Genomic DNA, 57255 nt, shown 5'->3' with positions numbered 1-57255 from the left:
CGACCGCGTCCTGCCCGGCCGCGGCGGCGGGGTTCGCGATCGCCGCCGTGAATCCGGACCCCGACGCCCTCGTCGTGAGCTGCTGCCAGTGGGCACCGTCGTCGAAGGTGACCCACAGCTTCAGGCGCGTGAGCCTGGCGGTGGAGTCGCCGAGCGCGCCGTTGTAGCCGCTGATCGTGATCCGGCGCGTTCCGGGCGACAGCCGGTTGTCCAGGTCGAGGCCGAGTCCGTACCGCAGATTGAGCGTGCGGATCGGCTCACACGGCTTGATGGCCTGTGCCACGAGCCAGCTCACGCACAGACCGTCCTGGAAGGACGTCATCCCCTTCTGCGGCCGCGCCGAGCCGAAGGTCCACGCCGTGTCCACGTCGGTGGCGTAGCGCTGCATCGGGTTCGGGGTGTGGTAATTGTCGGTGAGCCGATAGCGAGCCTCGCCCTCGGGCAGCGTGAAGGTCGGGACGGGGAAGGCGAAGATCCCGAGGATGGCCTTCTGCTCGACGAGCGGGATCTCGGTGCCGTCGGCGCGGTAGAGATGTTCCTCGTCCTTTCCGCCGTACTGTGACACTCCGTTCGCGCTCCAGGCGAAGGCGCTCCCGCCGGTCGGGGCGGAACTGGCGCTGACGACCGGGAGGGCCGTGGTGAGCAGGTCGCCGGAACGGCAGGGGAAGCACTGCCGTGAGCTGGGGAACAGCGCCGTGCGCGCGGCCGTCGGCGGGTCGTCACCCGGGACGATGGGCTGGGCACCCCACTGCGCCGTCCGGTGGCCGGGCCTGGTGTACACGTCGACGCCGGTGTAGTCCCGTCCGTCCCGGTGGAAGTAGTCCCCTCCCGGGTCGTCGTACGTGAACGCGACGTCCCGCTGCCAGAGCACGTCCGGTGAGACCGGGCCCACGTACTCGGTGCGGCTGCCGGGGGCGGGAGCGGAGAAGTCGACGTCGCTCGGGATGCCGGGTTCCCCGCGGTACGGCGCGTACCAGGTCTCGTGGACCCTTCCGGGACGGTCGAGGTGGAACCGGTCGTCGGTGGTGACGAGGTTCCCCTCGTTCACCGAGTAGTGGAGGCGGTCCGGGACGGCGCCGTTCTCGTAGAACTTCAGGGAGTAGACGTACGGCGTGTTCGGCACGCCGGTCACGTCGAGGTCGGTGCCGCCCGCGCGGACCACGGCCAGCAGCGCCCGGCCCTCGCCGGCGGTCAGGCTCATCGTCGGGATCGGGTAGAGCGGCCAGGCCCGGGTGGGGTCGAAGAACGACCGTGCGGTGGCCCCGAAGCCGAGTACGCCGGCGGCGCCGCCCTGTGCGGCGTTCTTGACACGGTCCAGAGCGTCGGCGGTGCAGGTGGTGGTGCAGATGTCGTCGAGGGACAGCAGGACGAGCCGGCCGCGGACGTTCACTCCGGCCAGGTCCGCCGCGCTTCCGTGGCCGCCGTAGACCACGGGAAGGCGGAGGTGGCCGTTCAGCATCGGCACGCTGCCGGAGAGGCTCTTCCAGGTCGGCTGGTACTCCGGGTGCAGGGCCGGTGCTCCGCGCCCCCGGCCCCGCATGGTGACCAGCGGCGCGCCGAGCAGGTGCTGGCTGAACGCGAGGTAGCCGCCCTGGGTGACCTTCCTGGACGGCAGCATCCACATGTTCATCGAGCCGTACGGCATGTCGCCGGTCAGCGTCAGGTAGCCCTTTCCGGTCGCCGGCACCCGCCGGAGACCGAACTGCCCTTCGTACTCCTCGGTCGGCTTCGGCGTCCGCACGGTGACCTTCCGCGCCTTGCGCAGGTCGAGGGTCACGGTGGTGTCGTGGTCCGCGTCGACCTCCGGCGCGGTGACCAGCGCGGAGTTGAGCTGATGGTCGGCGTCGCGCCAGGTGACGTACGTGGTGACGGTGAAGGTGCCGGGGTAGACGTCGGCGGCGGCGTCCTGGCCCGAGCCGGCGGTCATCCCGTAGTCGAGGTCGTCGCGGTCGTCGACGCGCATGAAGGCCCAGCCGCTGTACGTCAGGTCGGTGGCGCCGTCGGGCGGGATCACGTGCCCGCCGAGCTTCACCTTCCGGGCCTCGACGTACGCGCCGATCGCCGTTGTGACGCGGACGCCGGTGGCGGTGGCGCGGACGGCGCCCTCGTACCGGGTCGCGGGGCCCTTCGCCGGGTCGAGGGTGACCTTGACGGCCGCCGTGCCGCCGGCGGGCACGGTCACCGTGTCGTGGTCGGCCGACAGCATGCCCTTGCCGGCGGTGCCGCCGGCGTGCGCCGTGAGCGTGAGGGCCAGGGTGAGGGTGACGGGCTGGTCGCCGTCGTTGGCGTAGGTGATCGTCTTGGTCACCGGCCCGGACTGCGGGTAGGAGAGCAGGCCGAAGTCCAGGTCGCCATCGGCGTGCACCTGCCCCGTCACGGCCTGCGCCACGTCGACGCGGCCCGCGCCCTGTTCGTAGGCGCCGTAGCCGTCGTCGCGCGCGGTGCCGGTGAGCACGGACTTGAGCCACGCGGGGGACCGGTCCGGGTGTTGCTGCGCCAGAATGGCCGCCGCGCCGGCGACGTGCGGGGTGGCCATCGAGGTGCCGCTGAGGGTCGTGTAGTTCGCGTCCACCACGGTGCCGAAGTTCGTTCCGGCGGCACGGGCGGCGACGATGTCGACGCCGGGCGCCGCGATGTCCGGTTTGAGGGCTAGGTCGCCGGCCCTCGGTCCCCGGCTGGAGAAGTCGGCGAGCTTGTCCTGCTTGTCGACGGCGGCCACGGTGAGGGCGGCGTCGGCGGCGCCCGGCGAGTCGACCGTGCCCGCGCCGGGGCCGGAGTTGCCCGCCGCGATGACGAACAGCGCGCCGTACTGCTGAGTGAGGGCGTCGACGGCCTGGCTCGCGGGGTCGGTCCCGTCGGTGGGGCTGCTGCCCAGGCTCAGGTTGATGACCTTGGCGCCCTGCGCGGCCGCCCACTGCATTCCCTCGATGACCCGCGAGTCGTCACCGCTACCGAGGTTGTTGAGCACCTTGGCGACCATCAGCGTGGCGGCCGGGGCGACGCCCTTGTAGCGGCCGCCCGACGCGGCGCCGCTGCCCGCGATGATCGAGGCGACGTGCGTGCCGTGCCCGTGCCCGTCCTGGACGCTGCTCTCGGTGCTGAAGTTGGCCGTGGCACCGATCCGGCCGGCGAAGTCCGCGTGGTGCGGGTCGATGCCCGTGTCGACGACCGCGACCTTGACGCCCTTGCCGTCCAGGCCCTTCTGCCACGCCTCGGGCGCCCCGATCTGCGGGACGCTCTTGTCGAGGGTGACGGTGACCTTGCGGTCCAGCCAGATCTTGCTCAGCCCGCCGGCCAGCGTCTTCGGCTGCGCGTCACCGGCCGCGGGGGCGACCGTGTCCCAGAACGTCCGCACCGCGGACTTGGCGACGCCGAACGCGGCTCCGTGGATCGACGCCAGCGGGCGGGAGGAGGTGTTCGCCGGCAGGGCGTCGGCCTGCCGGGACAGCGTCTTCGCGTCGCGGACCGTGGCACCGTACTGCGCGATCATCGGGATTCGCGGGGACGCGTCATCGGTGTAGCCGGAACGCGCCAGGTAGGCCACGTCGAACAGGCTCCTGTCCAGCCTGCCGGTGTTGATCAGGCCGAGCGCGTCCGACGGCATCACGTACAGGGCGTCGCCCTGGCGGCGCTGGAAGAAGCCCACCGGCCGGCCGTCCGCCCGCCGCGCCGCGGTGACGCGGACGGCCGCGCCCTTGCCGGCGTGGGCGTCGTAGGTGACCACGTCCCCCGTGATCAGTGTGATGCGCTTGCCGGACGACGAACCGGTGGCGGAGACGGGGCCGGATCCGGGCACCGATGTGGATGACGGGATCGCGGTGGCTCCAGAGGCCGGGGCCGCGGCGCTCGAAGCACGGGTGCCGGCCGCGGAGGCCGGCGCGGGGGCCGCGATCGCCATCAGCAGGACACCGGCCGCCATGGCGACGCGAACGCGCCGGCGGTAAGGGTTCAACGGGCACTCCTTCATCCCGGGGGCGGGTCGGCAGTTGATGATCACGGTCGCCGGCGGCGTGGCGGAAGATCTCCAGGGCGGCGCTTTCACGTCATTGACGTGCTTTGGCCTGCTGGGAGGCCCGACTTTGGCAAGATCGACTTTGTGCTGGATGCTCTCGGCCTGGATTCCGCGGACGAGGCCGTCTACCGCAGGCTCATCGAGGTGCCCGGAGCCTCGATCGACGCGCTCGCGGCGTCGACCCGCCTGTCTCCGCAGCAGGTCAGGGTCTCCCTCCGCGTGCTGGAGGACGCGGGGCTGGTGAGCCGGATGTCCGGCCAGCTGGAGAAGTACATCGCCGCTCCTCCGGACGTCGCCCTGGAGACCCTCGTCCTCGAACGCGAGGCGGAGCTCAGCCGCGTCCGGGCCGCCGCGCGCCAGCTGACCGAGACGTACCAGCGGGCGCTGGGCTCCCGGCACCCCGCCGAACTGGTCGAGATCGTCGCGGGTCGCGAGGCGGTGATGCAGCGCACCGAGCAGTTGCAGCGCGGCGCCCGTCACGAGGTGCGCGTCTTCGACCGCCCGCCGTACGTGAACCAGCCCCACCTGCCCAACCAGGTCGAACTGGAGATGCTCCGCAAGGGGGTCGTCTACCGGGCGGTCTATGACCGCGTCAGCCTCGAGGTGGACGGGTGGTGGAAGGGGAACCACGAGCCGATCGCCGCCGCGGGGGAGCAGGCGCGGGTCATGTCGGGCGTCCCCATGAAGATGATCATCGCCGACGACCGGCTGGCCATCGTGCCGTTGCGCATCGACGCCTCGGCCATCGAGAGCTGTGCGATCGTGCACTCCTCGGAACTGCTCGACGCCCTGTGCGCGCTGTTCGAGACGCTGTGGCGGCTGGCGCTACCCCTGCGGGCGGCCGGCGACGACACCACGGGCCCGCCCGGGGCCGCGCCGACGCCGTTCGAGGCCCAGCTCGTGGCCCTCCTCACCGCCGGTCTGGGGGACGAGGCGATCAGCCGGCAGGTCGGCCTGAGCTATCGCACGCTGCAGCGCCGCGTGCGGGATCTGATGACACGACTCGGCGCGCAGACGCGGTTCCAGGCCGGTCTGCAGGCGGCCTTCCAAGGATGGGTGACGCCGCCCAGCGCCCACCCGGCCGACGGCGCCCGCGCTCCGGCGCCCGGAGACGACCCTCCGGCAGAGCGGCCCGGCAGCGGGTGACCGGCCGCCGGCGGCACCGGTCACGCCGACGGCGCAGATCAGCCGGTCGCCTCGGCATCGCCCGGCTCGTCGGCCCTTTCGACGGTGTTCGGGCGGCCGACGGTGAGCTCTACCGGCGGCACGTCCTTGGGTTCGAAGCCGAGCGTCCGCCCGTAGAAGGCGAGCTCGGCCTCCAGGCAGGCGATGACCGTGTCGGCCCGCCGGAACCCGTGCGACTCGCCTTTGAAGGTCAGGTAGGCGTACGGCATCTGTTTGTCCGCCAGCGCCTCGGCGAACCGCTCCGACTGCTGCGGGGCGACGATCGGGTCGTCCAGCCCCTGCAGGAGCAGGACGGGGCAGGAGGCCTCCGACGCGCGCGCGACCGGGGAACGCTCCTCGTACGTGCGCTCGAAGCCGGGGACCGGCCCGATCAGCCCGTACAGGTACGTCGACTCGAAGTCGTGGGTCTCCTTCAGCCAGTGCTGCGGGTCGGAGATGCCGAAGTAGGAGGTGGCCGCCTTGAACAGGGTCGTGTGCGTCACCGCGCACAGCGTGGTCCAGCCGCCGGCGCTGCCGCCGCGGATGGCCAGCCGGTCGGGGTCGGCGGTGCCGCCGCGGATGAGCGCCTCGGCGGCGGCGACGCTGTCCTCCACGTCGACGATCCCCCACTGGCGGCGCAGCCGCTCCCGGTACGCGCGGCCGTAACCGGTGGAGCCGCCGTAGTTGACGTCGATGACGCCGACGCCGCGGCTCGTGAAGTAGGCGATCTCCAGGTTGAGCACGCTCGTCGTGTGGTCGGTCGGGCCGCCATGCGCGAAGACCACGTACGGCGGCAGCTCGCCCCCGGGTGCCTGGAACGCCGGGTTGGACGGCGGGTACACGTAGGCGTGCACCGGGCGCCCGAAGGGGCCTTCCAGCTCCTGGGCGCGCGGCAGCGGAAGGTAGGCCGCGTCGGGCGGCGAGTCGAGCTCGCTGCGCAGCACCTTCGACTCTCCGGTGTCGGCGTCCACCGCGACCACCGACCAGGGGATGTCGGGGGCTCCCGCGACGCCCACGATGCTCGTCCCGTCGGCGGACAGCTGGAGCTTCCAGTCGGTGTAGGGCAGGTCGAAGTCGACCAGCTCGGCCGTCTCGGGGTCGTACAGGCCGAGCCGCTGGTCGCCCTGGCCGTGCAGCACCGCGATCCGGCCGTCGCCCAGGACGGCGTACGGGCGGCCGCCGAGCTGCCAGAGCGCTCCGGCGAACTCCTCCTCGGCCGGGTACAGCGCCTGCGGCGACTCGCCGTGCAGGCCGACCTCGTAGAGGTTCCACCAGCCGGGCCAGTCGGACACGACGTACAGCCGGGACTCGCTCAGCCAGGTGGGCGCGAGCGCCGACTCGCTCAGGCCGCCCTTGACCGGACGCGGCCGGTCGAGGGCGCCGGTCTCGTCGAACGCAGCCACCCGCACCTCGGTGCCGTCCCAGGGCATCCGTGGGTGGCTCCACTGTGTCCACGCGAGATGGCCGCCCTCCGGGGACGGGGTGGGGAACGCGTAGAAGTCGGCGCCGCTGACCAGCTCGCGGATCGCCTCGGCGCTGTCGGCGGCGGTGCCGTCGATGGGTACCGCGACGATCGCCCGGCGTACGCCCCCGGTGGTGTGACCCTCACAGACGCACCAGACGTGCCGCCCGTCGGGGGCCAGCGCGAAGTCGGCGTAGCGCAGGCCGGCCGGCTGGGCGGGTTCCGGCGTCAGCGGCCGGGGCAGCTCGCCCGGGGTGAGGCGGTAGAGCCGCTGGTCCTCATAGTTGGCGAAGACGACGTCCCCGTCGGGGAGGGGCAGGTAGGACCGCCCGCCGTACTCGTTCACGCGCGTACGGGCGTCCCACGGGGCGGGCAGCAGATCCACGCCGGACCGCACGATCGTGGTCCGGCCGCCCTTCTCCGGGCGGGTCTCCTGCCACCACACGCGATCGCCGTGAATCGTGGGGTAACTGAGCCGCAGGCGCGCGCGGGCCACGTCGGCGGCGGAGATCGGAGAGGACCAGGATCCATAGGCGGCGGTAGCGCGAGCGGTCATATCGGAATCGTCTCGCAAACAGGACGTCGATGGGACCTCGAACGGTGACTTGACGCTCACGATCATGAAACGCGAACGGGCCGGTGGATCCCCACCGGCCCGTCCGCGTCGCCGTTGGTTCAGGGCGCCGGTATGACCTCGCCGGACAGGCCGGTGCCGAGCGTCTTGGCGGAGGTCTTGCGGCTGCGCCGGCTCCGCTTCTCCAGCCACGTGGCCAGGTAGCTGATCGCCAGGTTCATCGCGATGTAGATCAGCGCGATCACGATCGCGGCCGGGATGAGGTTGCTGTACTGAGCCGGGATGAGCCGGTACCCCGTGTTCAGCAGGTCCTCGTAGCCGATGATCCATCCCAGGGCGGAGTCCTTCAGCAGGACGACGAGCTGGCTGACGATGGCGGGCATCATCGCGGTCGTGGCCTGCGGGATGAGGATCAGCCGCATCACGCCGCTCTTGCGCAGGCCGATCACGTACGCCGCCTCCGACTGCCCCCGGGGCACCGAGTTGATCCCCGCCCGGAAGATCTCCGCCAGCACGGAGCCGTTGTAGAGCATCAGGGCGATGACCAGCGCGGCGAACGCGCTCACCTCGGGGAACTCGCGGTTCAGCGCGGTGGCGATCGTGGCTGGCCCGCTGAAGACGAAGAAGATCAGGATCAGCAGCGGGATGGCGCGGAAGAACTCGACGACCGCCGCGGCGGGCACCCTGATCCACCGGTGTTCGGACAGCCGGCCAAGCCCGAACAGCACGCCGAACAGGAGGGCGAGCACGGCTCCGGCGAAGGCCGCCTTCAGCGTGCCGCCGATGCCCGGAAGGATGAAGTCCGTCCAGGTCGAGCCCTTGAGGAACGGCTTCCACAGCTTGCCGTCCAGCTGGCCCTCTTTGTCGAGCCGCGCGAGGACGACGTAGACGATGCCGAGGATGGCGACCGCCGCGACGAGCGTCAGGATGTTGTGCCGGAGCCGGGCCTTGGGGCCGGGGGCGTCGAACAGGACCGACGCCTGCGGCTTCTCGGCCCGCCGGGGAGCCGGCTTGGTCTCGGTAACCGTGCTCATCGCGCCACCTGCATTCGCTTGGCCAGCCATCCGAAGAAGAAGCCCGTCGGCAGGGTCAGGCACATGAACCCGACCGCGAAGCCGATGAAGATCGGCAGCGTGGCGCCGTACTGCTCGAACATGTCCTTCATCAGCGAGGCCGCTTCGTAGTAGCTGGCGACCAGGACCACCGTGGTGTTCTTGATCATCGCGATCATGACGCTGCCGAGCGGCGCGACGACGGCCCGGAAGGCCTGCGGCATGATCACCATGCGCAGCGACTGGGTGAAGGTCAGCCCGATCGCGCGCGCCGCCTCCGCCTGCCCCATCGGCACGGTGTTGATCCCGGCCCGCAGGGACTCGGCGATGAAGGCCGCCGTGTAGAACGACATGCCGATGACCGCCAGCCAGAAGAAGTTGACGGTCGACGTGCCCGAGATCTTGAACTTCAGCGTGTCGCTCAGTCCCAGGCTGCAGAACAGCAGCACCAGCGTGAGCGGGGTGTTCCGCAGCGTGTTGACGTAGAACCCGCCGGCGATCCGGAGCACCCGGATCGGCGAGACGCGCATCGCGGTGATGAGCGTGCCGATCAGCAGCGACAGGACGGCCACCGTCAGGGAGATCCGGATGGTCGCCCAGAACGCCGTCAGGAGCTTGTCACCGTTGTCCGCCAGCGGACTGAAGTCGAGGAGTACGTCCCAGTTCATCTCACTCCTACCCTCTTACGAGCGGCGCCGGTGGGCCCGCGGCCCACCGGCGCCGATCCCGTGCCTGCGGCTCAGCTGCAGCCCTCAGGGCTGGGCGCGGTCGCGTCGATGGGCAGGTTCGCCTTGGCGAACCACTTCTCCCACAGCTGCTTGGCGGTGCCGTCGGAGTACATGGACTTGATGGCGTCGTTCACCGCGTTGCAGGTCTTGGTGTCGCCCTTCTTGAGGCCGACGCCGTACTTCTCGTCGGTGAACGGAGCGTTCACGACCTTGACCGCCGAGCCCTCCCTGGTGGCGAAGCCCGCCAGGATGGTGGCGTCGGTGGACACCGCGTCGACGGAGCCGCCCTTGAGCTTGGTGATGCACTCCAGGTAGCCCTGGGCCGGGACGGTGGTCGCGGCGACCTTGGCGTTGAGCTTGTTGGTGCCCTCGGTGACGTTCTTCCAGGAGTTCGACCCGGACACCGCGCACAGCTTCTTGCCCTTGAGCGACTGCACGCTCGTGATCGAACTGTCGTTGCCGCGGACCATCAGGTCCTGGTGGGTGACGACGTACGGGCCGCCGAAGGTGACCTTCGGCTTGCGGGCGTCGGTGATCGAGTAGGTGGCGATCACCATGTCGACCGTGCCGTTCTGGAGGAACGTCTCCCGGTTCGCCGACCGGGCCTCCTTGAACTCGATCTTCTTGTCATCCTTGACGCCGAGCTTCTTGGCGATGTACTTGGCGACGTCGACGTCGAAGCCCTCGACTCCGCTGCTGGTCTTCAGGCCGAGGCCGGGCTGATCGTACTTCACGCCGATGACGATCTTCTTGCCGTCCTTGGCCTTGTCGACGACCGTGGTGCTCTTCTTCGCCGCGCACCCGGAGACGCTCATCGTGGCCACCGCTAGCGCGGCCGCGGTCACGCCGAAATGACGTACTCGCATTCTCTTCCCCTGCTCTTGTGGAGAACCGCGCCCCGCGGTTCCTCGGGCCTAAGTCCGTCCAGATCCGTGAGCGCGTGGTGCTCAGTGCGTCAGGATCTTGGACAGAAAGTCCTTGGCGCGGTCGCTCCGCGCGTTGGTGAAGAACTCCCCGGGGGTGTTCTCCTCCACGATCTGGCCGTCCGCCATGAACACGACCTTGTTGGCCGATGCACGGGCGAACCCCATCTCGTGCGTCACGACGACCATCGTCATGCCCTCGGCCGCCAGGTTGATCATGACGTCGAGGACCTCTTTGACCATCTCCGGGTCGAGGGCCGAGGTGGGCTCGTCGAAGAGCATCACCTTGGGCCGCATCGCGAGGGCCCGGGCGATCGCCGCGCGCTGCTGCTGCCCGCCGGACAGCTGCGCGGGGTACTTCTCGGCCTGTGAGGCGATGCCCACGCGCTCGAGGAGCTCCATGGCGCGCTGCTCCGCCTCGGTCTTGTCCGTCTTCCTGACCTTGATCGGGCCCAGCGTGACGTTCTGGAGGATGGTCTTGTGCGCGAACAGGTTGAACGACTGGAAGACCATCCCGACGTCGGCGCGCAGCTGCGCCAGGGCCTTGCCCTCTTCGGGCAGCGCCTTGCCGTCGATCCGGATGGTGCCGCCGTCGATCGGCTCGAGCCGGTTGATCGTGCGGCACAGCGTCGACTTGCCGCCTCCCGACGGGCCGATCACGACCACGACCTCGCCACGGTGGATGGTGAGATCGATGTCCTTGAGGACATGGAGCTCGCCGTAGTACTTGTTGACGTTCTCAAGCACCACGAGCGGTCCGCCGCCACTCACCTCGGCCTCCCGGGCCTCCTTGCCGCTCTCCGTCATGTGCGTAAAGCGTACGTCAAACGCCTGCGGTGGCAGTAGAGGCGAGGTACCGATCCGGTCACGGTGCATCCCGCGTCTGCCTGCGTCGGGACGTGAAGTCGATCTTGAGTGCTCCGGCGTGTGCGCGGCCGGCGCCGTGGAGTCTCCGTCCGCCGCCCGGCGCGCGTACTCTTTCCTATGAGATGAGCGCGCCCACGACATTCGACGACCAGCCCCGTACGTACGAGATCCGCACGTACGGGTGCCAGATGAACGTGCACGATTCCGAGCGGCTGGCCGGGCTGCTGGAGGACGCTGGCTACGCCCGCGCGGACGACGGGGCGACGCCCGACGTCGTCGTGTTCAACACCTGCGCGGTGCGGGAGAACGCCGACAACCGGCTGTACGGCAACCTCGGTCACCTGCGGCCGGTGAAGGAGGGCCACGCCGGGATGCAGATCGCGGTCGGCGGCTGCCTGGCGCAGAAGGACCGCGACACGATCGTGAAGCGCGCGCCCTGGGTCGACGTCGTGTTCGGCACCCACAACATCGGCTCGCTGCCGGTGCTGCTGGAGCGCGCCCGCGTCCAGGAAGAGGCGCAGGTCGAGATCAAGGAAGCGCTCGAGACGTTCCCGAGCACGCTGCCGACCCGCCGTGAGTCCCCGTACGCCGCGTGGGTGTCGATCTCGGTCGGGTGCAACAACACCTGCACCTTCTGCATCGTGCCGTCGCTGCGCGGCAAGGAGAAGGACCGCCGCCCCGGCGAGATCCTCGCCGAGGTCGAGGCACTGGTCGCCGAGGGCGTCTGCGAGATCACCCTCCTCGGGCAGAACGTCAACTCCTACGGCGCGGCCTTCGGGGGCCTGGGGGCCGACCCCCAAGGAGGAGCAGGTGGAGATCGGGGCGCGTTCGCCAAGCTGCTGCGCTCCTGCGGGGAGATCGACGGGCTGGAGCGGGTCCGGTTCACCTCGCCGCACCCGCGCGACTTCACCGACGACGTGATCGCGGCCATGGCCGACACGCCGAACGTCATGCCGTCGCTGCACATGCCGCTGCAGTCCGGGTCCGACCGCGTGCTGAAGGCGATGCGACGGTCCTACCGCCAGGAGCGGTACCTCGGCATCATCGAGCGGGTCCGTGCCGCCATTCCGGACGCCGCGATCACCACGGACATCATCGTCGGCTTCCCGGGCGAGACCGAGGAGGACTTCGAGCAGACGCTGCACGTCGTGCGCGAGGCGCGGTTCTCCGGGGCCTTCACCTTCCAGTACTCCAAGCGGCCGGGCACGCCCGCGGCGGAGATGGACGGTCAGGTGCCCAAGGAGGTCGTGCAGGAGCGGTACGAACGCCTGGTCGCCCTGCAGGAGGAGATCTCCTGGGCGGAGAACAAGAAGCAGCTCGGCCGCACCCTCGAGGTGCTCGTCGCCGAGGGAGAGGGCCGCAAGGACCGGCGCACGCACCGCATGTCCGGGCGGGCGCCCGACAACCGGCTCGTCCACTTCGGTCTCGGTGAGGTCGAGGTCGAGGTGCCCCGGCCCGGCGACATGGTCACCGTCGACGTCACCTACGCCGCCCCGCACCACCTCGTCGCGGACGGGCCGGTCCACGCCGTCCGGCGCACCCGGGCGGGTGACGCGTGGGAGCGGCGCACGGCCGCGCCGAAGGGCGTGTCGCTGGGAATGCCGGGCATCGGGCGGCCCGCCTCGCCGCCGGTCTCCTCCTGCCCGTGACCGCGCCGCCCGGGGTGGTCACGTGCTGATCTCCGCGGCGGTGTGCCCGCATCCGCCGCTGCTGGTTCCCGAGGTGGCGAACGGCGCGGCCGCCGAGCTCGACGGGCTGCGGGCGGCGTGCGGTGAGGCCGTACGGCGGCTCGGCGCCGCCGACCGGCTCATCGTGGTCGGCTCCGGGCCTCATGCCCTCGACTTCGGTGCCGGCGCGGCGGGCACCCTGCGGCCGTACGGCGTCGACCTGACGTTCGGGGCGGGAGAGCCGGTCCTGCCGCTCTCGCTGACCATCGGCCGATGGCTGCTCGGCGACCGGCCGGCCGTCTTCCGGAGCGTCGCCGAGGACACGCCGACGGCAGAATGCCTCCGGATCGGCGCGGACCTGGCGGCCCTGCCCGGCACGGCCGCGCTCCTGGTGATGGGCGACGGGTCGGCGCGCCGTACGCAGGCCGCGCCCGGCTATCTCGACCCCCGCGCGGCCGCGTTCGACACGACGGCGGCGACGGCACTGGCCGTGGCCGACGGCGCGGCTCTGGCAGGACTCGACCCCGCCCTCGCCACCGAGCTGTGGGCCGCCGGGCGCGCGTCCTGGCAGGTGCTGGCCGGCGCGGCCGGAGACGGGCGGTTCGACGCCGCGCTGCTCGCGGACGTGGCCCCGTACGGCGTCGGGTACTTCGTCGCGAGCTGGGTTCGCCGTCGCGAGTCCCTATGACGCCTGACCGCCGCCGGTATGACGGGCGGGGTCCTCGGCGGTGTCCTGATCGGGCCGGTGCGGCTCGCCGGAGTGTTCGACGAATTTCCTGGCCTGCTCCTGAGCAGTGTCGATCTGGCTGGAGTACTTTCCGCCGGTCTTGCGGTCGGCCATGTCGCCGGCCTTCTCGATCGCTTGGTCGACCTTGTCGCCGTGCTGGCCGAGAAGGTTCTTGACCTTGTCCATGAACGACATCTGATCCCCCTGACGCGCTCGCCGGGCGCCGACGCTCGACGCCCCTAACGGCCATCTGCCCCCTTATCCGGCAGGGGAACCCCGCCGACGGTGCGCCCGGCCCGGGGCCGGGCGCACCACTGAGCTGTCAGCAGGAACCGTTGTCGGTCCACACGTTCTGCGCGTTGGCGCCGGGGACGTCGCCCTGGGTCCACCACTTGGCGGTCCAGCGGTGACCGTTGTACGACACGCTCGCCCCACCGGTGTAGGCCGTGCCGGCGTTCCAGGCCGGCAGCCCGGCGCAGCCCGTGCCGCCGCCCCCGCCATTGAGCTGGCCGACCGCTTGCTGGGCCTCTGCCATGTGCTGCTGGTAGGCGCCGTTGGTGTAGGTCGTCCACGGTGTCCAGTCGGCACCGGACGAGGAGATCCGGTAGGAGGCCTGGGCGGCGCTGTTCGGGTCGAACGCCTGCGCGTCGGACACCTCGGAGTGCCAGTAGGAGTTGATCTGCCAGAGTCCGCGGTCACGGCTGCAGTCGGAGTCGACCAGCACCGCGCGGGTCCAGCCGCTGCTCTCGGCCAGCGCCACCGCCACCGAGACGACCAGCCCCTGGCCGGTGAAGCCGTTGTTCCTGGCGGTCTGGGCGATCTGCAGGGCGCTGTAGTGATCGCCCGCGAGTGTGCTGGTCACTGTGCAGGTGGCCGAGGGGTGGGCGGTGGCACCGGGCGGGACGGTGCCCGCCTCGGCGGCGGTGCCGGTCAATGCGGTGAGTACGACCGTGGTGAGCAGGGCGGGGAGCCACTTGCGAAGCAGCATCGATCCTCCAACGGGGGGTGAGGGGGCGATGAGGCGATGAGCTGCGTAGCCGGGATGGCGGGTAACTATTAGGAAACTTTCCTGAAAGTTGAATCGATGGTAGGCCGAGGGCGATGGTGTGACAAGACGTCATGACGCACAGTTCGAGCCGCCCTGACCGGTCTACCTCCCGTACTGGACCGGGCCCCTCGCGGGCGCGGCGATCGGCCGAATGAGGCCGAATAAGGAAGTCTCGATCACGCCGGGGAGTCGATCCGAAAAGCGCTGAGACCGTGGAGGAGGCACACCGCCGGAAACGGCAGAATGGAGCCGGTGGAGGGGAGATGAGAGTGATCGCCGTCGTGGGGCCGACCGCCGCGGGCAAGTCCGACCTCGCCGTGGAGCTCGCCCTGCGGCTCGGCGGCGAGGTCGTCAACGCCGACTCCATGCAGCTCTACCGGGGCATGGACATCGGCACCGCCAAGCTCGCAGAGCCGGAGTGGCGCGGCGTGCCGCACCACCTGCTCGACGTGTGGGACATCACCCGCACGGCGAGCGTCGCGGAGTACCAGGAGCTCGCGCGCCGGACGGTCGCGGAGATCCGCGGGCGCGGGCGGGTGCCCCTGCTCGTCGGCGGCTCCGGCCTGTACGTCCGGGCGGTCCTCGACGACCTGGAGTTCCCCGGCACCGACCCGGAGCTGCGGGCCCGGCTGGAGGGCGAGCTCGCCGAGCACGGATCCGCCACCCTGCACGCCCGGTTGGCCGGGCTCGACCCGGCCGCCGCCGCGTCGATCCTGCCCGGCAACGGCCGCCGGATCGTCCGGGCCCTGGAAGTGATCGAGATGACCGGGCGGCCCTTCACCGCGTCCATGCCGTCCTACGCCGACACCGGGGACTCGGCGCAGGTGGGACTGGTCGTCCCCCGCCCGGAGCTCGACGAGCGCATCGCCGTGCGCGTCGAGCGCATGTGGAAGGCGGGCTTCGTCGGCGAGGTGCGCGCGCTGGAGCCGTACGGGCTGCGCGACGGGCTCACCGCCAGCCGCGCGCTCGGCTACGCGCAGGTGCTGCGGTTCCTGTCGGGGGAGTGGACCGAGGAGGAGGCGAAGCAGGAGACGATCCGGGCCACCCGGCGGTTCGCCCGCCGTCAGGAGTCGTGGTTCCGCCGCGACCCTCGCGTGCGCTGGATCCCCTATGACGCGCCCGTCGAGACCGCCCTGGATACGATCGGGTCATGCGCTTCGTGAAGGGGCACGGCACGGAGAACGACTTCGTGATCGTGCCGGACCTCGATGGCTCGCTCGACCTGACGCCGTCCCTGGTGGCCGCCCTGTGCGATCGGCGCGCCGGGATCGGCGCCGACGGCGTGCTGCGCGTCGTACGGTCCAAGGCGCTCGGCCGCGACGCCTCCGAAGCCGAGTGGTTCATGGACTACCGCAACGCCGACGGCAGCATCGCGGAGATGTGCGGCAACGGTACGCGCGTGTTCGCGCGATACCTCGTCGACGCCGGCCTGGCCGCCCCCGGTGACCTCGCGATCGGGACGCGGGCGGGCGTACGCGCGGTGAGCCTGGGCGCTACCGGCGATGTGACCGTGGACATGGGCGCTCCGAAAGTCCTGGGGGAGGGCCGGGCGGTGGTGTCCGGCCGGTCGTACGCGGGGCTGCGGGTCTCCATGGGAAACCCCCACCTGGCCTGCCCGATCACCGAGCCGGTCGCCGGCCTCGACCTGACGCTCGCCCCCGACGTCGACGCGGACGTCTTCCCCGAAGGCGTCAACGTGGAACTGTTCCGGCCGGTGGGCGACGGCCAGGTCGAGATGCGGGTGCACGAGCGGGGATCGGGCGAGACGCGCTCGTGCGGTACGGGCTCGGTCGCGACGGCCGTCGCCGCCGCCCACGCCGAGGGCCGGACGACCGGCACCTGGGAGATCGCCGTACTGGGCGGCGTCGTCACCGTCATCCTGGACGGCACCACGAGCTTCCTGCGAGGCCCGGCGGTCCTCGTCGCCGAGGGCGAGTTGCGCCCAGACTGGCTCGCCGGCCACTGATCGCTCCCGTACCGCCGTGACCGGCCTCGGGCCGGACCTGTATGTACAGCGGTGACTGAATCGTCCAGTCGCTGTACGGTACGGCTCATGATCAATACCGGAAGGCGTCTGCTGCCGCTGGCCGCTGCCGTGATTCCAGCCCTGACGCTGACGACAGTGCTGGCCTCGGCCGCGCCGGCGAGCGCGGCGGGCCCGTCATGCGGGTCCAGATACGCCCTGCGCAGCACCCATTCGATCTACGTGGACTCCAAGGTCCGCGGCTACGTCAAGGTCTACTACAACTCCTCCAACGGCTATAACTGCGCGCTCGCCATCCGTAAGGGATCGACGTCGCTCTACAACATCAAGCTCAAGCTCTGCGTCTACAACGCGGCCCGGACCAAGTACGGCGACTGCCGGTACGACGGTTATGGCACGAGGAATCACTGGTACGCGGGGCCGCTCTACGTCCGCGCGCCCCATCGCTGCCTCTACGTCTACGCCTTCATCAACACCAACGGCTCGAGCAACGGCGACATCACAGGCAAGAAGGTCCACTGCGGTTAGCCGGCGTGTCGGGGCTGATTCCCGGCCGACGAGTCAATCCGGTCACTGGCAGGTGGACGTCGCGTTCTCTGGTGTCTCGTGAGACGGGAAATTTCCCGTCTCACGAAACACTCGCCGACAAGCACCCATGCCGCCCGCCCGGCTACGGGCTCCCGCGGTCCGAACCACGCGGGCGATTAGTCGATTACCGAATCAGTTTCGGTTACGATGAGCGCCATGACCCCCGTGAAGCGCCAGGCGCGCGCCGAGCGCACCCGCGCCGCGCTGCTGACGGCCGCGCGGGAGGTGTTCGAGGAGCGGGGCTTCCTCGACGCCAAGATCAGCGAGATCTGCGAGCGGGCCGGCGTCGCCTACGGCAGCTTCTACACCCACTTCGCCGACAAGGACGCGGTCTTCGCCGAGCTGATCGACCAGATGCTGAACGGGCTGCTCACCGTCATGCGGGCCGAGCCGCTGAACGGCGACGGCCCGGCGGCGCGCATCGCCCGCGCCAACCGCGCCTACCTGCGCGCCTACCGGGACAACGCCCGGCTGATGGCGGTCTTCGAGCAGGTCGCCACGTTCTCCCCGGCGATGCGCGACACGTACCTGCGGGCCTGGGGGGTCTTCTACGACCGTCAAGAGCGCGCCATCCGGGAGTGGCAGCAGGCCGGGCTCGTCCCGGACGACGTCGACCCGCGTACGGCCGCGGTGGCGCTCGCGACGATGATCGGCCGGACGGCGTACACCTGGTACGTCCTCGGCCGGCCCCACGACGACGGCGACGTCGAACAGCTCACCCGGCTCTACTGCCGGGCGATCGGCATGTAGGAGGCAGCGTGGACTTTCGCGACACACCCGAGGAGGCCGCGTTCCGCGCGGAGCTTCGCTCGTGGCTCCAGGAGAACGCGTCCCACCGCGAGGTCGAGGCGGGCCGGGGTGACTTCGACGCGCTCCGTGCGTGGGGCGGGCGGCTGTACTCCGCCGGGTACGTCGGGCTGACCTGGCCCGAGGGGTTCGGCGGGCGTGGGCTGTCCCCGACCTACCAGGCCATCTATCTGGAGGAGTCCGCCCGCGCCGACGCCCCCGGCCACCCGGGCGTCATCGGTCTCAACATGGCCGGCCCGACGATCATCGCCTGGGGCACCGACGAGCAGAAGCAGCGCTACCTCAAGCTGCTGCTGTCAGGCGAGGAGATCTGGTGCCAGGGGTTCTCCGAGCCCGGTTCCGGCTCCGACCTGGCCGCCGGGCGGACCAGCGCCGTCCTCGACGGCGACCACTGGGTTGTCAACGGGCAGAAGGTGTGGTCGTCCTACGCGCACAAGGCCGACTGGTGCATCCTCGTCGTCCGCACCGACCCGGACGCGCCCAAGCACGCCGGCCTGTCCTACCTCATCGTCGACATGCACGCGCCCGGCGTGACCGTACGCCCGCTGCACCAGATCACCGGCGACCCGGAGTTCAACGAGATCTTCTTCGACGATGTCCGGGTGCCCCGCGACTCGATGCTGGGCCGGCCCGGTGACGGGTGGAAGGTCGCCATGACCACCCTGCTGCACGAGCGCGGCACGCTGGGCTTCGCGCTGTCCGCCGAGCTCGAGCGCATGGTCAACCACCTGGTCGAGCTCGTACGGCGGCCGGGACCGGACGGCCGGCGGCCCGCCGATGACCCGCTGATCCGCGACGCCGTCGCCCGCGAGTGGATCGAGATGCAGTCGCTGCGCTTCACCAACTACCGGGCGCTCACCACGCTGCTGGAGACCGGCATCCCCGGCCCGGAGGGGTCGGGCGTCAAGCTCGCCTGGAGCGAGGCCAACCAGCGCCTCACCTCGCTCGCCCAGTCGGTGTTCGGCCTGCACGCTCAGGTCACCGGCGACGACGCGCCGTGGAACGGGTTCTGGCAGTACTGGCAGCTGCGGTCCCGTGGCAACACGATCGAGGCGGGCACCTCGGAGATCCTCCGCAACATCATCGCCGAGCGGGTCCTCGGCCTGCCGAAGGGACGTTGATCATGGACTTCGCGTTCTCCGAAGAGCAGGAGCAGCTGCGGGGCTTCGCCCGCGACTTCCTCGCCGAGCGCTATGACGACGTCCGCCTCGCGCAGATCGCCGACTCCGAGACCGGCGTCGACGCCGAAGTGTGGGCGAAGCTCGCCGAGATGGGATGGCTCGACGCCGAGCTGACCTTCCTCGACCAGGCCGTGCTCCTGGAGGAGACCGGCTACCGGCCGCTCGCCGCACCGTACTTCTCGACCGCGGTCCTGGCCGCTCCCGCGCTCGACGACGAGACGGCCAAGCAGGTCGGCGAAGGCCGGCTGACGGCCACGCTGGCGTGGGCCGAGCCGGGCGTGCCCCAGGGACTGCTGGACGCGGCCGGTGCGACGGTCTCCGGCGGGCGGCTCACCGGGGAGAAGGTCCTGGTGCCGGACGGCGCGGCGGTCGACCTGTTCGTCGTGACGACCGCCGACGGGCTGTACGCCGTGGACGCCTCCGACGCGGCCGTCACCCCGCACGGCGCGCTGGACGGCACGCGGCGGCCGGCGAGCGTCCGGTTCGACGGCGCTCCCGCGCGCCCGCTCGCGAGCGGTGACACGGCCGCCGAACTGCTCGGCCGGATCCGCGATCGCGCGTACGCCGCGGTGGCCCTCGAAGCGGTCGGCGTCGCCCAGCGCGCGCTGGACCTGCTCGTCGCCTACGCCAAGGACCGCAAGCAGTTCGGCAAGCCGATCGGCGTCTACCAGGCCGTGTCGCACAAGGCGTCCGACGTCTACGTACGGCTGCAGGAGGCCCGCTCGCTGGCTTACTGGGCGGCGTGGTGCGTCGCCGAGAACGACCCGATGGCACGCCAGGCATGCCTCGCCGCCAAGGCCTTCGCGGGCGAGGCGGCGGTCTTCGCCTGCGAGAACGCCATCCAGGGGCACGGCGGCATCGGCTTCACCTGGGAGCACGTGCTGCACCGCTACTACAAGCGTGCCCAGTGGCTCGCCGCGTTCGACGGCCCGGCCCGCGCCCAGCGCGCCGAAGTCGCGGCCTTCCTCATGGACTGACAGGGGCAATGGGTGCCGGGAGCGTCGCGCCGGATCTGCCGGCGAAACGCTCCCGGAGGCCGCGGATCATATGGTGACGGGTGCGACAAATGGAAGGGTGACCGTCAATGCCGGGAATTTGTCGCACGCCTGAAAGGCTTGTTTCCTTCAATGCTGTTCTGGGCGGCGATGGAACGGCGGATTGTCACTTGCTTGATGACATCGTCGGTTAATGTCGCGCTTGTTGTGGCCGAATATTCATTGAAAAATACCCTTATGTCGTCTGTCTTCTCTTGCTCGACCCTGTGCAACGCTGATTCGGGGGTGGCCGCAGGGGTGTTCGGGTCCGGCGTGGTCTCCGGGCGGTGACGGTGCGGCGGTGTGGGGTGCGGTCGTCATCCGAGAATCAGGCACTCACACCATACGATTTTTCCACCCGAGTTTAATGTTTCATATCCCCAGTCCTTCGAGAGGGCTTGGACGAGAACCAGTCCGCGGCCGTTCTCATCATCGTCCGACGCAGTGCGTCTGTGTGGCGGTTCGTCGCATCTGTCCCACACTTCGATCAGCAGCTTCTCGGAAAACGTCGAGAGACAGAGATAGATCGACGATCCCGTCCCGCGCCGGCTGCCCCGGATGGCGCCGTTGGCACCTCCCGTGGCCTTCACCGCATTCGTCACCAGCTCACTGACCAGCAGCTCCGCCGTCTCTGTCATCGTCTCCAGCTGCCAGGCCCGCAGCGCCCATCGCGTGTAGGCCCGCGCCCGGCCGGCGGCGGTCGGCAGAGCGGCGATGAGCATGCAGCCCGAACGCGGCGAAGATGGCATCTCTTACGCCTTCCTGACGGTGTGCGATTTACTTCCCACGTCTACCTGGGGAGACGTACTCTCGGAGCAAAGACCCCGTTACCGTGAGCGAGAGCGCCCGGTCTGTGAGGCGGTTGTGAGGAAGCTGTGAGGTTCAATGACGGCCGTACCTGGCTGGAGTATTTCGCCGCTGAGTTACGTTCTTGGCGTGAGTACCGGAAGATGAGCCAGTTGCAGTTGGCTCAGGCGATCAATTACTCGGAGTCCGCCGTCGGGATGGTGGAGACCGCGCGGCGTAAGCCGAAACTCGATTTCGTCAAGCGTTGCGACGACGCCCTTGGAACCGGCGGAGCGCTCAGGCGGCTGCTGAAAGAACTCGTCGAACGCGAGTTGATCCCGGACTGGCTCGATCGGTGGCGAATCATCGAAGAACAGGCGACCGCGCTGAATTGGTTCGAATCGCTCCTTGTGCCGGGGCTGCTCCAGACTCCGGACTACGCCCGCGCCGTGTTCGAGAAGAGCGGCCAGCCGGCGTCGCTCGACATCGAGACGCAGGTGCGGACCCGGCTGGAGCGGCAGCGGATCCTCACCCGCGACGACCCGCCCATGTTCGTCGCCGTCGTCGACGAGGGCGTTCTCCACCGGGCCATCGGCGGCCCCAAGGTCATGTACGAGCAGCTCATGCACCTGGTGGCGCTGTGCGGGGCGCGGTCGGACGTGGTCGTGCAGGTCATCCCGGCGGACGCCGGTGCGTACGCCGGCCTGGCCGGGCCCTTCGTCATCGCGACGATGGACGGGGACGAGTTCGTCTACCTGGACACCGCGCTCTACGGCCAGGTGGCCGAGAGCGCGCAGGACCTGGCGATCGTGAAACGGATGTGGGAGTCGCTTCGTGCCGAGGCGCTCCCGCGTCAGGCATCTGTCAACCTCATCAAGGAAGTGGCCGAGAAATGGAAATGATCTGGCGTAAGTCCACGCGGAGCAGCGGCAACGGCGGCGCGTGCGTCGAGGTCGCGACCTGGCGCACGGCCGCGCGCAGCAGCGGCAACGGCGGCAACTGCGTCGAGGTCGCGTGCGTGCCCACGCGCGAAGCCGCAGGCCGTAGGAGCTGAGGCGGCGGCGGGGCGGGAACCGCCCCGCCGCTCCCGGGCGAAGGCCGTGGATCCGTTGTCACGGACATCCCGGCGATCCTCTGCGCGAAGCGTGATGAGTCGATAACGTACCGTGGTCGGCCGGTTCGCGGAGGAGGTGTGCATGGCGGGCGCCCTGGTTCGCGGGTCGGCCGGCCGAGTGCTCCTCCTCGCCGTCGCGGTGAGTCTCGCCTACCTCTTGGCGGCCTGCGCGCTCGATCCCCGGGCGGAGCTGGAGGCGCGGCACCCGCCTCCGCCGCCTTCCGTCATCCGGGCGCGCCTCCACGAGCTGGGCGCCGATGACCGGACGCCGCTGCTCACGCGCTACCTCACCTGGGCCTCCGGGGTGGCGCGTGGTGACTTCGGCATGACGCTGGACGGCACCCCGGCGATCGCGGAGATGCGCCGGCGGCTCGGAGTGAGCCTGCGCCTGCTGCTGGCCGGGGTGCTGCTGGGCAACGCCCTCGGAGCCGGGCTCGGCCTCATCGGCGCGTCGGGCCGGCACGTCGTCGCCGGCCGTCTGATCACCGTCGGCACGTTCACCGTGCTGGCGGTCCCCGTCGTCGTCCTGGCCGTCGCCGCCCAGATCACGGCGCAGTGGGTCGATTCCCGGGCCGGGACGAGGCTCTTCGCCTGGACGGGGGAGTACACCCCCGGTGAGCCGGGCGGCCCCCTGCACCGGCTCGCCGAGCGAGGCCGGCATCTCGTGCTGCCGACCCTGACGATCGCGCTCGGCCAGGCGGCGATCATCTCCCGCTACCTCCGCGGCAGCCTGCGGGACACCGCCGGCGCCGCCTTCGTCCGGGCCGCGGTGGCCAAGGGACTGACCCGCCGCCGGGCTCTGATCCGGCACGCGCTGCGCGTCGCGGTGGTCCCGGTGGTCCCCCTGTCGGCGTACGGGAGCGCGAGCCTCCTCGGCGGAGCGGCCTGCACCGAGAAGGTGTTCGCCTGGCACGGCATGGGCGAGTGGCTGATCGACTCGATCCATCGTGGTGACGTCAACGCGGTCGCCGCGTACTGCTGCTTCGCCGCCGCCCTGATGATGTACGCGGGGCTGCTGTCCGATCTCGCCGTCGCGGTCCTCGACCCGCGGGCCCGCGGGTGAGGAGCCACCGGCGTCCCGTGGCGGGCTTCACCCTCCTCGCGCTGCTCGGTGTCCTCGCGGGCGCGGGGCCGTACCTCACCCGGTGGAGCTGGACGGGCGTCGACGTCACCGCGTTCAGTGAGCCGCCGTCGGCGGATCACTGGTTCGGCACGACCGCGGCCGGCCGCGACGTGTATGCGATCGCGCTGCGCGGCCTGCGCCGGTCCCTGGTCATCGGCCTGCTCGTGGCGTCCGCCGCCACGAGCCTGGCCGGGATCACCGGCGCCGTCGCCGGATACCTCGGCGGATGGGCCGACCGTCTCCTGCTGTGGGTCATCGACCTGCTGTTGGTGTTCCCGCCGTTCCTGATCGCCGCGGTGCTGTCACGGGTGTTCGCCGGCCGGGCCGGGACGGCCGTCCTGCTCACCTGCCTCATGTGGATGCTCACGGCGCGGGCGGTCCGGAGCGCGACACGCGCCCTGCGTGACGAGGGATACGTCCTCGCGGCACGCCAACTGGGCGCACCGGCCCTCGTGATCGTCCTTCGCCATGTCCTGCCGAACCTGACGTCGCTGCTGCTCGCGGACGCCACGCTCAACGCCGGCGCGGCCATCATCGGCGAGGCGGGGCTGTCCTACTTCGGCTTCGGCGTCCGCCCGCCGGACGTCTCCCTCGGCACGCTCATCGCCGACGGCGCTCCGGCGGCGACGGTCTTCCCCTGGTTGTTCCTGCCGCCGGTGATCCTGCTGATCCTCATCCTGCTGGCCGTCGACCTGGCCGGGTCCGGGCTGCGCGGCCCGTCGGATACCGCGTCATTCCGGGAGCGCCGATGACACTCGTAAGGATCGTGGTCGGTGCCGCGACGGTCCTGATCGTCCTGGACGGCTGTGCCGGAGCCGGTCCCGGCATGCCCTCCGGGTTCGCCCCGTACGACATCGGCCCGGCGCCGCGCGGCGCCGTCCGGGAGGGCGGCACCCTCCGGCTGGCGACGGGGGAGTTTCGCACTCAGTGGAACTACTGGCACCTCGGCGGGCCGAACCTCGACGCGGTCACGGTCCTGCGTACGACTCTGCCGTGGCTGTTCCGCTCCGACGCGAACGGCGCGGTCCGCCCGAACCCGGACTACCTCCGCCGTGCCGGGATCGTCCGTACGACGCCGCATCAGGTCGTCGTGTACGACATCAACCCGAAGGCCCGCTGGTCCGACGGCACGCCGATCGGCTACCGCGACTTCCGGGCCCTCTGGAAGGCGGCCCGCGGCCGGAACGCGGCCTTCCCGGTCGCCACGACCACCGGATACGACCGGATCCGGAGCGTCGAACGCGGCACCCGGGACCGGCAGGTCGTGGTGACCTTCACCCGGCCGTTCGGCGAGTGGGCGGAGCTGTTCAGCCCCCTTTACCCGGCCGGGACGATCGGTACGCCGGAGGCCTGGAACCACGCCTGGCTGAACCGCCTGCCGGTGACCGCCGGTCCGTTCCGGCCCGAACACGTCGACCGCACCGCCCAGGCCGTCTCCGTCGTCCGCGATCCGGCCTGGTGGGGCGCACGGGCGAAGCTCGACCGGATCGTCTTCCGTCACCTCGCCCGCGACGCCATGCCCGGAGCCCTGCTGAACGGCGAGATCGACGGCTTCGACGCGGGGCCGGACGCCGCCGCGTACGGGCGCGTCATGGGGGCCGCCGAGGTGTCGGTGCGCCGGGCGGCGGGGCCGGACTTCACCCAGCTCACCTTCAACGGTGCCGGTCCGATCCTGTCGGACCCGGACGTGCGCCGGGCGGTCGCCATGGCCATCGACCGCCCGACCGTCGCCCGGTCGGCCCTGCACGGACTCGGCGGACGGATGGACGTGATGAACGACCACGTGTACGTCAACACCCAGCGCGGTTATCAGGACAACGCCGGACGGGTGGGCGCGTACGACCCCGCCGAGGCTCGGCGGCTGCTCGACCGGGCGGGCTGGACGCCGGCCGGGGAAGCCCGCCGCAAGAACGGCCGGACGCTGACCCTGCGCTACGTGTTCCCGGAGAGCGCGACGGCGAGCCGGCAGAGCGGCGAGCTGATCCAGGCGATGCTGCGCCGGGTCGGCGTGAACCTACTGCTCCGCCCGGTCCCCGACGGTGACTTCTTCGACCGGTACCTCCTGCCGGGCGCCTACGACGTCGCCCCGTTCACCTGGCACGGCACGCCCTTCCCGATCGAGAACCTGGAGTCGGTGTACGCCCGGCCGCGCGGCGGTGCCGTCCAGCAGAACGTCGCCCGTATCGGCTCCGCGCGCCTTGACCGGAAACTCGCCCAGGCCGTCGGCGAACTCGACCCCGTTCGGGCCCGGCGCGCAGCGAACGAGGCGGACCGGCTGATCTGGGGCGAGGTCCACTCACTGCCGCTGTACCAGCGCCCGCAGATCGTCCCGGTCCGCGCCTCCCTCTCCAACTGGGGAGCCTTCGGCCTGAGTGACCCGGTATGGACCGACATCGGCTTCCGGAAGTGACGCGGGCCCTGTCCAGCCGGAAATCCCTACGCCGTCGCCTACACCACGGCAGCGGATCACGGGCCCGGGAGCGGGGAGACGCCCGGGCCCGTGAGCTTCGTCAGCCGCAGCGGTACAGGGACGACCCGCTGCCCTGGTCGGACTGCTGTGATGAGCCGGTCGACGAGGAGCCGCCGTACTCGGAGGGCTTCACGGCGGCGCAGTTCTTGGTGACCCAGGAGGTCACGTCGGAGTTGCCGCCGCCGGGACCGCCCCGGCCGCCGAACCCGCCGCCGGTCATGACGTAGTGCAGCTTCCCGGCCTTGACCAGCTCCTGGAGCCTCTGCGCGGTCATCGCCCGGTCGCCGCCCGCGAAGCCGAACATGGAGATCGCGGGCTTGCCGGTCTGCAGGATGATGGACGCCGCGCTCTGCGAGTTGCTGACCGCGACGAGCCAGGTGGCGCCGCCCTGGTTCTTCTCCAGGTACGAGACCATCTGCGCGTTCAGCTCGCCGCCCATGCCCGGGCCGCCCTGCCGTCCGTTCTGGCCACCCGGCTGACCGCCGGGCATCTGACCCGCACCGCCGGGGTCACCGGAGCCGCCCGGGGCTCCGCCGCCGGGGAAGCCGCCACCCGGGAAGCCGCCGCCCTCCTCGATGCGTTTCCGGATGTCGGCGGGCAGCTGCCCGCCGCCCGGCATCCCGCCGCCGCGCATCCCCGGGAAGCCCATGCCACCGGTGTTCGGGCCGGCGGTCGGGTTGCTGCCGTTGGCGCGGTCGCCGGCGGCGGACACCGCGAAGGCGGCCGGCCCGGCGAGTCCCGCCACCAGCCCAACCACGCCTGCGAGCACCGCGATCCGCGTGAGCGCCCCACGGCCGAACCGGGCCGCGAGCAGCCCGATGACGGCGACCGCGGTCAGGCCCGCGACCGTCCAGGCCAGCCAGGGGTTCCAGCTCGGCGTGCGCCGCAGGAGGACGAACGCCCAGACGCCGGTGACCGCGATGCCCGCGGGCAGGACCCACGTCCAGGCCCCGCCGCGCCGGTACGCGCGGCCGAGTTCGACGGCACCGATGCCCGCCAGGGCGGCGATCGCCGGGGCCATGGCGGTCGTGTAGTAGGGGTGCATGATGCCGCTCGCGAAGCTGAACACCACGAAGTGGACGGCCAGCCAGCCACCCCACATCACGAGGGCCGCGCGCGCCAGGTCCGTGCGCGGTCGCTTCCAGTAGAGGATCATGCCGGCGACCAGGACGAGCGCCGCGAGCGGCAGCAGCCAGGAGATCTGGCCGCCGAGGACGTCGTTGAACATCCGGCCGATGCCCGACTGGCCGGAGAAGCCGCCGCCCCCTCCGCCGCCTCCCGGGCCGCCGCGGCCGCCGCCACTGGGCGCACGGCCACCACCGGGGCCGCCGCCCTCACTGCCGGTGATCCGGCCGATGCCGTTGTATCCGATGATGAGGTCCCAGGCGGTGCCGTCCGTGCTGCCGCCGATGTAGGGCCGCTTGCTCGCGGGGATCAGGTCGACGATCATCATCCACCAGAAGCTGGACACCGCGAGGACGACCCCGGCGGCGAGCAGGTGACCGATCCGGCGGAGCCAGCCGCCCTGGGCGAAGAGCAGGTACACGAGCGCGAGCGCGGGCAGCAGGATGAACGCCTGCAGCATTTTGGTGTTGAACCCGCAGCCGATGAAGAACGCCGAGGCGAGCAGCCAGCGGAGCCGCCCGGACTCCAGCGCCCGCTGGCAGGCCCATGCGGAGAGGGCCAGCAGCAGGACGAGCAGCGTGTCCGGGTTGTTGTCCCGGTTGATCGCGACGGTGATCGGCGTCAGCGTCATCACCAACGCCGCGATCACCCCCGCAACGGGCCCGAAGGCACGCCGGACCGTGGCGTACACCACGGCGACCGCCGCGACGCCCATGATGACCTCGGGCAGCAGCAGGCTCCACGTCCCGAACCCGATGACCCGGCCGAAGATCTCCTGAACCCACAGGGCCATCGGCGGCTTGTCCACCGTGATGAACGACGCGGAGTCCAGCGAACCGAAGAAGAACGCCTTCCAGCTCTGGGTGCCGCTCTTGACGGCCGCGGAGTAGAAGCTGTTGGCGTCGCCGCCCTCCGACAGCCCCCAGGCGTACAGCGCGGTGGCCAGCGCGAGGATCACCCACAGGGCCGGGCGGGCCCACCGCGGGTCATCGGCGGGGCCGAGCGCGAGACGTCTGAGCCGACTCGCGGGCGGAGCCTGCGGCACGCCGGTGGGTTCGGACAGCTGAGTGGTCAACGGGACTGCTCCTGGAGGACGGGCTCCGACTCATCGGCGGCGCGGCGCGGGTGGAAGACCCAGGCGCGCAGCAGGACGAAGCGTATGACGGCGGCGAACAGGTTGAGGGCGAACAGTGCGGCCACTTCGGCCAGGCGCGGGGCGTACGGCGCCACGGTGTCGAAGACGGCCAGGCCGGCGGTGCTGACGACGAGGCCGACGATGAACGCGACGCCGCCTTCGAGGTGGTGCCGCATGGCGCGCCGGCGGCCTCGTACCCCGAAGGTGAAGCGGCGGTTCGCGGCGGTGTTGGCGATCGCCGCGATGAAGTACGACACGACGTTGGCGGCGATCACGGGCATGAAGAAGCGCAGCAGCGCGTAGAGCGCGAGCTGGGCGATGGTGCTGATCACGCCGATGACCGCGAAGCTCGGCAGCTGCCGGGACATGCCGGTGGGCAGCTGTGCCTCCCGCGTCCGTGCCGGTACCGGCACGTGGAACGCCCCGGACAGGACGCGGCGGGCCACACGGGCCATGCCGCGAAGGTCGTCCACCGCCGTACGGGCGACGTCGACCCGGCTGTCGGGATCGTCCACCCAGTCCACCGGCACCTCGTGGATGCGCAGGCCGTTCCGTTCGGCCAGCAGCAGCAGCTCGGTGTCGAAGAACCAGGCCTCGTCCTCGACCGCGGGCAACAACGCCCGCACGATCTCCGTACGGCCGGCCTTGAACCCGCACTGCGCGTCGGAGAAACGGGCGGCGAGCGTGGTACGGAGAAGGAGGTTGTAGGTGCGGGAGATGAACTCCCGCTTCGGTCCGCGCACGACGGCGGAGCCACGGGACAGGCGTGTACCGATCGCCAGGTCGCTGTGGCCGGACACCAGCGGCGCGATCAGCGGCAGGAACGCGTGCAGGTCGGTGGACAGGTCCACGTCCATGTAGGCGACCACGTCGGCGACGCTGGTGCTCCAGACGTGCCGGAGCGCCCGCCCGCGTCCCTTGCGGTCCAGGTGCACGGCGTCGACCGCGGGGATCTCCAGGGCCAGCCGCTGGGCGACGTCCCAGGTCCCGTCGGTGCTCGCGTTGTCGGCGATCGTGATCACGAAGCGGTACGGGAACGTCTCACGAAGGTAGGCGTGCAGCCGGCGCACGCTGGCCGCCAGCACGTGCTCCTCGTTGTACACCGGGATGGCGACCTCGATGAGCGGGTCGCGGGGTTCTTCGTCGATGAGTCCCGGAGGGTGCCCCGCGATGCCGAGCCGGGAACGCGCGGCATCACCGTGCGCCGGCCCGGACCCCGGGGGCTCTACGGAGGTCGTCAGCTCGCTCATGCCGACAAAGCTCGCGACTCATCGTGGGAGCCGCCTGAGCCGTTTCTTAAGCGGGGATGAGAAAGTCGTCCGGCGACGCTGCGGACCCCGGCAGGCGGAGCCACGCCAAGGTGCCGCCGCCGTCGGCGGGGCCCAGCCGTACCTCGCCGCCCGCCTCCGCGACCGCTCGGGCCACGATCGCGAGGCCCAGTCCCGAACCGGGCAGGCCACGGGCGGACGGGGAGCGCCAGAAGCGGTCGAAGACGTACGGCAAATCCTCGGGCGGGATGCCCGGCCCATCGTCCCGAACGGTCAGCTCGCCGCCGTCCAGCCGCACGGCGACGGTGCCGTCTTGCGGGCTGAACTTCACGGCGTTGTCGAGGAGGTTCACCACCGCCCGTTCGAGGGAGGCGGCGTCGCCGCGGACGTACCAGGGGCAGACCGTCGCGTCGATGTGCAGGCCGGGGCCGCGCAGCCGTGCGCGGCGCACGGCCTTGCCGACGACCTCGTGCAGGGCGACGTCATCCTCGACCCGGACGCCGGCGGCGGACTCGGGCCGGGACAGGTCGAGCAGGTCGCCGACGAGGTGGGACAGCTCGAGCAGCTGCGCCTTGACGTTGCCGAGAAGCTTCTGCTTGTCCGCGGCGGGCAGCGGCCGGCCGGTCGTCTCGCTGCGCAGCATCAGGTCGATGTTGGTGCGCAGGCTGGTCAGCGGCGTGCGCAGTTCGTGCCCCGCGTCCACGATCAGCTGCTGCTGGCGTTCGCGCGCGTTGGCCAGCGCGCGGGTCATGCTGTTGAACGACCGGCTCAGCCGCGCGATCTCGTCGTGGCCGTCGGCCGGGATCGTGGTGGCCAGGTCCTCGGTGCGGGCGATGTGCTCAACGGCGCCGGTGAGCCGGTCCACGGGGCGCAGCCCGGCGCGGGCGATGAGCAGGCCGGCGGTGGCCGCGCCGACGACCCCGACGGCGGAGACGACGACCAGCAACACGGCGAGGCTGTCGAGTTTCTCGTTGACCTGGCCCAGCGGCTTGGCGATGGACACCGCCGCCCCGCCGTTCGGATCGTGACGGGTGTACACCCGCATGGGCACGCCGCTCTGGGTGTGGCCGTCGCGGTGGACCAGGTTGCGCACGCCGCGCGCGACCTCCAGGTCGCCGGTGGTCCGGACCAGCGGGTCGGAGGTGTCCTTCGGGCTGCAGGAGGTGCCGTCGGCCCAGACGACCTGGACAGTGGGCAGGAAGTCCCGGAACCGGTCGTTGCCGTCCCGGGCCGGCTTGCGGCAGATGTCCGCGACGGAGCCGGTCTCCCCGCGCGGTGGGCCGCCCTGGCGGGCGCCCGGTGGCCCGCCGCCGAGGCCGAAGTTGGGTCCCGAGAGGGACTGGTCGAGCTGTTCGAGGAGCTGCCGGCGGACGATGAACCAGCAGCCGATGGCGCAGGCCGCGACCGCGACGGCCACGGCCAGGCTCGTCAGCACGGCCAGCCGGGTGCGCAGCGACAACCGTTTGATCATGATTCCCGGAGGACGTACCCGACGCCGCGCACGGTGTTGATGAGGCGAGGCTCGCCCATCTTGCGCCGCAGGTACATCACGTAGACGTCGAGGGAGTTCGAGGCGGGCTCGAAGTCGAAGCCCCACACCGTCTCGAGGATCTGCTCGCGGGTGAGCACCTGGCGCGGGTGCGACAGGAACATCTCCAGCAGGGTGTACTCCGTGCGGGTCAGGTCGAGGCCGCGGCCGTCGCGGGTGACCTCCCGCGTCAGCGTGTTCATCCGGATGCCGGCGTACTCCATGACGTCGCCGGGGTCCACCGAGCGGGAGGTGAGCACGCTTCGCCGTAGCAGCGCGCGGACCCGGGCGAGGAGCTCGTCGAGCTCGAACGGCTTGACGAGGTAGTCGTCGGCGCCGGAGTCGAGGCCGGTCACCCGGTCGCCGATGGTGTCGCGTGCGGTCAGCATGAGCACCGGCACCGTCTCCCCGCGGGCGCGCAGCCGACGGCAGGTGGTGAGGCCGTCGAGGCGGGGCATGAGGATGTCGAGCAGGATCAGGTCGGGCTTGACGGCGTCGAGCTTCTCCAGGGCGTCAAGCCCGTCCACCGCGGTCTCGACCTCGTAGTCCTCGAAGGCGAGGCTGCTGGCGAGGGACTCTCGGACGGCGGGTTCGTCGTCCACGACCAGAATGCGCACGGTCCGACGTTACCGGCGCCCGGCAAGGGGAGAACCGGTGCGGACGGTGACCGGGCGCATTCTCATGGAACTTTCAGCGGGGGCGCTCAAGGGAACTCGACCCTGACGGCCTGCCGGTTCGGGACGAAGCGCGGGTTCCAGACGTACAACCCCAGGTCGGCCTGCTGGACGCCCTTGTCGACGCCCATGTCGGTGGCGACCCTGACCAGGTAGCTCGCTCCGGCCGGGATGTACTGGTCGCCCTCCTGGGACTTGGGCGGTGCGAACCCGAGCGTGTCGACGACCTCGGTGGTGTCGGGAAGCGTGCACATGTCCGAGGGCGCGCCGGGCTGAGGCATGCACCGGCCCGTGGCCACGACGCTCGCCGGCAGGACGGAGCGCTTGACGAACAGGTCGGCGGGGAAGTCGAGCAGGGCGGGCTGGGTGCCGGTGTTGGTGATGACGTAGTCGACGTAGGCGTGCGTCGCGCCCTCCGGCGGCGGCGTCTTACTGGCGGAGAGCGGCTTGTCGCCGGTGCCGGCCTCCACCGCGGCGATGGAGTAGGTGTAACCGTCCGGGGTGGTGAGGTCGAGCTTCGGGCCGGGCCCCAGCTGGGCGAGGGTGCGCCCGTGCTTGGTCGCCGCTCTGGCGGCGTCCGTGGTGGCGGCCACGGTGCCCGGCGCGTGCTCGGTGCTGGTCACGTGCGCCCGGACGGCGAGCATCAACCCGGCGACGGCGACCACTCCGACGACGCCGGTGGCACCGCCCACGAGGCCGAAGCGTGCGGCGTTCCCGGCCTTCTTGCGCCGGTGTGAGCGGTGGCTCGCTGGCATTGATCAACCTGGTTTCGTAGCTGCGTGCGGGCGAGACTGAGCCTCGCGCCGCTCGTTGATGAGCCACAAAAGATAGCAAAGGTGGTCTGGACCGAGAATTACCCGTGAGATGACCGCTGGTCAGGGCACGATCGAGACCAGAATGGCGTTCGCTTTCAAAATGATCACGCCGTGGAAGATGTCGCCTGTGGGGAGGCCATTGAATCCCCTGGCGCTCGCCATCGAGGTGGCCAACGTGATCGTTTGGCGGCTCCTCATTGGGTGCGCGGCGTGGGCATTCTGGCCTTCAGGCTCGCGGGGGAAACGCTACTCCTTAAGGCCAGCGCGTCACCTCCGGGAGATGAATGACTCCTTGCCGATCCCCCGAATGGACGCGTCCAGGACCTCCGCCGTGTGGGCGACGGGGATGTGCTCCCCCCGGCGGTGCAGGGCGGTGGTGATCTGCAGGGTGCAGCCCGGGTTGGCGGCCACCAGCAGGTCCGCGCCGGTGGCGGTGACGTTGCGCGCCTTGCGCTCGCCCAGCTCGCCCGCCGCCTCCGGCCGCAGCAGGTTGTAGACGCCGGCCGACCCGCAGCAGATCTCCGGATCGGCGACCTCCCTGACCTCCAGCCCGGGAATGCCGCCGAGCAGCCGCCGGGGCTGCGCGCGGACCCCCTGGGCGTGCGCGAGGTGGCACGCGTCGTGGTACGCGACCGCCAGCTCCAGAGGGTGCCGGGTGGCGCGCGGCCCCAGCTCGGCCAGGAACTCCGCGAGGTCGCGGGTCTTGGCGGACAGCTCGGCGGCGCGCCCGGCCCACTCCTGGTCGCCGGCGAACACCGCGCCGTAGTCCTTCATCGCCGAACCGCACCCGGCCGCGTTGACCACGACGACGTCCACGTCCGCGAACGCCTCGATCGTCGCGCGCGCGAACGCCCTGGCCTCCTCGTCCCGTCCGGTGTGCAGCGACAGCGCCCCGCAGCAGCCCTGGCCCTTCGGGATGACGACGTCGCAGCCCTCCATCGCCAGCACGCGGGCGGTCGCGGAGTTCACCCCGGGGAAGAACTCCCGCTGCACGCAGCCCGTCAGCATCCCCACGACGGCCCGGCGCTCGCCGCGGGCGGCGACGCGCTCCGGCAGGCGGACGTGCCGGGCGGGCGGCGGCGTCAGGCGTTCCATCGCGGCGAGGGTGGGGGAGAGGCGCTCCAGCAGCGGTGCCAGGTCGAGGTTCAGCCGGCGGTACGCCCGCAGCGGCCCGCGCAGCGCCCGCAGCCGCCGGGGATAGGGGAACACCGCGAAGATCGCCTCACGCAGCAGCCGCTCACCGCGCGACCGGGGGTGGTCGTCCTCGACCCGCGCCCGCGTCATCTCGATGAGCCGGTCGTAGCGGACCCCGGACGGGCACGCGGTCACGCAGGCCATGCAGCCGAGGCAGCGGTCGAAGTGCTCGACGGTGGACGCGGTGAGGGGCCCGCCGCGTTCGAGCTGGTCCATCAGGTGAATGCGGCCGCGCGGGGAGTCCATCTCCTCGCCCCACAGCACGTACGTCGGGCAGGTCGGCAGGCAGAACCCGCAGTGCACGCAGTCGTCCAGCAGCTCCCGGAACTCCTCCATCAAATGCCTCCCGCGAAGCGCCCCGGCGCCAGGCGGTGCCCGGGATCGAACTGGTCCTTCACCCGGCGCATCAGCGGCAGGGCGGGAATCGGCCCCCACCGGTCGAGTCGTACGCCCGCCGGTGCCGCGAGCGCGACGGCGGTGCCGTGGCGGCGCAGCCGCGTCAGCGCGTCGCCTGCCCCGTCGGCGGGCAGGGCCACGTGCCAGACGCCGCGCCCGGCGGAGCCGCGGATCCGCGCCCGGCCGTCCGGAAGCTCGGCGAACAGGTCCGGGAGGGCGGTGGGCAGGGCCCGGACCTCGGCCAGGACCTCGCCGTCGGGGAGCCGGCCCCACCAGCCGGGCGGGGCGTCGCCGATTCGGCCGCCGATGAGGCTCCGCGCCGCCTCGGCACGCGGCGCGACCCCGTCGGGAACGCCCTCGAACAGGGCCGCGACGGTGATCGGACCGGGGCCGTCCACCTCGATCGCGGCGGGCACCAGCGTCGAGTGCAGCAGGGCCTGGGCCATCTGGAGGGCCTGTCCCGGGCCGGCGGCCGTGGCCGAGACGTACGCCGCCGCACGGGGCAGCGGATGCAGCCGGAACGCCGCCTCGACGATCAGGCCCAGCGTGCCGTACGACCCGGTGAACAGCTTGCCGAGGTCGTATCCGGCGACGTTCTTGACGACCTTGCCGCCCGCGTGCGCGACGACGCCGTCGGCGCGGACGACCGTGATGCCGATCAGCAGATCGCGGGCCGAGCCGTACAGCAGCCGGCGCGGCCCGGCGACGCCGGTCGCCAGGACGCCGCCCACGGTGCCCCCGGGCGGCAGGAGGTCGAGGGCGAGCTGTTGCCCCGCGCCCGCCAGGACGCCGCGCAGGTCGTCCAGGGCCAGTCCCGCCTCGGTCTTGACGACGAGGTCGCCGGCGGCGTGCTCGACGATCCGTCCGAGCCGGCGGGTGTCGACGAGCAGGTCACACCGGTCCGGTGGCGCGCCCCAGTGCATCTTCGTGCCCGCTCCGCGCGGCACGACCGTGAGCCCGTGCTCGGCCGCCGTGCCCATGAGGGCTGCGGCCTCGGCGACCGCGGCGGGCGCGGCGACGTACGCCGGCGTGGCGCCCTGGACGGCGTCGCCCGCCTCGCCGGGGCGGACCTCGCATGCCTTCGCCAGGGCGTCGACCACCTCCATCAGAACAGGTCCGCCTTCCCGCTCTCGACCAGCGGATGGACGCCGGTGCGCCGGCCGGGGACCTCGCCGCAGAGCCGGGGCGTGGGATACACCTTGCCCGGGTTGCACAGCCCGGCAGGGTCGAACGCGCACCGCACCATCTGCATGGTGTCCAGATCCTCGTCGGTGAACATCCGGGGCATGTACTTGGCCTTGTCGATCCCGACGCCGTGCTCGCCGGTGATCGACCCGCCGTGTTCGATGCACAGGTCGATGATCCGTCCCGAGACCTCCTCGGCGCGCTCGCCGGCGCCCGGCTCCGCACCGTCGAACAGCACGAGCGGATGGAGGTTCCCGTCTCCGGCGTGGAAGACGTTGGCGACGCGCACGCCGTGCTCGCGGGCCAGCGCGTCGATGCGGGCGAGGACCTCCGGCAGCGTCGTCCGGGGGATGACGCCGTCCTGCACGATGTAGTCCGGGCTGATCCGCCCGACCGCCGCGAACGCCGACTTGCGGCCCCGCCAGATCAGCCCGCGCTCGGTGTCGTCGGCGGCCACCCGGATCTCGAACGCCTCCCCGCAGAGCTCCTTGACGCGGGCGAACTGCGCGTCCACCTCGGAGGCGGGGCCGTCCAGCTCGACGATGAGCACGGCGCCTGCGCCCGGCGGGTAACCACAGCGCACGGCCGCCTCGGCGGCCTCGATGGACAGGGCGTCCATCATCTCGATGGCGGCGGGCACGACCCCGGCCGCGATGATCGCCGACACCGCCTCGCCCGCCCGCTCGATCGTGTCGAACCCCGCCAGCAGCGTCTGTACGGTCTCCGGCAGGCGCGTCAGCCGTACGGTGACCTTCGTGGTGATGCCGAGCGTGCCCTCCGAGCCGACGAAGGCGCCCAGCAGGTCGTACCCGGGGCCCTCGGCCAGCTCGACGATCTCCCCGTCCGGGGTCACGACCTCACAGGCCAGGACGTGGTTCACCGTGAAGCCGTACTTCAGGCAGTGCGCGCCGCCGGAGTTCTCCGCGACGTTGCCGCCGATCGAGCAGACCTGCTGGCTCGACGGGTCGGGCGCGAAGTAGTAGCCGTACGGCCGCGCCGCCCGCGTCACGTCGAGGTTGATCACTCCCGGCTCGACGATCGCGCGCTGGTTCGCGGCGTCGACCGCCAGGACGCGGCGCATCCTGGAGGTCACGATCAGCACGCCGTCCGTGCGGGGGAGCGCGCCGCCGGACAGTCCCGTACCCGAGCCGCGCGCGACGTACGGCACGCCGTCCGCCGCGCAGGCCCGGACGATCGCCGCGATCTGCTCGGCGGTGTCCGGCAGCACCACGATCCCCGGCGTGGCGCGGTGGTAGGTCAGGCCGTCGCAGTCGTACGTGCGCAGCTCGGCCGGATCGGTGATGACGCTCTCCGCGCCGACGATCTCCCTGAGCCGTCCCGCGAGCCCGTCAAGCCGTGCCATACCACCCATCCTCGCCCTTTTTCCGATGATCGGCGAGGGTCACGGCATGCGTTCGTACGCCGGGAGGGTGAGGAAGTCGGCATAGTCGTCGGCGAGCGCGACCTCCTTGAAAAGACTCACCGCCTCGGCGAACCGCTTCTCGTCGAAGGCGTCGCCGTACGACGCGCGGATCCTGCCCAGCTCCTCCTCGATGATCCGTTCCACCAGCTCGGTGGTGACCTTCTGTCCCTCTGCCAGATGGACGTCGTTATGGAGCCACTGCCAGATCTGGGAGCGGGAGATCTCGGCGGTGGCGGCGTCCTCCATCAGGTTGAAGATGGCGACCGCGCCGTTGCCGCCCAGCCAGGTGGCGATGTACTGCAGGCCGACGCTGATGTTGCCGCGCAGCCCCGCCTCGGTGATCTCACCCGGTGTCTTGTCCACGGCGAGCAGGTCCGAGGCCGAGACGGAGACGTCCTCGCGCAGCCGCTCGATCTGGTTCGGCCGGTCGCCGAGCACGCCGTCGAAGATCTCCCGGCAGATCGGCACCAGGTCCGGGTGGGCGACCCAGGAGCCGTCGAAGCCGTCGCCGCTCTCGCGGGTCTTGTCCGTCCGCACCTTCTCGAAGGCGGCCTTGTTGACCTGCTCGTCGCGGCGCGAGGGGATGAACGCGGCCATGCCCCCGATCGCGTGCGCGCCGCGCTTGTGGCAGGTGCGCACGAGCAGTTCGGTGTAGGCACGCATGAACGGCGCCGTCATCGTGATCGCGTTGCGCTCCGGCAGCAGGAACTGCCGCCCACGCGCGCGGAACTTCTTGATGACGGAGAAGAGGTAGTCCCAGCGGCCGGCATTGAGCCCCGCGGAGTGGTCGCGCAGTTCGTAGAGGATCTCCTCCATCTCGAACGCCGCCGGGATCGTCTCGATCAGGACGGTGGCCCGGATCGTGCCGCGCGGGATCTCCAGGAGGTCCTGGGCGAGGTTGAAGACGTCGTTCCAGAGGCGTGCCTCCAGGTGGCTCTCCATCTTCGGCAGGTAGAAGTACGGCCCCTTGCCCTTGGCCAGCTGGCGCCGCGCGCAGTGGAAGAAGTACAGGCCGAAGTCGAACAGCGAGCCCGACATGCGCGTGCCGTCGACGAGCACGTGCTTCTCGTCCAGGTGCCAGCCGCGCGGGCGGACGACGATCGTGGCCAGCTCCTCGTCCGGCTTCAGCCGGTACGACTTGCCCCCCGTCTCGAAGTCGATCGTGCGGTCGAGCGCGTCGCGGAGGTTGAGCTGGCCGCCGACCATGTTCTCCCACAGCGGCGTGTTGGCGTCCTCGAAGTCGGCCAGCCACACCTTCGCGCCGGAGTTGAGGGCGTTGATGGTCATCTTCCGGTCGGTCGGACCGGTGATCTCCACCCGGCGGTCCTCCAGGCCCGGCGCCGGCGCGGCCACCCGCCAGGAGTCGTCGTGGCGGACGCCCGCCGTGTCCGGCAGGAAGTCCAGCGTGCCGCCCCGGGTGATCTCCTCCTGCCGCTCGGCTCGCCTGCTCAGCAGTTCGTCGCGGCGGGTGCCGGCCTCGCGCTGCAAGGCGGCGAGGAAGCCGAGCGCCTCGGGCGTGAGGATTTCGTCGTACCGCTCGTGGAGGGGGCCGGTCAGCTCCACGCCTTCAGGTCCGGACATCGATGCCGCCTTTCGTATAGTGAAATTATTCTTCTGCTTAATGGAAACGATATTAAGATCGTTGCAGCTCGGTCAACGGGGCCGGGGTATCCCTGCCCCCTCGGGGAACCGGACACTCCGGGGGCGGCACCCTTCGAAGGCGTCCGCGTGGGCGCACACTGAGCGGATCCGTAGGCAGGCGAGCGTGGGACGAATAAGCAGGTGTGCTCCGGGCAAGGGCATGGGACGATCGGGGAAGATCCGGCGACGTTCCGGCGTTGACATGGGGGAACATGACTAACTTTCCTTACGAAGACACAGAGCAGACCCCGCTGACCGGCGAGCTGGACCTGGAGGAGCGCCAGGCGCTGCGGCGCGTGGCCGGCCTCTCGACGGAGCTCCGCGACGTCACCGAGGTCGAATACCGCGCGCTGCGCCTCGAGCGCGTCGTCCTCATCGGCGTCTGGACCGACGGAGACGAGGCTCAGGCCGACAACTCCCTGCACGAACTCGCGCTCCTCGCCGAGACCGCCGGATCCGACGTCCTCGAGGGCATGATCCAGCGGCGTTCCAAGCCCGACCCGGCGACGTACATCGGGTCCGGCAAGGCGGCGGAGCTGCGCGACGTCGTGATATCCAGCGGCGCCGACACCGTGATCTGCGACGGCGAGCTGACCCCCAGCCAGCTCCGCCAACTGGAGGAGATCGTCCAGGTCAAGGTGATCGACCGGACGGCCCTCATCCTCGACATCTTCGCCCAGCACGCCAGCAGCCGCGAGGGCAAGGCCCAGGTCGAGCTGGCACAGCTCGACTATCTCCTTCCCCGCCTCCGAGGCTGGGGTGGCAATCTGTCCCGGCAGGTCGGCGGTCGCGCCGCCGGCGGCGTCGGGATCGGCGGCCGTGGCCCCGGTGAGACCAAGATCGAGCTCGACCGGCGGCGGATTCGGTCCCGCATGGCCCGGCTGCGCCGTCAGATCCACGAGATGGGCAAGGCGCGCGACACGAAGCGGTCCCGGCGGCGCACCCGCCAGGTCCCCTCGGTCGCGATCGCCGGATACACCAACGCCGGCAAGTCCAGCCTGCTCAACCGCGTCACCGGCGCCGGCGTCCTCGTCGAGAACGCACTGTTCGCCACCCTGGACCCCACGGTCCGGCGGGCGAGCACGCCGAACGGCCGGGCGTTCACGATCGCCGACACCGTCGGGTTCGTACGCCACCTGCCGCACCAGCTCGTCGAGGCGTTCCGCTCCACGCTGGAGGAGGTCGCCGACGCCGACCTGATCCTGCACGTCGTGGACGGCTCCGACGCCGACCCCGAGTCGCAGATCGACGCGGTCCGCGAGGTGCTGCGCGAGCTCGGCGCGGACGACGTGCCCGAGCTCATCGTGATCAACAAGGCCGATGTGGCCGACGCCATCTCCCTGGCCCGGCTACGCCGCCGTGAGCCGCACAGCGTCGTCGTCTCGGCGCGCACCGGCGAGGGCCTGGACGACCTCCTCCAGGCGGTCGAGGAGAACCTCCCGCGCGGCGATCACGAGGTACGCGCCCTGGTGCCGTACGAGCGTGGCGATCTCGTCGCCCGGGTGCACGACCTCGGTGAGGTGTTCTCCCAGGAGCACACCGCCGACGGCACGGCGCTGCACGCCCGTGTGCCCGCGCGAATGGCCGGTGAGCTGGAGCCGTACGTCACCACGCACGCCTGACCGAAAAGGCCGAACGGAGGGGTCCGCATTCGGATCCCGCCGTCCGCTACGACGGGCCGGAATCCGATTCCGTCGTTCGGTGCGGCACGGTGTTCGCGGTGAGGTATCGTCGAGCCACCTGTAGCAGTCGGCCGCCGGGCGGTTTGGGAGCGGTATGTCGCGTGAGGCTGTACAGCGTGGCCTCCTGTGCACTACGGTGACGAAACCAATATTCCCGGGCTCGTTGCTCCAGGTGGTCTGGTGATCACCCCTAATCCGACTTGGGTCCGTCGGCAATGCCGCCGGCGTAATCGAGCGAGAGCAGGTGACCCGCTGCATGGCGTCCGGACACCCTTCACCGGTGCGCGACCGCAGAACGGGGCGGTGACGCGATGACCGTGCGTTTGCTGACGAATATCGGTCGGCTGTGGACAGGCACCGATGTGTGCAGCAACGCCGCCATCCTCGTGCACGACGACCGGATCGTATGGGCCGGTCCCGCCTCGGACCTTCCGCAGAGCGTCCCCGGCGTCATCGACGACATCGTCGACGTCGACCACGTCGAGAACCTCGGTGGCGGCCTCGTCACGCCGGGCCTCATCGACGCGCACTCCCACCCGGTGTACGCCGGCAACCGCTGGGCCGAGCTGGCCATGCGGACGAGCGGGTCGAGCAACAACGAGATCGTCGCCGCGGGCGGTGGGGTGGCCTCCACCGTCACCGTGACCCGAGGCACCGATCCCTGGACCCTCTGCAACAACGTCCGCGAGCGGCTCCGGCAGTGGATCTGCGCCGGCACGACCACGGTCGAGGCGAAGACCGGATACCACCTCACCCGCGACGGCGAGCTGGCCGACGTCCGGATGCTGCGCTCGCTCGAGGAAGAGCCCTCGATGCCGCGCATCCACGCGACGTTCCTCGCCGCGCACATGCTGCCGCCGGAGTACTTCGGCCGGCGCCGCGACTACATCGAGGCGGTCCGCCTGTGGGCCGGTGACGCGGCGGCCGCGGGCGCCGACAGCATCGACGTCTACTGCGACGAGGGCCACTTCACGCCGGACGAGGCACGCGTCCTGCTCATGACCGGTCAGCGCGTCGGCCTCAAGGCCCGGCTGCACGCCTGCGCCAACGAGCGGGTCGGCGCCGCCCAGGTCGCGGCGGAGGTCGGCTGCGCCTCGGCCGACCTGCTCACCGAGGCCAACGACGACGACATCAAGGCGCTGCACCACGGCGGTGTCGCCGCGACGGTCTGCCCCGGCAGTGCCCTGCACAACGGCCGCACCCCGCCGGTCCGCGCCATGCTCGACCGCGGCGTCACGCTCGCGCTGGGCACCGACCACAACCCCGGTCAGTGCGGCATCACCTCGATGCCGCTGGTGATCGGGCTGTCGGTCGCGATGTTCGGCCTCAGCGTCAACGAGGCGCTCCGCGCGGCCACGCTCGGCGGCGCGGCCGCTCTCCGGGTCTCCGACCGGGGCGCGCTCGTCCCGGGCATGTACGCCGACATCGTCCTGTGGGACGCCGACCACGAGGGCGCGTTCGCGTGGGCGTTCGGCCTCCGCGCCCTGCGCGTCTGGCGCGGCGGGGTGCCCGTCCAGCCGTGACCCACGGCAGATCTCGGCGCTTCGACGCGCGGCGATGATCGCCGCCCGCGTGCGCTGGGCCTGGACTCCGCCCGCTCTCTGGCGACAGGTCGGCGTTTGGCGCGATAATCGGCAGCCGACGCTGATACGGAGGGGGAAGCCGTGGAGGGCTTCGGGGATTTCGCCAACATCGATGTCGACAAGCTGCTCAGCGGGGCGCAGGAGCGGATGTCCCGCATGCAGGAGATGCAGGACCGGATGGCCGATCTCGTGGGGCGGGCGGAGGCGGCCGAGGGCCGCATCAAGGCGGCCTACACCACCACCGGTGGGCTGATCGATCTCGAGATCGATCCACGCGCCCTGCGCATGGGGGCCAAGGAACTCGCGGCCACCATCAGGTCGACGGTCCAGGAGGCGGCTCAGGACCTGCAGCGGCAGGTGGGGGAGGTCATGGGCAGCGTCTTCGGCGAGAAGGACAACCCGATGAACCTCCTCGGCGACCGGGACGCCGCCGTCGCCAAGGCCAAGGAGGCCCAGGCCGCCTACGACCGTACGATGCAGGACGTCATGGGCGAGCTCGACGCCGTCCGCAAACGGCTCGGGTTGTGAGCACCCGCCCGGCACCGGGAGTCGCGGCCGGCCCGGTACCGGGAGGTCATGACCGACCTGGCGCCGGGCCTGCTCGCGCTCATTAGGTCGACGCTCAGGAGGTCTGCGGGATCGACACGTTCGGGGTCGTCGGCATGATGCTCGCCTGCTGGAAGGTGACCGGTCCGCTCCCCGTCGGGTTCGCGGCCTTCGACTGGGAGTACATGTAGACGCCCATGCCGGCGGCGATGATGCCGGCCGTCACCATCATCGCGGTCTTCAGGCTGACGCAGGCCGCCGACAGGATGGTGTCGCAGACGCCGGCGACGGCATTGCCCGCGGCCTCCAGCGCGGCGCCACCGACGATGGTCCAGGAAGCCGCCAGGATGCTGGTCGCCCACACCGCGAGCATCGTCCCGATGGCGAAGGCGAGCACCGCGAAGGCGAAGAACGCGTACCCGGCGATCTTCAGCATCCCGCCGACGTCATCGGTGAACTGGTGGACCTTCCCCAGTTCCTCTTTGTACTTGTCCAGCGCCTTCTGGAACGACTCGCGGCCGCCCTCCTGCCACTTGTCCTCGGGCACCGACTTGGCGAGGCGGTCGAGCTGGGTGGCCACCTCGTTCATCTGCCCGGCGGTCGCCTTCCAGTCGTTGCCCGCGTTGTCCATCTGGCCGGGGTCCGAATACGCCAGACCGATCGCCGCGACGGTCGGCCAGGCTCCGGGGATGATGCACGCGGCGTACATCGCCTCGGCGATCGCCGCCATGCACATCCACTTGCCCGCTTCTAACACGCTCATATCGTTGCTCCCCTCGTACGACCGAGTCGGCCGTCACTGATTCGTGACGGTGCTCGCGTCCTCGCCCTGCTGCCACGTCTTGGCGTTCGTGCCCAGTGTCTGCTGCCAGTTCGTGAGCATCGTCCGGCCCTGCTTCACGTAGTTGGCCGCGCTGTCCCGTACGGAGTTGTGCGCCATGTTCAGCGGAAACCCGAGCACGCCGAACGCCGGGTAGCTCACGTTGATGGCGGACGCCTTCTCGTGGGCGCTGTCCATGGTCCCGCCGGCCTGGCGGTCGATGTCGTCACCGAGTTTCTTGATCGCCTCGGGGTCGCCGTTGCGCTGCCCGCCGTCCGAGCGGCCCGGAGGGTTGCCGGTACGGGGGTAACCGCCAGTGGGGGTGCCCCCGCCTCCGCCGGACGGGCTTCCACCGCCCCCGGACGGGCTGCCCCCACCGCCCGAGGGCGTCTTCGGCAGGCCGTCCTTGTCCTTCCCCTGCCCGTCCTTGCCGTCCTTGGCCCCGGCGCCCTGACCGCCGTCGGACTTCCCGTCACCCGGCTTGGCCTTGTCGACCTTGACCTTCACATCCCCGTGTTTGCCGGGTGAGACGTCGATCGTGACGTGCTTTCCCGGATCGACGTGGACGCGGATGTCATGCGGGTTGTGGGGACCCTTGCGGATCAGGATGTCGAGGCTGCCGTCGGCGTTCTTGGTGGTGAAGACGTGGGGGGCGTTCTTTCCGAATCCGTGTTCGGAGATGTCCGCCTGGGCGGCGTTCGCGCCGTCACCCTTCACGTGCTGAGGCTGCTGGCCGTGTCCGGCGTCGGAAGGGCTCCGACCGTGCCCGGTCTCGGGCGTCCCGACCGCGACGTTGTCATTGGACGAGCCGCCGGTGTTCTGCGCTTGGTCCGACCATGGGTGTTCCCCGCCCTGCTGACCGCCGGCGTCGTTCGGGTGACCGTGGGAGTCGGTGCCGTTCCCGCCGCCACCGTCGGAGCCGGAGTCGCCGCTCTCGGAGTGCGTCACCTTGGAGGAACCGTCGGCCATGACGTCGACGTTGAGGCCGTCGTCGCCCGCCGCGACCTCGTGCCCGTCCACGAACACCTGCGCGTCGGAGTCCGAGGGAACCTGTCCCGAGGTCGCCTGCGCGCCGCTCGGGACGGTGTACGGGTCGGGCGTCGTCCCGGCCTGTAAGGCCGTGCCGTGCTGGGTGGCGGATGCGACGGAAGAGGAGGTCGTACGGTCGGACGAGCCGTTCAACAGCATGTCGATGCGGTTCTCGCTCATGGGACTCCGATCGCAAGGCCGGCACTGCTCCCGCCGGAATTAGATCACTGAATGGGTTCTCCGGTTCCCGGGCCGTCCAAACTCTCCATGACTCACGATTTGGAACTCGTCAACACCATGGAGACGATCCCGCGGCGGGGGAGGCCGATGGGGCATCGCGGTGAACGGAATCCACGAATGGATGAACTGCGGTTCGCCGGTCGAGTCCGCGACTTTACCGGGCCTCCTGTCCGGACGACTCCGCGTACGATGCGGCTGCACCTTCCTATCGGCTGGAGTCGCCTGTCGTGTCCGATCCCGTGCATGAGACCGAGGAGATGCCCGAGGCGATCGCCCCGGGGCGGCTGGCGGCCTTCAGCGACGGCGTGATCGCGATCGCCGCCACGCTCCTCATCCTCGAGGTGAAGCCTCCGACCGCCGAGGAAGAGGTGTGGCCGGCGCTGCGCCACGAGTGGCCGGCCCTCGCGGTGTACGCCGTCAGCTTCCTGGTGATCGGCATCGCGTGGATCCACCATCACAACATGTTCCATCAGGTGCGACGGGTCGATCGTGGCCTGCTCTTCCTGAACCTGGGCATGCTGGCGACCCTGGCCTACCTGCCGCTGCCGACCGCGACGCTGGGCAATCACCTCACCGGTCACGACGCCGTACCGGCCGCCGTGTTCTACTCGGCGTCGGTCATGGTGACGGCCGTCTGGTTCACGCTGCTGTGGAACCACCTGTACGCCCGGCCGCACTTGCTGCATCCGGGGGCGCGCGAGTTCGCGCGTGAGGCGCGCCGCCGATCGCTGGTGGGGCCGGTGAGCTATCTCCTCGCCGGGTTGCTCGCGTTCGTCAGCCCGGTCGGCTCCCTGGCGCTCAACGCCGTCATCATCCTCTACTTCATCGCGGGTCGAAGGTCCCCGGCCGCCCGCGTCCAGGGGCCCGCCCTGGTCTCGGCCTCCGGCTCGGAAGAGGACACCGAGGCGGTTTCTCCTCGCGCCGGCGGCGGTGAGCGGTCCGCCGAACGTACGTGATTCGCTGGAGGTTCGGCTCGAATCGGGCTCTTTCGCGGGGACCGACGCGCTGGCGTCCGGTTCGGCCGCCGATGCCGCCGACCGCCCTACACTCCCGGTATGACAGCACCGGTCGCGGTCGTCACTGATTCCACCGCCTACCTGCCCGACGAGGTGGTCGCGGCGCACGGCGTCACGGTGGTGCCCCTGCAGGTCGGTGTCGGCGGGGAGACGTACGAGGAGGGCCGGGGTCGTACGGCGGTGGAGGCCGCTCACGGCTTCCGTGACTGGCGTCCCGTCACCACGTCCCGGCCGTCGCCGGAGAGCTTCGCCGCCGTGTACCGGGAGGCGGCCGAATCGGGGGCCGCCGGGGTGGTGTCCGTCCATCTGTCGGCGGAGATGTCGGGAACCGTCGAGTCGGCCCGGCTCGCCGCGAAAGAGGCGGCGATCCCGGTGCGCGTGGTGGACAGCCGGTCCCTCGGTATGGGGCTCGGCTTCTCGGTCCTGGCCGCGGCCCGGGCGGCGGTGGGCGGCGGCGATCTCGACGACGTGGCTGATGCCGCGGTTCGCCGCATCCGGGCGACCCGCTCTCTCTTCTACGTCGACACGCTCGAGCATCTGCGCCGGGGTGGCCGGATCGGCGCGGCGGCGACCCTCCTGGGCTCCGCCCTGATGATCAAGCCGCTGCTGCGCATCTCCGATGGCCGCATCGCGCCGCTGGAGAAGATCCGCACCACCTCGCGAGCCCTCGCGAGACTGGAGGAACTGGCCGTCGAGCTGGCCGGCGACCGGCCCGTGGACGTCGCCGTCCAGCACCTGGCCGCGCCCGTACGGGCCGCCGCCCTCGCCGGTCACCTGCGTGAACGCGTCCCCCAGCTGCACGACCTGCACGTCGGGGAGGTGGGGCCGGTCATCGGAGCGCATGTCGGCCCCGGCATGCTCGGCGTCGTCGTCTCCCGCCGCGAGGCGTGAGTTATCCACAATCCGCACGGGGCTCGTCGCCGGGTGCAACGGCTCCATTAGCGTCGGCGACATGCCCAGCTTCGATGCCGCCCCCTTCGACCGGCTCCGCGACGTCTTCCGTCCGCCCCAGTCGTTCGGACCCGACGACGACGCGGGCTCGGAGCCACCGGGAGCCGCGTTACGGGTCTCGCCCCAGGCACCCGGGAGACGGATACGGATCGATCCGGGCACCCCGGGGATACGGGTGCTGGCGGCCGTCGGCCTCCTCGCGGTGCTCGTGTCGGGCGCGTACCTCTGGTGGTCACGCCCGGAGCCCCGGCCGGTCACGCCCGCCATCGTCAGCCCTGCCGCACACCGAGCCGCTCCGATGGACGTGTCGGCGCCGAGACCCGCCATGCCGGTCACGCCCGCCACCTCGTCGTCGCCGGTGCTGGTCGACGTCGCCGGCAAGGTGCGGCATCCGGGCGTGGTGAGCCTGCCGGCCGGCGCCCGGGTGATCGACGCGATCAAGGCCGCCGGCGGGGTCCGGCCCGGTGCCGGGACCGGCACGCTCAACCTGGCCCGCCGTGTGGTGGACGGCGAGCAGATCCTCGTGGGAGTCGACGCCACTCCTGCGGCCGCCCTCCCGCCGGGTGCACCGCCGGGCGCGGCGACGCCCACAGGAGCGCCGCTCGACCTGAACACCGCCGGCGCCGCCCAACTCGACCAGCTGCCGGGCGTCGGCCCCGTGCTCGCCCAGCGCATCGTCGACTACCGCACCCAGCACGGCGGATTCCGCTCCGTCGACGAGTTACGACAGGTGTCGGGCATCGGGGCCGCCAAGTTCGGTGACCTGAAAGGTCTGGTGACCGTGTGAGCGCGGCGACGGCGGCGACCGTTCCCTGCACGTCGATCAGCCCGACCGGGTATCCGATCAGCACCCCCGCGCGGCCGACCCCTTGTCTCCGACCCGGGTCCGCGACAACAGGACGTGCCCGAAGCCGTGCCCTTGGTGGGCGGTGTGCCTGAGAGCGCCCCCCTGGGCGATGCGCATGCGGGCGAGCCTTCGACGGATGGCGTGTCCGAGGGCAGACCGTCAGACCGTGCGCCTCAGGGTGGGTCTTCGGTGGGCGATGTGCCTGAGGGTGGCTCTTCGGTGGGCGAAGGACACGACCTGCGGCTGGCCGCACCGGCGGCGGGCGCCTGGCTGGCCGCGCTGGCGCTGCTCGGCCTGGGCGCCGCGGCGGCGTACGCGGCCGCCGTCGCGTCTCTCATCGGAGCGGTGGTCCTGGCAGTCCGCTCGGACCGAGAGCCAACGGGCGTCACCGCCGCACCGGCCGCCGCCCCTCAGCGTTCGGCCGAGCCACGTGCGACCGGGATGGCCGGGTGTCGGGCCGAGGAGCGCGTGGCAGGGACGGAGGAGTGGGCGGCCGAGGGGCGTTTGACCGGGACAGGGGAGGGGTCGGCCGAGGGGCGTTTGATCGGGACGGGGGAGGGGTCGACCGAGGAGTGCGCGACGGCTGGGCGTTCGGCCGGAGGCCGTGCCGCCGGGCGGCGGCAGGGCCCGGCCATGCGGCGAATGCTGGCGGGCGCACTGGTGTGCGTCGCGGCCTCGGCGGCGGGGGTCGGGTTCCGGCTGACCGCGGTGGGGACCGGGCCGGTGCGGGCGCTGGCGGCCAAGGGGGCCACGGTGCGGCTCGGCGTCGTGGTGACCGGGGACCCGATGGTGCTGAAGGCCGGGCCGGCGCGTCGGCGCGAGACCGTGCTCGTGCCGCCGGGGGTGGAAGAGGTGGAGCCGGCGCGAGCGGCGGCGGGACGGTTGCGGGTCCGTGTGCCGGTGCTCCTGCTCGCGGACGACGCGGCGTGGAGACCCCTGGTGCCGAGCCAGCGTGTCCGCCTCACCGCGCGGCTCGTCACTCCGCGGCGCGGTGAGTTGCTCGCCGCGGTCGGCCTGGTCCGCGGGCCGCCGGCGGTCCTCGGCCGGCCGTCGCTCCCGCAGCGGTGGGCGAGCACGATCCGGTCCCGCTTGCGAGCGGCGGCGGGTCGGCTGCCGGCCGACCAGCGCGGCGTCCTGCCCGGGCTGGTGGACGGCGACACGTCGCTGCTGGACCCCGACCTCGCGGACGCGTTCAAGGAGTCCGGGCTCACGCATCTCATGGCGGTCAGCGGCGAGAACCTCTCCCTGCTGATCGGCGCCGTCCTGATGGTCGGCCGCCTCGCGGGCCTTGGCCGCCGCGCGGTCCCGTCGCTCGCCGGGGCGACGGTCTTCGGGTTCGTCCTCGTCGCGCGTCCGTCACCCAGCGTCCTTCGCGCCGCCGCCATGGGCTCCGTCGCCCTGCTCGCGGTGGTCTCCGGCCGGGAGCGCCGTGGGGTCCCGGCACTCTGCGCGGCCATCCTCGTGCTGGTCCTGCTCGACCCCGGACTCGCCCGTTCGTACGGCTTCGCGCTGTCAGCGCTGGCGACCGCCGGCATCCTCGTGCTCGGACCGCCCTGGCGGCAGCGCCTGGCCCGCCGACTGCCCGGGCGCGTGCCCGGGCGGATACCCCGCCGATTGGCCGGCGCGCTGGCCGAGCCACTGGCGGTGTCCGCAGCGGCCCACGTGGCGTGCGCCCCCATCCTCGTCCTGCTCGATGGCGACGTCAGCCTCGTCGCCGTGCCCGCCAATCTCCTCGCCGCTCCGGCGGTGGGGCCCGCGACCCTGCTCGGCGTACTGGCCGCCGCCGTCGCGCCGATGTCCCTGTCCGCGGCCCGGGTGATCGTCGTCCCGGCCGGGCTGGCGGTCGGCTGGATCACCGGAGTCGCACGGCTGTGCGCCCGCGCGCCCTACGCGGCGGTTCCCTGGCCGGCGGGGCCTGCCGGGGCGGCGCTGCTGACGGCGGTGTTCGTGGTGGGCGTGCTCATCCTGCGCCGGCCGGGGACGCGCCGGGTCGCAGCCGCCGCTCTCGCCGGCGTCGCCCTGGCGGTCGTCACCGTCCACGTCTGCGCACCGGGGTGGCCGCCCCGCGGGTGGCTGTTCGTGGCCTGCGACGTCGGCCAGGGCGACGGGCTGGTGCTCGCCGCCGGGCCCGGCCGGGCCGTGGTCGTTGACGCCGGTCCCGATCCCCGGCCGATCGACCGCTGCCTCAGCGCTCTTGGGATCCATGCCGTGCCGCTGCTCGTACTGACCCATCCGCACGCCGACCACGTGGCCGGCGTGCGAGGCGTCCTGCACGGCCGCGCCGTCGGCGAGACCGTGATCAGCCCGGACAGTGAGGGGGAGGAACGTCGTCCGCTCGCCGGGAGACAGGTCCGTCCGGCGGGTGTGGGTGACGTCTGGACGGTCGGGCCCCTGACACTCGGCGTCATCGGCCCGCTGACCACCCTGCGCGTGTCGACCCGCGACCCCGGAACACAGGTCAACGACGCCAGCGTGGTGCTCCTCGCCCGCTGGCCGGGCCTGAGCGCGCTACTCTGCGGAGACGTCGAGATCGAGGCGCAGCGGAGACTGCTGGCCGCCGGGACGCCCCGTGTCGACGTTCTGAAGGTCCCCCATCACGGATCGTCCCACCAGGCCCCCGACTTCCTGGCCGCCGCGCACGCGCGCATCGCCATCACCTCGGTCGGGGCGGACAACGACTACGGTCATCCGGCACCGACGACGATGGCCCTGCTGGCGCGCCTCGGTCTGCGGAGTTACCGCACGGACCGCGACGGTGACGTCGCCGTCATCGGCTCCCGCGACGGCCCCGCTGTCGTCACCCGCCGGCCGGGATCCGGATGACGGGGTCGTGCGGCTCATGTCCTGCCGCGCGAGCGTGCATGGGCCGTTCGCGGGAGCGGGCCGTCACCGGCGAGTCGCCTTCGCGGCGGCGTCAGACCGCCTGGTTGATCGCCCAGAGATCGTGCGCGTCGAAGTTCCGTGGGAAGACGCTGCCGTCTTCGGTCTCATGTGGCAAAGGGGCCACGGGCCTGATCGGATTAGGTCCGTGGCCCCGGGTCGCGCGACGTCAAAGGGCGGTCAGGACCGGCGATCAGTCCGTGTTGAGGGCCTCCTTGACCAGTTCGTACGACCGCAGGCGCGCGGCCGGGTCACCGACGTTCGTGGAGATCATCAGTTCGTCCGGGCGGGTGCGGTCGAGGAGTTCGAGGAGTCCCTTGCGAACCGTCTCCGGGCCGCCGACCACGTGCGACTCGGTGATCATGCCGATGGCCTCGCGCTCCTGCGGGGTGTACGGATACGCCAGCGCCTCATCCGGCGTCGGCAACAGGCCCGGCTTGCCGGCCCGCAGGCGCAGCATCGACAGACCCATCGGGGCGGCCAGCCGTTCGGCCTCCTCGTCCGTCTCGGCGCAGACGACGGCGGCGGTGACCATGACGTGGGGCCGGGACATGGATTCCGACGGCTGGAACGTCGAGCGGTACAGCTCGAGCGCGGGCTCGGTGAACCGCGCGCTGAAGTGGTGGGCGAACGCGAAGGGCAGCCCGAGCGTCCCCGCGAGTTGTGCGCTGAAGCCGCTCGATCCCAGCAGCCAGATCTCCGGCGGGTTCTCTCCGGCGGGCACCGCCCTGATCCGCGGCGACGAACCATCGAGGAAGGCCCTCAGCTCGGCCAGGTGGCGGGGGAAGTCCTCGACGTCCAGGTCGGCGGTCCGCCGCAGCGCGTAGGCGGTGGCCTGGTCGGTTCCGGGCGCCCGGCCGATGCCGAGGTCGATGCGGCCGGGGTGCAGCGCCTCGAGCATGCCGAACTGCTCCGCGACGACCAACGGCGCGTGGTTGGGCAGCATCACCCCGCCCGAGCCGACCCGCAGGGTCGACGTCGCCTCCGCCAGGTGCGCGATCAGCACGGGAGGTGAGGAACTCGCGATGCCCGGCATGTTGTGGTGTTCGGCGACCCACAGCCGGTGGTAGCCCAGGCGTTCCACCGCGCGGGCCAGGCCGATGCTGGCCCGCAGTGCGGCCCCCGGCGTCGTTTCCGAGCTCACCGGAACGAGGTCGAGGACGGACAGGGGAAGTTCTCGAAGTTCGGCCACCCTCGAACAACCCGCCGTGGAATCCGGGGATTCCCGGCTGTCGTCCGGATCACACCGGACCTCACCGGAAAATGGCGCGGCCCAGGCGGACGGCCTCGCGTGAGGGAGCCCGTCGCGTCAGGACCCATCGACGTCCCGGTCGGCGACGCCGGCGACGGCGTCGGGTGCGCGCGGATGGGCCCCGCCGATGGCTCACTCGTCGTGATCACGGCATCATTGGACAATGCCCCGAGGAATCTCCAGTGCTCCCCGTCCGCACGGGTTCCTGCTCCGTGTCGTGCGTACGCCCCTGTGGTTCTACCATCACGATCTCGGCTTCCTGTTGGGGAAGCGATTCCTCTATCTGGCGCACCAGGGCCGGCTGAGCGGACTCCGTCGGGAGACGGTCCTGGAAGTGGCGCGGCTCGACCACGAGACCGGTGAGGTCATCGTCTTCTCGGGCTGGGGAAACCGCGCCGACTGGGTCAAGAACCTCCGGGTGGGCCGCGCCCTGGAGATCAGGATCGGGCATCTCCGCCTCACCGAACCGGAGCATCGCTTCCTGCCGGACGAGGAGCGCCGGGCCGTGCTGGTCGCCTACCAGGAGGCCCACCCGCTGACCTGGCGGACCCTCGCCCGGCTGATGGGCCTGCCGAAGGATCCCAAGAACGACGACATCGGCGACCTGCGCGCCGTGGCCTTCCGTCCGAGCCGCTGGGGCGACCCGGACCGGTAGACCCGCGGGGGAATCGGCGGACGGTCGGGATCCGCACAGGCCCCACGCCGCCACGCCGTCCCCTTTCCGGGCCAGGACGCCGCCCGGATCCGGCGCTCGGCGGGGCCACCGTGGTGCCGGGCATGGCATGCTGCATGCGTGTCTTCCGAACGTCTCACCCTGGTCGTCGGCGACGAGGAACTACTCGCGGACCGGGCGATCGGCGACGTCGTCGCGGCCGCCCGTGCCCGCGAACCGGACGTCGAGGTTCAGGAGCTGACCCCCGCCACGCTCGCGCCGGGCGCGCTGGCGGAGCTGACCTCGCCGTCGCTGTTCGGCGGCGGGCGTGTCGTCGTGCTCCGCGCGGCGCAGGACTTCGGCAAGGACCTGGTCGCCGAGATCGGACGCTATGCCGCCCATCCCGCCGACGACATCGACCTGGTCGTCGTGCACGCGGGCGGCGCCAAGGGCAAGGCCCTGCTCGACGCGCTCACCAAGGCGGGTGCCCGCAAGGTCACCTGCCAGAAGATCACGAGGCCGGGTGACCGCATGAGCTTCGTCCGCGCCGAGGTGCGCCGCGCCGGCGGGAGCATCGGCGAGGACGCCGCGCGTACTCTCCTCGACGCGGTCGGCACCGATCTGCGGGAGCTGGCCAGCGCGTGCAGTCAGCTGGTCGCCGACACCGGCGGCAGGATCAACGACGAGGCGGTCGCTCGCTATCACCGGGGACGCGCGGAGGTCAGCGGGTTCAACGTCGCCGACCGGGCGGTGGAGGGGAAGCTCGCCGAGGCACTCGAACAGCTCCGCTGGGCGCTGGCCACAGGCGTCGCCCCGGTGCTGATCACGAGTGCGCTCGCCCAGGGAGTGCGGTCTCTCGCCAAGGTGGGCGGCGCACCGCGCGGCCTGCGCGGGGCCGGGCTGGCCAAGGAGCTCGGAATGCCGCCCTGGAAGGTCGACCGGGTGCGTGCGCAGCTGCGCGGCTGGGAGCCGGCCGGGGTGGCGCGTGCGCTGCAGGTCGTCGCCGAGACCGACGCCCAGGTCAAGGGCGGCGGTGCCGATCCGGCGTACGCGCTGGAGAAGGCGATCGCCCAGATCGTCGCCGCGCGCGCCGGGCGCTGACCGCGCCGCAGGCGGCATCCTCCGTCGGCACCGGAGTGTTCCAGCGGCCGATCAGACCGTCGGCGGAGCGAACAGGGCCTTGGCGGAGTTCGGCCGGCCGTGGCCGTACTGCCGGTCCTCCCTCGGCCGGGAACGGGGAACGGCCCGGCGATAAATCCCTTTCCTCCTGCTTGCCGCGTGCTCCACCCTGCCTCCATGAACAGAATCGAAGAGCCGCGTCTCGGCGTCGACTTCGGGAGGGTCATCCAGGGAGGCGCGGCGGAATCAGGAGAGGAGGACACCGTCTTCCTCGACGGCGGCCCGGAGGAGGCGATGCGCACGCCGGCGACACCCGGGGTGTTCGACGTCCTGCCACGCCTCGTCGCGCTATTCGGCGGCCGGGCCTGGGTGATCTCCAAGTGCGGGGAGCGCGTCCAGCGACGCACCCTGCAGTGGCTCGACCACCACGACTTCTACCGGCGTACGGGCATACCGCGCGGCAACGTGCGCTTCTGCCGCAGACGCGCCGACAAGGCCGTCCACTGCGCGGAACTCGGCATCACCCACATGATCGACGATCGGCTCGGCGTGCACACCGCGCTGCGGGACCTGGTGCCGTACCTGTACCTGTTCGGCCCGCAGGGCTCTCCGCCACCCGACTGGGTACGGGCCACGCCGACCTGGGCCGACGTCGAGCATGCGATGACGCCGACGAACATGTGACCGCGTCCGCCGTCGTACGGGAGCACAACGACGCCCCGGCCGTACGAGGGCATGCCAACGCCGCGCCCGGTCGAACAGGCGCGGCGTGCGACGCGTCAGCGGGCCTTACTTGGCCTGCAGGGCGGCGGCGCGCTTGGCGATCGCCGACTTGCGGTTGGCGGCCTGGTTCTTGTGGATGACGCCCTTGCTGGCGGCCTTGTCGAGCTTGCGGGTCGCGTTGCGCAGCTCGGTCAGGGTGGCCTCGGAGTCACCGGACTCGGCGGCCTCACGGAACTTGCGGATCGCGGTCTTGAGCTCGGACTTGACCGCCTTGTTGCGCAGGCGAGCCTTCTCGTTCTGCTTGTTCCGCTTGATCTGGGACTTGATGTTCGCCACGAAAGAAGCCTCAGGTCTTAGGTCGATGGGATGGGGGCGCGGGACCTGTCGCGCCCACACGCAGTGGAACAGACTACCAACCTCACCGGCCGCTACCAAAACCGACCCGGTCGGCCGGGTCGGTTCGGCGTCCGTCCGCGCGGACGGGAGCCGCGCGGCGGGAGCATGGCGCGGGGCATGGGACCATGGAAGACGCAAGATCCGTCACTTCTTGAGGAACCCGGTGCCGCTCGTACCGAACCAGACCGATCCCGCGGTGATCCGCAACTTCTGCATCATCGCGCACATCGACCATGGCAAGTCGACCCTCGCCGACCGCATGCTGCAGTTCACTGGCGTGGTCGAAGAGCGTCAGATGCGCGCCCAATATCTCGACCGGATGGACATCGAGCGCGAGCGCGGCATCACCATCAAGAGCCAGGCCGTGCGCCTGCCGTGGAAGGACCACGTCCTCAATCTGATCGACACGCCCGGCCACGTCGACTTCTCGTACGAGGTGTCGCGGTCGCTGGCGGCGTGCGAGGGGGCCGTGCTGCTCGTCGACGCGGCGCAGGGCATCGAGGCGCAGACGCTGGCCAATCTCTACATGGCGCTCGAGGCGGACCTGCACATCATCCCGGTGCTCAACAAGATCGACCTGCCCGCCGCGCAGCCGGACAAGTACGCCGACGAGCTGGCCGGCATCATCGGCTGTGACCCGTCCGAGGTGCTGCGCGTCTCCGGCAAGACGGGCGAGGGCGTCGAGGAACTGCTCGACAACATCGTCGCGACCGTACCGGCGCCCGTGGGCGACCCGGACGGACCGCCCCGCGCGCTGATCTTCGACTCGGTGTACGACACCTACCGCGGTGTCGTGACGTACGTCCGGGTGATCGACGGGCATCTGTCCCGGCGCGAGAAGAGCATGATGATGTCCACGAAGGCCGCACACGACACCCTCGAGGTGGGGGTGATCTCGCCGGAGCCCAAACCGGTCACCGGTCTCGGCGTCGGCGAGGTGGGCTACCTCATCACGGGGGTGAAGGACGTCCGCCAGGCCCGCGTGGGCGACACGGTGACGAGCGTGTCCGGCGCGGCGGTGAAGCCGCTCGGCGGCTACCAGGATCCGAAGCCGATGGTCTTCTCCGGCCTGTACCCGGTGGACGGCGACGACTACCCGGAGCTGCGCGACGCCCTCGACAAGCTCCAGCTGAACGACGCCGCGCTGATCTACGAGCCGGAGACGTCCCTGGCGCTCGGTTTCGGGTTCCGCTGCGGATTCCTCGGCCTGCTGCACATGGAGATCGTGCGCGAGCGGCTGGAACGGGAGTTCAACCTGTCGCTGATCTCCACCGCGCCGAACGTCGTCTACCGCGTGGCCATGGAGACCGGGCAGGAGCACCGGGTCACCAACCCGAGCGAGTTCCCCGAGGGCAAGATCGCCGCGGTGTACGAGCCGATCGTGAGGGCGACGATCCTGTCGCCGAGCGACCACATCGGCGCGATCATGGAGCTGTGCCAGAGCCGGCGCGGCGTGCTGCTCGGCATGGACTACCTGTCGGAGGACCGCGTCGAGATCCGCTACACGATGCCCCTCGGCGAGATCATCTTCGACTTCTTCGACCAGCTGAAGTCGCGGACCCGCGGGTACGCCTCACTCGACTACGAACCCAGCGGCGAGCAGGAGTCCGATCTCGTCAAGGTCGATATCCTGCTGCAGGGCGAGTCGGTCGACGCCTTCAGCCAGATCGTGCACAAGGACAAGTCGCGCGAGTACGGCCTGATGATGACGGCCAAGCTCAAGGAGCTCATCCCGCGCCAGCAGTTCGAGGTCCCGATCCAGGCGGCGATCGGCGCGCGGATCATCGCCCGGGAGAACATCCGCGCCATCCGCAAGGACGTCCTCGCCAAGTGCTACGGCGGTGACATCTCCCGTAAGCGCAAGCTGCTGGAGAAGCAGAAGGAAGGCAAGAAGCGGATGAAGACGATCGGCCGGGTCGACGTCCCGCAGGAGGCCTTCGTCGCCGCGCTGTCGACCGGCTCGGCCGCGGACAAGAAGAAGTAACCGCGTCCGAGGATCGCCTCCACCGGGCGGCTCTTCGGATCGCCTCCGTCGGGGCATTCTCACCCTGAGTAGCCGAGACCGAGGGGGAGAGACGATGGTGGACGTCGGCCGGGTGGGGATCTTTAGCATCGAGCTCCGGAACGACGAGCGGAGCGCCGCGGGCCGGATCCGCGAGGCGGCGGCCGAGTTGGAAGAGCTCGGGTACGGCGCGATCTGGCTCGGCGGAAATGCCGGCGTGCACCACGCCGTGCCGTTGCTGGAGGCGACCTCCCGGATCGTCGTCGCGACCGGGATCCTCAACATCTGGGAGTACGACGCGGCCGACGTCGCGGCGCGGCAGAAGGCCGTGTCGGCGGCGCATCCCGGCCGGTTCCTGCTCGGTCTGGGCGCGAGCCATGCCGGCTTCGTCAAGGGCTACCAGAAGCCCTACTCGGCGATGGAGGGGTATCTCCATCGTCTCGACGCCGCCGGGGCGCCGCCCTCGGAGCGCGTCCTGGCCGCGCTCGGCCCGCGCATGCTGAAGCTGTCCCGGGACCACGCGGCAGGCGCCCACCCGTACCTCGTGACCCCCGAGCACACGGTGAGGGCACGGGAGATCCTCGGCCCGGACCGCCTGCTCGCCCCGGAGGTCAAGGTGGTGCTCGAGACCGACCCCGACCGGGCGCGCGCCATCGCCCGGCGGCACCTGGACGTGTATCTGCGGCTGCCCAACTACACCAACAACCTGCTGCGACTCGGCTTCACCGAGGACGACTTCGCCGAGGGCGGCAGTGATCGGCTGATCGACGCGACCGTGGCGTGGGGGGACCTCGAGGCGGTGCGGCGACGGGTCGCCGCGCACCGCGAGGCGGGCGCCGACCACGCCGCGCTGCAGGTCCTCACCGACGACGGGAGCGGGCTGCCCCGGGACCAGTGGCGGGACCTGGCCGCCGTGCTCTGACACCGCCGAGCCCCCGTTCCGGGCATCCGTCCGATGACGGCAGACTTGACGGGTGCCCTCCACTCTGCCCGACGGCGATCCGGTCCCGAGCGACGGCGCACTGCCCGGGAGCGCCCTCGACGGGCTCGGTGACCGTCCGTTCGGCTTCTACGTGCACGTGCCCTTCTGCGTCACCCGCTGCGGCTACTGCGACTTCAACACCTACACGGCCACCGAACTGCGGGGCGCGTCACGCGAGGCGTACGCCGACACGGCGATCACCGAGATCCGCCTCGCCCGCCGCGTGCTCGGCGACGCCGACCTGCCCGTCCAGACCGTTTTCGTCGGAGGCGGCACGCCCACCCTGCTGCCCGCCGACGACCTGGGCCGGATCCTCGACGCGATCGACAAGGAGTTCGGGCTGGCGGCGGACGCCGAGGTGACGACCGAGGCCAATCCCGAGACGGTCGATGCGGGCTACCTCGCACGCCTCCGGGAGGCGGGCTTCACCCGCATGTCGTTCGGTATGCAGAGCTCTCGTGAGCACGTGCTGGCCGTCCTGGACCGTACGCACACCGCGGGCAGGCCGCAGCAGTGCGTCCGGTGGGCCCGGGAGGCCGGGTTCGACCACGTCAACCTCGACCTGATCTACGGCGCGCCGGGGGAGAGCGACGCCGACTGGCGGGCCAGCCTGGACGCCGCGCTGGAGGCCGGCCCCGACCACGTCTCGGCGTACGCCCTGATCGTCGAGGAGGGCACCCGGCTGGCCGCCCAGGTCCGGCGCGGAGAGGTGGCCGCCCCGGACGACGACGCCATGGCCGACCGTTACCTCGCCGCCGAGCAGGCGCTCGGCGGCCAGGGCCTGCGCTGGTACGAGATCTCCAACTGGGCGGCGGACGAAGAGTCCCGCTGCCGCCACAA

At 71.2% G+C, this 57255-nt stretch carries 49 protein-coding genes (2 of these 49 running past the window's edge); 27 read left to right on the top strand and 22 right to left on the bottom strand.

Annotated elements, in window-relative coordinates; all coding sequences use genetic code 11:
• Positions 1 to 3952 carry the 5' portion of a S8 family serine peptidase gene (locus tag NE236_RS15485; protein ID WP_252842664.1) on the bottom strand. The gene continues 77 nt to the left of window position 1, outside the view, so only the first 3952 of its 4029 coding nucleotides appear in the window; the start codon lies at positions 3950 to 3952; its stop codon lies beyond the left edge, outside the window.
• 144 nt (positions 3953 to 4096) lie between these two features.
• Between NE236_RS15485 and NE236_RS15480 the strand changes: the two genes are divergently transcribed.
• On the top strand, positions 4097 to 5158 hold the full coding sequence (locus NE236_RS15480) for a transcriptional regulator (protein WP_252842663.1): 1062 nt from the start codon (positions 4097 to 4099) through the stop codon (positions 5156 to 5158).
• 38 nt (positions 5159 to 5196) lie between these two features.
• Here NE236_RS15480 and NE236_RS15475 read toward each other — a convergent pair whose 3' ends face one another.
• From NE236_RS15475 to NE236_RS15455, 5 genes are all read right to left on the bottom strand, one after another.
• Positions 5197 to 7194 (bottom strand): S9 family peptidase, encoded by a 1998-nt coding sequence (locus NE236_RS15475; protein ID WP_252842662.1) that lies wholly within the window; start codon positions 7192 to 7194, stop codon positions 5197 to 5199.
• Positions 7195 to 7313: 119 nt separating this feature from the next.
• On the bottom strand, positions 7314 to 8246 hold the full coding sequence (locus NE236_RS15470; RefSeq protein ID WP_252842661.1) for an amino acid ABC transporter permease: 933 nt from the start codon (positions 8244 to 8246) through the stop codon (positions 7314 to 7316).
• Complete coding sequence (locus tag NE236_RS15465; RefSeq protein WP_252842660.1) at positions 8243 to 8932, bottom strand: amino acid ABC transporter permease; 690 nt, start codon at positions 8930 to 8932, stop codon at positions 8243 to 8245. The genes NE236_RS15470 and NE236_RS15465 overlap by 4 nt, the downstream gene beginning before the upstream one ends.
• A 71-nt stretch (positions 8933 to 9003) precedes the next feature.
• On the bottom strand, positions 9004 to 9858 hold the full coding sequence (locus tag NE236_RS15460; RefSeq protein ID WP_252842659.1) for a glutamate ABC transporter substrate-binding protein: 855 nt from the start codon (positions 9856 to 9858) through the stop codon (positions 9004 to 9006).
• An 81-nt stretch (positions 9859 to 9939) separates the two neighbouring features.
• Complete coding sequence (locus tag NE236_RS15455) at positions 9940 to 10722, bottom strand: amino acid ABC transporter ATP-binding protein (RefSeq protein ID WP_252842658.1); 783 nt, start codon at positions 10720 to 10722, stop codon at positions 9940 to 9942.
• A gap of 182 nt (positions 10723 to 10904) precedes the next feature.
• Here NE236_RS15455 and miaB point away from each other — a divergent pair, with 182 nt between their 5' ends.
• The gene (gene miaB, locus NE236_RS15450; protein WP_289850425.1) at positions 10905 to 12431 is read left to right on the top strand and encodes a tRNA (N6-isopentenyl adenosine(37)-C2)-methylthiotransferase MiaB; all 1527 of its coding nucleotides are present in this window, start codon (positions 10905 to 10907) and stop codon (positions 12429 to 12431) included.
• A 22-nt stretch (positions 12432 to 12453) separates the two neighbouring features.
• Positions 12454 to 13137, top strand: a complete 684-nt coding sequence (locus NE236_RS15445; RefSeq protein ID WP_252842657.1) for a class III extradiol ring-cleavage dioxygenase family protein — start codon at positions 12454 to 12456, stop codon at positions 13135 to 13137.
• Here the strand turns inward: NE236_RS15445 and NE236_RS15440 are convergent.
• On the bottom strand, positions 13132 to 13371 hold the full coding sequence (locus tag NE236_RS15440) for an antitoxin (protein WP_252842656.1): 240 nt from the start codon (positions 13369 to 13371) through the stop codon (positions 13132 to 13134). The two genes, NE236_RS15445 and NE236_RS15440, sit on opposite strands and share 6 nt — an antisense overlap.
• A 127-nt stretch (positions 13372 to 13498) precedes the next feature.
• Complete coding sequence (locus NE236_RS43545) at positions 13499 to 14164, bottom strand: carbohydrate-binding protein (RefSeq protein ID WP_289850424.1); 666 nt, start codon at positions 14162 to 14164, stop codon at positions 13499 to 13501.
• Between the two features lie 323 nt (positions 14165 to 14487).
• On the opposite strand from NE236_RS43545, the gene miaA reads away from it, so the two are divergent.
• The 6 genes from miaA to NE236_RS15400 all read left to right on the top strand — a co-directional run bounded on the left by miaA (position 14488) and on the right by NE236_RS15400 (position 19761).
• Positions 14488 to 15387: a tRNA (adenosine(37)-N6)-dimethylallyltransferase MiaA gene (gene miaA / locus NE236_RS15425; protein WP_252842655.1), complete on the top strand. Its 900-nt coding sequence runs from the start codon at positions 14488 to 14490 to the stop codon at positions 15385 to 15387.
• On the top strand, positions 15375 to 16190 hold the full coding sequence (gene dapF / locus NE236_RS15420; RefSeq protein ID WP_252842654.1) for a diaminopimelate epimerase: 816 nt from the start codon (positions 15375 to 15377) through the stop codon (positions 16188 to 16190). Before miaA ends, dapF begins: the two co-directional genes overlap by 13 nt.
• 87 nt (positions 16191 to 16277) lie before the next feature.
• Entirely contained in the window at positions 16278 to 16736 is a 459-nt protein-coding gene (locus NE236_RS15415; RefSeq protein ID WP_252842653.1) for a hypothetical protein, read from the top strand.
• A 216-nt stretch (positions 16737 to 16952) separates the two neighbouring features.
• Positions 16953 to 17546, top strand: coding sequence for a TetR/AcrR family transcriptional regulator (locus NE236_RS15410; protein ID WP_252842652.1), 594 nt, complete (start codon positions 16953 to 16955; stop codon positions 17544 to 17546).
• An 8-nt stretch (positions 17547 to 17554) separates the two neighbouring features.
• A complete protein-coding gene (locus NE236_RS15405) occupies positions 17555 to 18724 on the top strand; it encodes an acyl-CoA dehydrogenase family protein (protein WP_252842651.1) in 1170 nt (389 codons plus the stop codon).
• 2 nt (positions 18725 to 18726) lie between these two features.
• Positions 18727 to 19761: an acyl-CoA dehydrogenase family protein gene (locus tag NE236_RS15400; protein ID WP_252842650.1), complete on the top strand. Its 1035-nt coding sequence runs from the start codon at positions 18727 to 18729 to the stop codon at positions 19759 to 19761.
• Positions 19762 to 20135: 374 nt separating this feature from the next.
• On the opposite strand, the gene NE236_RS15395 is transcribed toward NE236_RS15400, so the two are convergent.
• Positions 20136 to 20567, bottom strand: coding sequence for an ATP-binding protein (locus NE236_RS15395; protein ID WP_252842649.1), 432 nt, complete (start codon positions 20565 to 20567; stop codon positions 20136 to 20138).
• A 126-nt stretch (positions 20568 to 20693) separates the two neighbouring features.
• On the opposite strand from NE236_RS15395, the gene NE236_RS15390 reads away from it, so the two are divergent.
• From NE236_RS15390 to NE236_RS15370, 5 genes are all read left to right on the top strand, one after another.
• The gene (locus NE236_RS15390; RefSeq protein WP_308209101.1) at positions 20694 to 21506 is read left to right on the top strand and encodes a helix-turn-helix domain-containing protein; all 813 of its coding nucleotides are present in this window, start codon (positions 20694 to 20696) and stop codon (positions 21504 to 21506) included.
• Positions 21503 to 21658: a DUF397 domain-containing protein gene (locus tag NE236_RS15385; RefSeq protein WP_252842647.1), complete on the top strand. Its 156-nt coding sequence runs from the start codon at positions 21503 to 21505 to the stop codon at positions 21656 to 21658. The genes NE236_RS15390 and NE236_RS15385 overlap by 4 nt, the downstream gene beginning before the upstream one ends.
• Positions 21659 to 21800: 142 nt before the next feature.
• Positions 21801 to 22781: an ABC transporter permease gene (locus NE236_RS15380; RefSeq protein WP_252842646.1), complete on the top strand. Its 981-nt coding sequence runs from the start codon at positions 21801 to 21803 to the stop codon at positions 22779 to 22781.
• Between the two features lie 17 nt (positions 22782 to 22798).
• Positions 22799 to 23593 carry an ABC transporter permease gene (locus NE236_RS15375; RefSeq protein WP_252842645.1) on the top strand — a complete coding sequence of 265 codons (795 nt, stop codon included), beginning with the start codon at positions 22799 to 22801 and terminating at the stop codon, positions 23591 to 23593.
• On the top strand, positions 23590 to 25251 hold the full coding sequence (locus NE236_RS15370; RefSeq protein ID WP_252842644.1) for an ABC transporter family substrate-binding protein: 1662 nt from the start codon (positions 23590 to 23592) through the stop codon (positions 25249 to 25251). Before NE236_RS15375 ends, NE236_RS15370 begins: the two co-directional genes overlap by 4 nt.
• 100 nt (positions 25252 to 25351) lie before the next feature.
• Here the strand turns inward: NE236_RS15370 and NE236_RS43540 are convergent, their stop codons facing one another.
• The 9 genes from NE236_RS43540 to aceB all read right to left on the bottom strand — a co-directional run bounded on the left by NE236_RS43540 (position 25352) and on the right by aceB (position 37635).
• Positions 25352 to 27511, bottom strand: a complete 2160-nt coding sequence (locus NE236_RS43540) for a glycosyltransferase family 39 protein (RefSeq protein ID WP_289850423.1) — start codon at positions 27509 to 27511, stop codon at positions 25352 to 25354.
• Positions 27508 to 28821, bottom strand: coding sequence for a bifunctional glycosyltransferase family 2/GtrA family protein (locus tag NE236_RS15360; protein WP_252842643.1), 1314 nt, complete (start codon positions 28819 to 28821; stop codon positions 27508 to 27510). The genes NE236_RS43540 and NE236_RS15360 overlap by 4 nt, the downstream gene beginning before the upstream one ends.
• Before the next feature lie 46 nt (positions 28822 to 28867).
• Positions 28868 to 30310, bottom strand: coding sequence for a HAMP domain-containing sensor histidine kinase (locus tag NE236_RS15355; RefSeq protein WP_252842642.1), 1443 nt, complete (start codon positions 30308 to 30310; stop codon positions 28868 to 28870).
• On the bottom strand, positions 30307 to 30978 hold the full coding sequence (locus tag NE236_RS15350; RefSeq protein WP_252842815.1) for a response regulator transcription factor: 672 nt from the start codon (positions 30976 to 30978) through the stop codon (positions 30307 to 30309). Before NE236_RS15350 ends, NE236_RS15355 begins: the two co-directional genes overlap by 4 nt.
• 92 nt (positions 30979 to 31070) lie before the next feature.
• The gene (locus NE236_RS15345; RefSeq protein WP_252842641.1) at positions 31071 to 31796 is read right to left on the bottom strand and encodes a hypothetical protein; all 726 of its coding nucleotides are present in this window, start codon (positions 31794 to 31796) and stop codon (positions 31071 to 31073) included.
• A gap of 327 nt (positions 31797 to 32123) precedes the next feature.
• Entirely contained in the window at positions 32124 to 33386 is a 1263-nt protein-coding gene (locus tag NE236_RS15340; RefSeq protein ID WP_252842640.1) for a heterodisulfide reductase-related iron-sulfur binding cluster, read from the bottom strand.
• Entirely contained in the window at positions 33386 to 34552 is a 1167-nt protein-coding gene (locus tag NE236_RS15335) for an FAD-binding oxidoreductase (RefSeq protein ID WP_252842639.1), read from the bottom strand. The genes NE236_RS15340 and NE236_RS15335 overlap by 1 nt, the downstream gene beginning before the upstream one ends.
• Positions 34552 to 35994 carry an FAD-linked oxidase C-terminal domain-containing protein gene (locus tag NE236_RS15330; protein WP_252842638.1) on the bottom strand — a complete coding sequence of 481 codons (1443 nt, stop codon included), beginning with the start codon at positions 35992 to 35994 and terminating at the stop codon, positions 34552 to 34554. Before NE236_RS15330 ends, NE236_RS15335 begins: the two co-directional genes overlap by 1 nt.
• Before the next feature lie 39 nt (positions 35995 to 36033).
• Positions 36034 to 37635, bottom strand: coding sequence for a malate synthase A (aceB, locus tag NE236_RS15325; RefSeq protein WP_252842637.1), 1602 nt, complete (start codon positions 37633 to 37635; stop codon positions 36034 to 36036).
• Positions 37636 to 37907: 272 nt separating this feature from the next.
• Between aceB and hflX the strand changes: the two genes are divergently transcribed.
• The 3 genes from hflX to NE236_RS15310 all read left to right on the top strand — a co-directional run bounded on the left by hflX (position 37908) and on the right by NE236_RS15310 (position 41488).
• Positions 37908 to 39317: a GTPase HflX gene (gene hflX / locus NE236_RS15320; RefSeq protein WP_252842636.1), complete on the top strand. Its 1410-nt coding sequence runs from the start codon at positions 37908 to 37910 to the stop codon at positions 39315 to 39317.
• 371 nt (positions 39318 to 39688) lie between these two features.
• On the top strand, positions 39689 to 40900 hold the full coding sequence (gene hutI, locus NE236_RS15315) for an imidazolonepropionase (protein ID WP_252842635.1): 1212 nt from the start codon (positions 39689 to 39691) through the stop codon (positions 40898 to 40900).
• 141 nt (positions 40901 to 41041) lie between these two features.
• Positions 41042 to 41488, top strand: a complete 447-nt coding sequence (locus NE236_RS15310) for a YbaB/EbfC family nucleoid-associated protein (protein WP_252842634.1) — start codon at positions 41042 to 41044, stop codon at positions 41486 to 41488.
• Positions 41489 to 41582: 94 nt separating this feature from the next.
• On the opposite strand, the gene NE236_RS15305 is transcribed toward NE236_RS15310, so the two are convergent.
• A complete protein-coding gene (locus tag NE236_RS15305; protein WP_252842633.1) occupies positions 41583 to 42269 on the bottom strand; it encodes a WXG100 family type VII secretion target in 687 nt (228 codons plus the stop codon).
• A 33-nt stretch (positions 42270 to 42302) separates the two neighbouring features.
• Entirely contained in the window at positions 42303 to 43535 is a 1233-nt protein-coding gene (locus NE236_RS15300) for a hypothetical protein (protein WP_252842632.1), read from the bottom strand.
• A gap of 287 nt (positions 43536 to 43822) precedes the next feature.
• Between NE236_RS15300 and NE236_RS15295 the strand changes: the two genes are divergently transcribed.
• The 4 genes from NE236_RS15295 (at position 43823) to NE236_RS15280 (ending at position 49232) form a co-directional block, all read left to right on the top strand.
• Entirely contained in the window at positions 43823 to 44551 is a 729-nt protein-coding gene (locus tag NE236_RS15295; protein ID WP_252842631.1) for a TMEM175 family protein, read from the top strand.
• A gap of 99 nt (positions 44552 to 44650) precedes the next feature.
• Positions 44651 to 45502 (top strand): DegV family protein, encoded by an 852-nt coding sequence (locus NE236_RS15290; RefSeq protein ID WP_252842630.1) that lies wholly within the window; start codon positions 44651 to 44653, stop codon positions 45500 to 45502.
• A 61-nt stretch (positions 45503 to 45563) separates the two neighbouring features.
• On the top strand, positions 45564 to 46349 hold the full coding sequence (locus tag NE236_RS15285) for a ComEA family DNA-binding protein (protein WP_252842629.1): 786 nt from the start codon (positions 45564 to 45566) through the stop codon (positions 46347 to 46349).
• A gap of 279 nt (positions 46350 to 46628) precedes the next feature.
• Positions 46629 to 49232, top strand: coding sequence for a ComEC/Rec2 family competence protein (locus NE236_RS15280; protein WP_308209099.1), 2604 nt, complete (start codon positions 46629 to 46631; stop codon positions 49230 to 49232).
• A 250-nt stretch (positions 49233 to 49482) separates the two neighbouring features.
• Here NE236_RS15280 and NE236_RS15275 read toward each other — a convergent pair whose 3' ends face one another.
• Complete coding sequence (locus tag NE236_RS15275) at positions 49483 to 50481, bottom strand: LLM class flavin-dependent oxidoreductase (RefSeq protein WP_252842628.1); 999 nt, start codon at positions 50479 to 50481, stop codon at positions 49483 to 49485.
• Between the two features lie 223 nt (positions 50482 to 50704).
• On the opposite strand from NE236_RS15275, the gene NE236_RS15270 reads away from it, so the two are divergent.
• The 3 genes from NE236_RS15270 to NE236_RS15260 all read left to right on the top strand — a co-directional run bounded on the left by NE236_RS15270 (position 50705) and on the right by NE236_RS15260 (position 52996).
• Entirely contained in the window at positions 50705 to 51196 is a 492-nt protein-coding gene (locus tag NE236_RS15270) for a PNPOx family protein (protein WP_252842627.1), read from the top strand.
• A 138-nt stretch (positions 51197 to 51334) separates the two neighbouring features.
• Complete coding sequence (holA, locus tag NE236_RS15265) at positions 51335 to 52294, top strand: DNA polymerase III subunit delta (protein WP_252842626.1); 960 nt, start codon at positions 51335 to 51337, stop codon at positions 52292 to 52294.
• A gap of 195 nt (positions 52295 to 52489) precedes the next feature.
• Complete coding sequence (locus NE236_RS15260) at positions 52490 to 52996, top strand: hypothetical protein (RefSeq protein ID WP_252842625.1); 507 nt, start codon at positions 52490 to 52492, stop codon at positions 52994 to 52996.
• Positions 52997 to 53101: 105 nt separating this feature from the next.
• On the opposite strand, the gene rpsT is transcribed toward NE236_RS15260, so the two are convergent.
• Complete coding sequence (rpsT, locus tag NE236_RS15255) at positions 53102 to 53371, bottom strand: 30S ribosomal protein S20 (RefSeq protein WP_252842624.1); 270 nt, start codon at positions 53369 to 53371, stop codon at positions 53102 to 53104.
• 223 nt (positions 53372 to 53594) lie between these two features.
• On the opposite strand from rpsT, the gene lepA reads away from it, so the two are divergent.
• From lepA to hemW, 3 genes are all read left to right on the top strand, one after another.
• Positions 53595 to 55415, top strand: a complete 1821-nt coding sequence (gene lepA, locus NE236_RS15250; protein WP_252842623.1) for a translation elongation factor 4 — start codon at positions 53595 to 53597, stop codon at positions 55413 to 55415.
• 94 nt (positions 55416 to 55509) lie between these two features.
• Positions 55510 to 56355: an LLM class F420-dependent oxidoreductase gene (locus NE236_RS15245; RefSeq protein WP_252842622.1), complete on the top strand. Its 846-nt coding sequence runs from the start codon at positions 55510 to 55512 to the stop codon at positions 56353 to 56355.
• Positions 56356 to 56407: 52 nt separating this feature from the next.
• Positions 56408 to 57255, top strand: partial view of a radical SAM family heme chaperone HemW gene (gene hemW / locus NE236_RS15240; RefSeq protein WP_252842621.1) — the 5' portion only. 361 nt of this gene lie beyond the right edge of the window; only the first 848 of its 1209 coding nucleotides appear in the window; its start codon is at positions 56408 to 56410; its stop codon lies off the right edge, out of view.

Source organism: Actinoallomurus purpureus (assembly GCF_024055795.1).
GTDB lineage: Bacteria > Actinomycetota > Actinomycetes > Streptosporangiales > Streptosporangiaceae > Actinoallomurus > Actinoallomurus purpureus.
This window is presented reverse-complemented; position numbering and strand designations above follow the sequence as displayed.

Coding starts and splice junctions, on each gene's coding strand:
- NE236_RS15475 (WP_252842662.1), bottom strand. CDS start 7,194: ATGACCGCTCGCGCTACCGCCGCCTATGGATCCTGGTCCTCTCCGATC.
- NE236_RS15470 (WP_252842661.1), bottom strand. CDS start 8,246: ATGAGCACGGTTACCGAGACCAAGCCGGCTCCCCGGCGGGCCGAGAAG.
- NE236_RS15465 (WP_252842660.1), bottom strand. CDS start 8,932: ATGAACTGGGACGTACTCCTCGACTTCAGTCCGCTGGCGGACAACGGT.
- NE236_RS15460 (WP_252842659.1), bottom strand. CDS start 9,858: ATGCGAGTACGTCATTTCGGCGTGACCGCGGCCGCGCTAGCGGTGGCC.
- NE236_RS15455 (WP_252842658.1), bottom strand. CDS start 10,722: ATGACGGAGAGCGGCAAGGAGGCCCGGGAGGCCGAGGTGAGTGGCGGC.
- miaB (WP_289850425.1), top strand. CDS start 10,905: ATGAGCGCGCCCACGACATTCGACGACCAGCCCCGTACGTACGAGATC.
- NE236_RS15440 (WP_252842656.1), bottom strand. CDS start 13,371: ATGTCGTTCATGGACAAGGTCAAGAACCTTCTCGGCCAGCACGGCGAC.
- NE236_RS43545 (WP_289850424.1), bottom strand. CDS start 14,164: ATGCTGCTTCGCAAGTGGCTCCCCGCCCTGCTCACCACGGTCGTACTC.
- miaA (WP_252842655.1), top strand. CDS start 14,488: ATGAGAGTGATCGCCGTCGTGGGGCCGACCGCCGCGGGCAAGTCCGAC.
- dapF (WP_252842654.1), top strand. CDS start 15,375: ATGCGCTTCGTGAAGGGGCACGGCACGGAGAACGACTTCGTGATCGTG.
- NE236_RS15415 (WP_252842653.1), top strand. CDS start 16,278: ATGATCAATACCGGAAGGCGTCTGCTGCCGCTGGCCGCTGCCGTGATT.
- NE236_RS15410 (WP_252842652.1), top strand. CDS start 16,953: ATGACCCCCGTGAAGCGCCAGGCGCGCGCCGAGCGCACCCGCGCCGCG.
- NE236_RS15400 (WP_252842650.1), top strand. CDS start 18,727: ATGGACTTCGCGTTCTCCGAAGAGCAGGAGCAGCTGCGGGGCTTCGCC.
- NE236_RS15395 (WP_252842649.1), bottom strand. CDS start 20,567: ATGCCATCTTCGCCGCGTTCGGGCTGCATGCTCATCGCCGCTCTGCCG.
- NE236_RS15385 (WP_252842647.1), top strand. CDS start 21,503: ATGATCTGGCGTAAGTCCACGCGGAGCAGCGGCAACGGCGGCGCGTGC.
- NE236_RS15380 (WP_252842646.1), top strand. CDS start 21,801: ATGGCGGGCGCCCTGGTTCGCGGGTCGGCCGGCCGAGTGCTCCTCCTC.
- NE236_RS15370 (WP_252842644.1), top strand. CDS start 23,590: ATGACACTCGTAAGGATCGTGGTCGGTGCCGCGACGGTCCTGATCGTC.
- NE236_RS15360 (WP_252842643.1), bottom strand. CDS start 28,821: ATGAGCGAGCTGACGACCTCCGTAGAGCCCCCGGGGTCCGGGCCGGCG.
- NE236_RS15355 (WP_252842642.1), bottom strand. CDS start 30,310: ATGATCAAACGGTTGTCGCTGCGCACCCGGCTGGCCGTGCTGACGAGC.
- NE236_RS15345 (WP_252842641.1), bottom strand. CDS start 31,796: ATGCCAGCGAGCCACCGCTCACACCGGCGCAAGAAGGCCGGGAACGCC.
- NE236_RS15340 (WP_252842640.1), bottom strand. CDS start 33,386: ATGGAGGAGTTCCGGGAGCTGCTGGACGACTGCGTGCACTGCGGGTTC.
- NE236_RS15335 (WP_252842639.1), bottom strand. CDS start 34,552: ATGGAGGTGGTCGACGCCCTGGCGAAGGCATGCGAGGTCCGCCCCGGC.
- NE236_RS15330 (WP_252842638.1), bottom strand. CDS start 35,994: ATGGCACGGCTTGACGGGCTCGCGGGACGGCTCAGGGAGATCGTCGGC.
- aceB (WP_252842637.1), bottom strand. CDS start 37,635: ATGTCCGGACCTGAAGGCGTGGAGCTGACCGGCCCCCTCCACGAGCGG.
- hflX (WP_252842636.1), top strand. CDS start 37,908: ATGACTAACTTTCCTTACGAAGACACAGAGCAGACCCCGCTGACCGGC.
- hutI (WP_252842635.1), top strand. CDS start 39,689: ATGACCGTGCGTTTGCTGACGAATATCGGTCGGCTGTGGACAGGCACC.
- NE236_RS15305 (WP_252842633.1), bottom strand. CDS start 42,269: ATGAGCGTGTTAGAAGCGGGCAAGTGGATGTGCATGGCGGCGATCGCC.
- NE236_RS15300 (WP_252842632.1), bottom strand. CDS start 43,535: ATGAGCGAGAACCGCATCGACATGCTGTTGAACGGCTCGTCCGACCGT.
- NE236_RS15290 (WP_252842630.1), top strand. CDS start 44,651: ATGACAGCACCGGTCGCGGTCGTCACTGATTCCACCGCCTACCTGCCC.
- NE236_RS15285 (WP_252842629.1), top strand. CDS start 45,564: ATGCCCAGCTTCGATGCCGCCCCCTTCGACCGGCTCCGCGACGTCTTC.
- NE236_RS15270 (WP_252842627.1), top strand. CDS start 50,705: ATGCCCCGAGGAATCTCCAGTGCTCCCCGTCCGCACGGGTTCCTGCTC.
- NE236_RS15260 (WP_252842625.1), top strand. CDS start 52,490: ATGAACAGAATCGAAGAGCCGCGTCTCGGCGTCGACTTCGGGAGGGTC.
- NE236_RS15245 (WP_252842622.1), top strand. CDS start 55,510: ATGGTGGACGTCGGCCGGGTGGGGATCTTTAGCATCGAGCTCCGGAAC.